Here is a 55,674-nt window from a genome sequence, read left to right on the forward strand (position 1 = left end):
TGCCGGACCTCACCCTCGGCCGGCGGGGCGCTGCCGCCCTGCTGCGCCAGAGCCGGGACGTGCTGGAGGAAGCGGCGCGCTGGGGCGAAGGCATCGCCGGCGAGACGACCTATGTTCCCGACGCCTGCTGGTCGCTGCGGCTCGGGCGCCCCTATTCCCACGTGCCCGGCTATGGCGGGCCCGGCTGCCGCCACGTGCACGAGACCGGCGATGGGCACGTTTGCCTGCCGGTGTTCGTGCAGGGCCAGACGCTCGGCGTCATCACCATCTCCACCGGCGGGATGGGTCCGGAGGCGGCCGGGCGCTTCCTCAACGACATGGAGACGGCGATCGCCTCGATCGGCCTCGCCCTCTTCAACGTGCGCCTGCGCCAGTCGCTGCGCGAGCTGTCGATCCGCGACCCGCTCACCGGCCTGCACAACCGCCGCTTCGCCGAGGAGGTGCTGGACAAGGAGTTCGCCCGCGCCCGCCGCTCCGGCGTGCCGTTCTCCGTGCTGATGATGGATGTCGACCATTTCAAGCGATTCAACGACAGTCACGGTCACGAGGCGGGTGACCGCGTGCTGAAGGAAGTGGGCCAGCTGATCGCCAGCGAGTTCCGCGAGGGCGACGTCGGCTGCCGCTTCGGAGGAGAGGAGTTCCTGGTGCTGCTGCACGAGACCGACGCCGCCGAGGCGTTCGAGCGCGCCGACCATTTCCGCAAGGCGCTGAAGGCGGCGCCGGTGGTGCACGCCGGCGAAATGCTGGGCCCCGTGACGATCTCGATCGGCGTCGCCGAGGCGCCGCGCGACGGCGCGAGCCCGCTCGCGGTGGTCGCCGCCGCCGACGCCGCCCTCTACCGGGCGAAGGCGGCCGGACGCGACCGCGTCGTCGTCACCGAGGACCCGCGGTCGAGGGCGGCCGATCTCGCCACCGGGGGCGCCCCCGCCGGCATGCTGGTGGCCTCGTGACGGGCCCCGCCGACGCCCGCACGGGCGCGCGCCTGCTCGTCGACCAGCTCGCCATCCAGGGCGTGCGCCGCGTCTTCGGCGTGCCGGGCGAGAGCTACCTCGCCGTGCTCGATGCCCTCTGCGACAGCGACATCGAGTTCGTCGTCTGCCGACAGGAGGGCGGCGCGGCGATGATGGCGGAGGCCGACGGCAAGCTCTCGGGCCGGCCGGGCATCGCCTTCTGCACGCGCGGACCGGGCGTCACCAACGCCAGCGCCGGCGTCCACATCGCCGAGCAGGACGGCACGCCGATGATCCTGTTCGTCGGCCAGATCGAAACCGGCATGCGCCACCGCGGCGCCTTCCAGGAGGTCGACTACAAGGCAGTCTTCGGCACGCTCGCCAAGTGGGCGGTGGAGATCGACGATCCGGCGCGCGTGCCGGAGCTCGTCGCCCGGGCGTTCCGCGTCGCCATGCAGGGCCGGCCGGGGCCGGTGGTGGTGGCGCTGCCGGAGGACATGCTGACGGGCGTCGCGGAGGCGGCCGACGCACCACGCGTCGAGGCGGTGGAGACGTGGCCGGGCCTCGCCGACATGGCGCGGCTGCAGAAGCGGCTGTGGGCGGCGGAGCGGCCGATGGTGGTGCTCGGCGGCGGCCGCTGGTCGGAGGCGGCGGTGGCGGCCACCGTGCGCTTCGCCGAACGCTTCGAGCTGCCGGTGGCCGTCACCTTCCGGCGGCAGATGCTGTTTCCGGCCGACCACCCGAACTACGCCGGCGACCTCGGCCTCGGCGTCAACCCGAAGCTGCTCGCCCGCATCCGCGACGCCGACCTGCTCCTTGTCGTCGGCGATCCGCTGTCGGAGGTGCCATCGCAGTCGTACACGCTGATGGCCCCCGGCGCGCCGCTGCCGGCGCTCGTGCACGTGCTGCCGGACGCCGATGGGCTCGGCAAGGTCTACCAGCCCTCGCTCGCCATCAATGCGAGCCCGCAGGCCTTCGCCGCCGCGCTCGAAGGCCTGCAGCCGCCGACGGCGATCGGCTGGGGCGAGGCGACCCGCACCGCCCGCGCCGACTATCTCGCCTGGAGCGAGACGGTGCCGGCGCACCCGGGCACCTTCCAGATGGCGGCCGTGGTGGCGGCGCTCCGGGCGCTGCCGGAGGACGCCATCCTCACCAACGGCGCCGGCAACTACGCGATCTGGCTGCACCGCTTCCACCGCTTCCGCCGCTACGGCACGCAGGTGGCGCCCACGTCCGGCTCGATGGGCTACGGCCTGCCGGCGGCGATCGCGGCGAAGCTCGCTCATCCCGACAAGGTGGTGGTGGCGCTGGCCGGCGACGGCTGTTTCCAGATGACCAGCCAGGAACTCGCCACCGCGATGCAGGCAGGGGCGGCCGTGGTGGTGGTCGTCATCGACAACGGCATCTACGGCACCATCCGCATGCACCAGGAGCGCGCCTATCCCGGCCGCGTCTCCGGCACGACGATGAAGAACCCGGACTTCGCCGCCCTCGCCCGCGCCCACGGCGCCCACGGCGCGACGGTGGAGACGGGCGAGGATTTTGCGCCGGCGCTCGCCGCCGCGATCGCCTCGCGCAGGCCGGCGCTGCTGCACGTCAAGCTCGACCCGCAGGCGATCACGCCGACGAAGTCGATCGACGACCTGCGCGCCGGGGGGTGAGCGGGCTCAGGGCCGGCCCTCGCTGCAGAGCCGCCCCGCGCCGGCGCGGCTGGCACGGCGATAGTGGCTCGTCTAGGGTCGCCACCTCCGGCCGCGCCTCCCCGCCGGCCGACGCCTCCTCGTTTCCCAAGTCCGGATGACGCCATGACCGCAGCCCTGCTGACGCCGTTCGACATCGGACCGGTGACGCTGAAGAACCGCATCGTCGTCGCGCCGATGTGCCAGTATTCCGCCGACGACGGCTCCGCGAACGACTGGCACCACCAGCACCTGATGACGCTCGCGATGTCCGGCGCCGGCCTCGTCGTCGTCGAGGCGACGGCGGTGGAGCGGCGCGGCCGCATCACCCATGGCTGCCTCGGGCTCTACAGCGACGACAACGAGGCGGCCTTGAAGCGCGTCATCGACGCGGCGAAGCGGGTGGCCCCGCCGGGCACGAAGTTCGGCATCCAGATCGGCCACGCCGGTCGCAAGGCCTCCACGGCGCGCCCCTGGGAGGGCGATCACGGCCTGAAGCCGGGCGAGGACCCATGGGCGACGGTCGCCGCCTCGGCGCTGCCGCTGACGCCCGACCGGCCGGCTCCGGAGGCGCTCGACGCGGCCGGTATCGCCCGCACCGTCGCCGCGTTCGTCCAGGCGGTGGAGCGCGCGGCGCGCATCGGCTTCGACGTCGTCGAGCTGCACTGCGCCCACGGCTACCTGATCAACTCGTTCCTCTCGCCGCTGTCGAACGTCCGCGAGGACGGCTATGGCGGCTTGTTCGAGAACCGCACCCGCTTCCTGCGCGAGGTCGTCTCGGCCGTGCGGAAGGCGCTGCCGGCGCGGATCCCGCTCGGCGCGCGCATCTCGGCGACCGACTGGACCCCCGGCGGCCTCGACGGCGACGACGCCGTGGCGATCGCCAAGGTCCTGAAGGCGGAGGGCGTCGTCTATGTCTGCGCCTCGACCGGCGGCATCAACCCGACGGCCAAGGTGCCGGCGGCGCCGCTGTTCCAGGTGCCGTTCGCCGAGCGCATCCGCAAGGAGGCCGGCGTCGCGAGCCGCGCCGTCGGCATGATCACCACGCCAGCCGAGGCCGAGGCGATCGTCGCCGACGGCCGGGCGGACCTGGTGGCGCTCGCCCGCGGCTTCCTCGCCGACCCGCGCTGGGGCCTGCGCGCCACGGCGGCGCTCGGCGGCAAGCCCGAGCTGCCGCCGCAGTATCTGCGCGCGGCGCGGCTGCTGTCGCCGCACGGCTGAGCGGGCGGGCGGAAGCCTCTGCCTTCCGGGGAGGTTCGAGCCGGCGAGCCTTGCCGGTCAGCCCGGCTTCTGGCTCTCTCGCGCCACAGCACCGAGGGTACGCCGATGAGTTCGCACGACCACCGCGACGATGACGGCAAGCCGCCGGCGGGCCACGACCACGCGGCCCACGCCGGCCACGCGCACCACGACCACGACGGGCCGGGTCACGCCGGGCATGACCATGCCGGCCACTCCCATGCCGGCCATTCGCACGGCTCCAGCGGGCACGCGGGGCATTCGCACGGCTCGTCGAGCGAGACGCGGACTGCGATCGCGGCGCTGATCACCGTGTCGTTCATGTTCGTCGAGGCGGTCGGCGGCGTGCTGTCGGGTTCGCTGGCGCTGCTCGCCGACGCCGCCCACATGCTGACCGACGCGGTGGCGCTGGCGCTCGCCTGGTGGGCCTTCCGCATGGTTCGGCGGCCGGCCTCGGCGACGATGAGCTACGGCCACCACCGCATGACGGTGCTGGTCGCCTTCGCCAACTCCGTGGCGCTGCTGCTGCTCACCGCCTGGATCGTCATCGAGGCCGTGCAGCGCTTCACCGAGCCGGTGGCGATCGACGCCGAGACGATGGGCATCGTCGCGCTCCTCGGCCTCGGCGCCAACATCGCCGCGTTCTTCGTGCTCGCCGGCGGCGAGCGCAACATGAACATCCGCGGCGCCATCCTGCACGTGCTCTCCGACCTGCTCGGCTCGGTCGGCGCGGTGATCGCGGCGCTGGTCATCTGGCTCACCGGCTGGGTGCCGATCGACCCGATCCTGTCGCTGGTGGTGGCGGGATTGCTGCTGCGCGCGACGTTCTCGCTGATGCGCGAATCCGCCCATGTGCTGCTCGAGGGCGCGCCCGCGGGGGCGGAGGGACCGGCGATCGCCGCCGATCTCGCCGCGACCGTGCCGGGGGTCGAGGAGGCCCATCACGTGCACGCCTGGACGCTCGCCGAGGGCCGCCTCAACGCGACGCTGCACGTCGTCGTCGCCGAGGGGATGGAAACGGCGCCGGTGGTGCGCAAGGTCAAGGCGCGGCTCGCAGAGCGGTTCGCTATCGCCCACGCCACCGTCGAGGCGGAGCGCCCGGGCGACTGCGCCGACGGCCACGCGGGAAAGCCGGCGACGCCCTAGCTGGACCGTTGCCTCGCGCGCCTCAGCGGCGGCGGGCGGTGTAGAGCACCGGCCAGTCGTCCGCCGGCACGCCCATGCAGGTGTCCATCGCGGCGTACGTGAGGGCGCGGAAGCGCTCGCCGTCGAACACAAACTCCGCCAACCCGCCGCAATCGCCGATGCCGCGGCCCTTCGAGAAGGCCGACAGCACCATGCCGTCGTCGGAGAGGCCGGGGTTGACGAGGGCGGCGTAATCGTCGTCCTCGCCCATCGACATGACGGCGCCGGCGCCGGGCACCTCGAAGCGCGCCGGCTGCGGCTTGCCCGCGCCGGCGACCCAGAACTCGTAGGTGAAGTTGTAGGCGCCGGCGCTGACGCAGACGCCCCACAAGGTGCGGTCGCCCGCGAGCGTCACGGCCATTTCCTTCGGGTCGATCGGGCAGTCGTCGGCGCTGGCGGCGGGGATGCCGGCCGGGCGGCGCTTCGGCGGCGGCGAGAGCTCGCTCATCGCGACCGCCGTGACGACCGGGGCGGCCGGGGCCGCCGGGACCTTGCTCGCGGCAGCGGAGCCAGTGGCGACCAGCGCCGTGACGCCGCCGGCGCGGCCCTGCTCCGCATCCATGTAGCGCAGGCTCGCCGACGAGCCGGACAGCGAGACGGGCGAGGACGACAGGCTCTTGCTGCCATCGAGCAGTTCAACGGTAAGCCCCTTCGCCGGCAGCAGGGCAGCGATCACGGCGGCCGCGTCACTGCCGGTGAGGCGGGCGCGGACGAAGTCGCCGTCGAGCTCGGCCGTGAACACGTCAGACGGCAGGCCGGGCCCCTTGCCGCCGTCGAGCCGGAGGCGCAGACGTGGCGCGGCCGGCGTCGTCTCGGCATAGACGACGACGCTCACCTCCGGCGCGGCGGCCGGTCCGGCGGCGCGGGCGATCTTGACGAAGGCGGAGCCGGCGCCGTCCGCCGGCGCCATCCCGAGGGCGGTGCAGGCGAGCGTGTTGTCGCAGCCGATCACCCAGTCGCGGAAGGTCTTCAATTCCCCGGCGCGGTCGGCGGCCAGCGCCGGACCGCCGGCCGCGAGAAGCGCCGCGATGGCGAAGGCTGCGAGGCCGTTCGACGCCCGGCCTGGCGCGTGCACGGGCTGGCCGGTGCCGGTGGTGGTGCCGATCGTGACCATGCTCGCCCTCGCGTGCTCGTCGCGCCGCCGCCCGGCGCGCCGCCGAAGGTAGCGAGCGCGGCCGGCGCGGCAAAGACCCCGCGTATCGCCGCTACTGCACCATCGCCGCTGTCGCCTCCACCGGGGCGGCGGCGCTCTTCACCGGGGTCGGGGCGGCCGTGCCGGCGCCCAGCGCCGAGATCGCCGGCCCGACCGGTGCCGTCGGGGCGGGCGTGGCCGCGGCGGCGGACGTGGCCGCCGTACCCGTGCCGGTGGCCGGCGCCGACGCCTCGCTCCAGCGGGCGGCGAGGCTGCCCGCGATCATGCCGGCGATGCACTCGTAGCCCTGGTCGTTCATGTGGAAGGCGTCGCGCCACAGCATCGACACCGGCTGCGGCCGGCCCGCCCAGTAGCGCATCGCATCATAGCGGCGCACCAGCGGCACGCCCCGGCGGGCGGCGAGGTCGGCGATCACGGTCACCGCCTGCCGGTAGCCGGCGTTGTCGGCGATGCGCGGATAGAACTGCGGGTCCATCAGCACCGCGTCGATGCCCTGGGCCTCGAGCCAGACCAGCCCGTCCTCGACGATCGCGGCCATGGTGTCGAGGCCGACGCCGCGCACGGCGTCGTTGGTGCCGACCTGCCAGATGACGAGGTCCGGCCTTACCGCGGCGACTTCGGTCCTGAGGCGCGCGGCGGTGGTGGCGACCACCTCGCCGCCGACGCCGCGGTTGACCACCCGAACGGCCGCGCCGGGAACGCGGGAGGCGAGGTGGACGGCGAGGCGGGCGGGATAGGTGTGGCCGGCATCGGACGCGCCGACGCCTTCGGTCGAGGAGGAGCCGATCGCGAGGATCGTCGCCGCGCCGCCGCTGGCGATGCGGGCGCGGGTGCGCTCGAGGCCGCCGGTGAAGCCGAGGAGCTCCTGCGGAACGGCACAGGCGTCGACGCCGTCGCCGGCGCGGGCCGGGTCGGCAAACGACAGGGCGATCACGGTCGCAAGGGAGAGGAGCGCGGCCGAGAGGCGGCCGACACGCGGACGGAACATGCAGTATCTCCGACGGCGGCGCCGAGCCAGCGCCACCGGGTACTCGAGACATCCCCGCGGGAAACCGGCTAACACGATGGCCGCCGCACCACCATGCATGGTTCCATCACGAAGGTTCACATTCCGTTTCGGCGCTGCAAGGCGGCGTGCGTGGCGCCCCCATTTCGCCGGACGCGTCCCACGCGGAACGCCATGCCCCCGGTGGCGCCCTCCGGGAAACCCCGCGGCTCGCCGCCGGGGCGCCGCTGCGATAGGCTTCCGGCCGCCTTCGAAACGAGTGAGTGCCGTAGCAGGCGGACGATGCCGGCCGCGGTTCCGACAAACGGGAGAGCCACCATGACGATCCGCCTGGGCGACATCGCGCCGGACTTCACCGCCGAGACGACCGAGGGCACCATCCACTTCCACGAGTGGCTGGGTTCCTCCTGGGGCGTGCTGTTCTCGCACCCGAAGGATTTCACGCCGGTCTGCACCACCGAGCTCGGCACCGTCGCGCGGCTGAAGCCGGAGTTCGACCGCCGCAACGTCAAGGTGATCGGGCTGTCGGTCGACCCGCTCGACGCCCATGGCCGCTGGGCCGCCGACATCGCCGAGACGCAGGGCCACGCGCCCAACTTCCCGATGATCGCCGACGCCGACCGCAAGGTCTCCGACCTCTATGGAATGATCCACCCGAACGCCAGCGACACCATGACGGTGCGCTCGGTGTTCATCATCGGGCCGGACAAGAAGCTGAAGCTGTCGCTGACCTATCCGGCCTCGACGGGGCGCAATTTCGAGGAGATCCTGCGCGTCATCGACTCGTTGCAGCTCACCGCCAAGTTCTCGGTGGCGACGCCGTCGGACTGGAAGAACGGCGAGGACGTCATCATCGTGCCGTCGGTCTCCGACGAGGCGGCGAAGGAGAAGTTCCCGGGCGGATGGAAGACGCTGAAGCCCTATCTCAGGATCGTGCCGCAGCCGCGCTCGAGCTGAGGCCGACCGAGCTCCATCCTGTGCGGGGGACCGCGGCCGACGGCGCGGTCGCTGGTGCGGCGGCGCCTGCCGTCGCCACCGGCGAGCACGTCGTGCTGCTGCACGGCATCCTGCGCTCGCCGCGGCAGATGCGACGGCTCGAGCGCCGGCTGGAGGCCGAGGGCTACACCGTCCACAACCTCGGCTACCCCTCGACCAAGCTCGGGCTTGCGGCACTCGTCGAGCACGTCCACGCGGCGCTGTCGGCACCGGCGGTGGCCGACGCCATCGCGGCCGCGCCGGCCATCCACTTCATCGGCTACTCCCTCGGCGGGCTGATCACGCGCGCCTACCTGAAGCGCCACCGGCCGGAGAAGCTCGGCCGCGTCGTCTTGCTCGCGACCCCCAACCACGGCTCCGAGGTCGCTGACGCCTTGCGCCGCCTCGCCCCCTATCGCTGGATCGCCGGACCCGTCGGCCAGGAGCTCTGCACCGACCAGGCGGCCGTGGCGGACCTGTTCGGGCCGATCGACTATCCCTGCGGCGTGCTCGCCGGCGACGTCTCCCTCGACCCGTTCGGCAACCTCGTGCTGCCTCGCCCGCACGACGGCAAGGTGTCCGTGGAGAGCACGCGGCTTGCCGGCATGGCCGACCACCGCGTCGTCCACGCCGGCCACACCTTCTTCCCCGTCGACGACCGCGTCATCGAGGAGACGGTGCGGTTTCTGCGCGAGGGGCGGTTCGGGCCGGGGTGAGGGCGGCGGGCGAAGCCTGGTGAAGGCACCGCCGGGACGTCGCGCAGACGCTGACTGGCGCCGTGCCCCCTCGAAGCACGGACTGCCCCCCTGACGCTCCCGAGACCTGTGCACCTTCGCCGCACCCACCTTTCAACCTTGGCGCGAATTTTCGACTTTTCCGGCACACGGGTGTGTGAAATGCTCCTCATACGGGTGATTTCCGAAACCTTTGGGTGCACGAGGGCCAATGGGCAGCGCAAACTTCCTCCGGCTTGTTTCCTATACCGCTGAAAACACCGTTGAACGACAAGGCGGTTCCTCCTTTACCGTTTCATGGGAAGGAGACCCCCTGGAAGTCGGCGATGCAGTGAGAACCGGGGTCACAAGCGGCAAGATCTATTTGGGATTGACCGATAATGGCGAGTTGGTCCTGCAGATCGTCGCGACCGGACAGATACAGCTCGCGACCAATTCTTCGTATTCAGTCGGTGACCCTCTGCCGAGCTACTCGGCGGTGAGCTATCCGCCCTGCTTTCTCCCGGGCACGACGATCGCGGTGCCCGGAGGGGAGTGCAGGGTCGAAGACCTGAGGGCCGGATCTCTGGTCACCACCGTGGAAGGGCGCCCACAGGTCATCCGCTGGATCGGACGGAAGTCGCAGTCATCGGCACTGTTGCCGGAGGCGGTGCGGCCTATCCGACTGTCGGCTGGGGCGCTTGGAGACGGGTTGCCGGTGCGTGACCTCCGCGTCACCGCCGATCACGCCCTTCTCATCGACGGGCTGCTCGTCCAGGCAGGCGCGCTCGTCAACGGGCGGACCATCGTCAGGATGACGGCCGAGGAACTCGGCGACACCTTCACAGTCCATCACATCGAGCTCGACGATCACGCCCTGGTGCTGGCCGAGGGCGTTCCGGCGGAGACCTTCGTCGACAACGTCACTCGCCGTCGCTTCGACAACTATGATGAGTACGAGGACCTCTACGGCAACGTCGCTCCCCTGATCCGGGAGATGGCTCTCCCCCGGGTCAAGTCAGCGCGCCAGTTGCCGGCCGCGCTGCGGCGGCGTCTCGAGGCGGCGGCGGGCGAGACCGCCCCGCCGGCGACGGACGCGGCCTAGCGTCCGTCGCTGTTCGACGGCCCGGACGACCGGCGGCGGCCGGAAACCCCGCGCTGCCGGCCTCACAGATGGCGCTTGAACCAGGCGCACTGGGCGGCAGACGAGATCTCGAAGGGCTTTCCCGTGTAGGCCTCGAAGTGGCCGCCGGGCAGCACGACGAGGTCTTTCGGCTCGAGCGCTTCCTCGAAGGCGCGGGCGGTGAGGTCGAAGGGGGTGAGGTGGTCGCCGGCCGCGACGACGACCATCAGCGGCGTCGGGGCGATGCGGGCGATGTAGGTGGCCGGCTCGTATTCGGTGAAGAGCTCGATCGAGTGCAGCGTCACCTCGTTCGTCCACGCGTCCGTGTGCTCGGCGGCGAAGCGGGTGAAGAACTCGTAGGTGTCGGCAGTCGGCAACGCGCACGGCTGGCCCTCGGGCGCCGTCACCGGCATGCGCATGCCCGGCTCGCCGCGGGCGCGTCCCGCGCGATCGGCGTCGAAGGCGGCGCGCAGGCCCGCCCAGTGGTCGCCGCGGACGAGGCGGCGGGCGGTCTCGAGCCCGTAGGTGAGCGGCACCTGCGCGACGACGCACTTCACCCGCCGGTCGATGGCGCCGACGACCAGCACATGACCGCCGGAATAGCTCGAGCCCCAGACGCCGATGCGGGCCGGATCCACCGACGGCATCGTCTGGGCGAAGGTGATCGCGTCGCGGTAGCCGTTGACCTGCGCCCACGGGTCGATGTGGCCGCGCGGCGCGCCGTCGCTGACGCCGAGATTGCGGTGGTCGTAGACGAGCACGCCGAGCCCGGCCCGCTGGAACACCTCGGCGAAGCCCGAAAGGTGGATCTCGCGCGTCGCCGAGAAGCCGTGGGCCATGATGACGATCGGAGCCGGCCCGTCGACGCCTTCGGCCGGATAGTGCCAGGCGCGCAAAGTGACGCCGTCCTCGGTGCTGAACTCGACGTCGTGGCGCATCGCCGTTTCCTCCCGCGAAGGTCTGTTGTGACCGCCGCTCTTCCATCGGCGGCGACGCCGACGAGCCTAGAGGCGCGGCGACCCCGCCGCTTGGACGGGAGGGAAGGCCGGCTTGGACATCGGGGAACACCGCCGCTGATCGGCGCCGTCGTCAGCCGGGCGGCACGGTGGTAGGCTCGCTGTTGCCGACCACCCGCAGAGGTGGCGGCGCGGGGAACGGCCGGGACGACGGCGATGCACGGTCACTGGGACACGCGGGGGCTCGCCCCGTCTGACGCCGGCGAGGGCGTGCGGGCGGAGCTGAGCCGCGTCCACCTGCCGTGGACGCTGACCGAGTGCCGGCCGGAGCCGTTCGGCGTCCGCCTCGCCTGGCAGGGCCTCGGCGACGGCACGCTCGTCGAGTATCGCGGCGCGCCCTGCGCCGGCCACCGCCGCGCGCGCGAGATCCGGCGCACGGAGCGGGCCTATGCCGGCCTGCTGCTGGTGCTGTCCGGTCGCGAGCACGTCCGCCAGGGCGAGGGCGCCGTGGAGCTCCGCGCCGGCGACCTGTTCCTCTGGGACGGCACGCGGCCGATCGACTTCTGCGTGCCGGCCCCCCTGCACAAGCTGACGCTGCTGGTGCCGCGCGAGCGGCTGGAGCGATCGCTCGGACGGGGCACGCCGCCCTGGGGGCGGATCGCGACGGACACCGGCAACGGTGCGCTGCTCGCCGGCCACCTCGCAGCGCTCGGTCGTCTCGCCGGCGGGCTCGGCGCATCGACCGCGGGGCTATCGGTCGACTTCGCCCTCGACCTCCTCGCCGGCCTGGTGGCACCCCCCGCGACCAGCGGGGCGTCCGGCCTGCGCGCGCGCGCCGGCGCCCTGATCGACCGCCACTTCGACGATCCCGGGCTGACGCCGACACGGCTCGCGAGCCTCCTCGACGTGACGCCGCGCTATCTGCACATGGCCTTTTCCGCGACCGGCGGCACGGTGGCGGAGCGCATCCGCGCCCGCCGGCTCGAGCGGCTCGCGCGCGACCTTGCCGACCCGCGGCTCGCCGGCCGCAGCGTCACGATGCTGGCGCTCGCCGCCGGTTTCGACGACCCGGCGCACGCCAGCCGCGCCTTCCGGCGGGCGACGGGAACGAGCCCGTCGGCCTTCCGGGCGACGGCACTGGGGCGGCCACACGGTCCCGGCGGCGCCGATGAGGAAGAGGCCTGAACGCGGAAGACGTCAGAGCTTGAGACTTCAGGGCCGATGACGGTGGGGTCCAACCCGGCGCCCGCCTGGTCCGGGCTCGGCGTTCCGGACGTCCCTCAGTCGAGCCGCTTGGCGGCGAAGCGCAGGCGGACGTAGTCGGCCGTCCAGCCACCCGAGCGATCCCGCAGGCTCCACGCGCAGAGCGCCTCGACGGCGGCGAGGATGTCGTTGCGCTCGTCCTCGGTGAAACCGCCGAGGAAGGGGTTGGCGAAGGTGTCGAGCCAGCCGGCGAGGCCGGTCGGCAGTGGCGTCGGCCGCGGGATGGCGGCGATCGACAGCACCTCGAAGCCGGCGTCCTCCAGCAGCTGCGAGAACTCGCCGACGGTTGGGTAGGTCCACGGCATGCGCGTGCGGGCGTCGACGCCGTGGCGCTCGAGGACGGCGATCAGCGCGGTGACGATCGCCGCGACGTTACCGTGGCCGCCGAACTCGCCGACGAAGCGGCCGCCGGGCACCAGCGCCCGGCGCACGCCGGTCGCCACCGCTGCGTGGTCGGGCATCCAGTGCAGGGCGGCGTTGGTGAACACCGCGTCGAAGGCCTGCGAGAACGGCAGCCGCTGGCCATCGCCGACGCGGGCATCGAGGCCGCGGGCGCGGGCGGCGGCGACGAGCTCGGGCGAGGCGTCGAAGCCGGTGACGATGGCGCCGCGGGCGGCGAGCTCTTCCGTCAGCACGCCGTCGCCGCAGCCGAGATCGAGGATGCGCTCGCCGGGGCGCGGATCGAGCAGGTCGACCACCGGGCCGCCGAGCGCCGGCACGAAGCCGGCGTTGCGGGCATAGTCGGCAGCGGACCAGATCTGGGCGGGCTGAGACATCCGGCGACCCTTCAGAGGCGATGGCGACCGTCATCACGGACGGCCGCCGCCTCCCCCTACAGGAAGCGGCCGGCGGGGGCCAGTGTGGCACGCGTTGCACGCCCTGCACCGGGCCTGAAAGCGCGGCCCGGCTACCCGCACGAGCACCCTGGCCGGCCCCCTCGCCGGCTCAGTGGCCGACGAAGCTCGCGCGGTCGGACTCGGCGGCGAGCAGGGCCGCCTTCAGCTTCTCGAGCGCCCGCGCCTCGATCTGGCGAACGCGCTCCTTGGAGATGCCGAGCGTCGCGCCGAGAGCCTCGAGCGTCGCGCCGTCGCCCTCTGTCAGGCGGCGCTCGCGGACGATCTGCAGCTCGCGCTCGTTCAGCACGGCGAGCGCCTTGCCGAGCCAGGCGGTGCGGCGGGCGCCATCCAGCGCCTCGCCGACCGTCTCGTCCTGCAGCGGCGCCGCATCGACGAGGAAGTCCTGGCGGTCGGAGCTGCCCTCGCCGTCCGTCACCGGGGCGTTGAGCGAGGTATCGGGCCCGGACATGCGGGCGTCCATCACCGCGACGTCGGCCTGCGAGACGCCGAGGGCGTCAGCGATGGTGCGGTGCATCTCGCTCTGGGTGATGGCGCCGGGCTCGCGCGTCAGCTTGGCGCGCAGGCGGCGCAGGTTGAAGAACAGCGCCTTCTGGGCCGAGGAGGTGCCGCCGCGGACGATCGACCAGTTGCGGAGAACGTAGTCCTGAATGGCGGCGCGGATCCACCAGGTGGCGTAGGTGGAGAAGCGCACCTGCCGCTCCGGCTCGAAGCGGGCGGCGGCCTCCAGCAGACCGACGTGGCCTTCCTGGATGAGGTCGCTCATCGACAGGCCGAAGTGGCGGAAGCGGGCGGCGATGGCGATGACGAGGCGCATGTGTGCCTGCGTCAGGCGGTGCAGGGCGACCTGGTCCTGCGCCTCGCGCCATTGCACGGCGAGCGCGTGTTCTTCCTCGCGCTCGAGATAAGGCGCGCGCGATGCGGCGCGCTCCAACCTGCTGCGGCTGCCTCCGGCGTTGACCATGGCGTCCTCGCTCGCGCCTCGCGCCCCCTTGGCAACGATACGCGCAGGCTCGCCTTACGGATCAGCGGCAACTTTCTTTCTGGACAGGCATGCGAGCCGGACCGGAGGGTCCGCTGCGGGACCGGGCCCGAATGCGAAAAGGGCGGCCCGCGGGCCGCCCTGTCTCACTGCCCACTGCCTGGCGTGCTGCCGGAAGCGACCGTCAGGCCGCCTCTTCCTGCTCGCTCGGCTCTTCGTCGAGGTCGGTCTCGGACTCGGCGTCGCCCTCGGCCTCCGCGCCGGCTTCCGCCGTGCGGGCGCCGCGGCGCGGGCTCTTGGCGAGCTGGCCCTCGATGCGGCGGACCGCCTCGGTCTCGGAGATCTGCTCGACGACGGCGATCTCGCGCGCCATGCGGTCGAGCGCCGCCTCGTAGAGCTGACGCTCGGAATAGGACTGCTCGGGCTGGCTGTCGGCACGGAACAGGTCGCGCACCACCTCGGCGATGGCGATGAGGTCGCCGGAGTTGATCTTCGCCTCGTATTCCTGGGCGCGGCGGGACCACATCGTGCGCTTGACGCGGGCGCGACCGCGCACGGTGTCGAGCGCCTTCGCCACGGTGGTCTCGTCGGCGAGCTTTCGCATGCCGACCGAGGCGACCTTGGCCACGGGCACGCGCAGCGTCATCTTGTCCTTCTGGAACGTGACGACGATCAGCTCGAGCTTGTGTCCGGCGACCTCGCGCTCCTCGATCGCGACGATCTGACCGACGCCGTGCGACGGATAGACGACGTACTCGTTCGTCCGGAAGCCCTGACGGTGGCCGGTCTTCTTCGCGGTGGTGGTAGCCATTCGCGCGCTCACTCCTGACTTCGATCGGTCCGCTCCGGGTGCACCCGCACGCCCTCGGCAAGCCGCTGTCGATGAGACGCCGCGGCCCTCGCCGGACGCTTCACGTCCGCGGCCGCCGGCCGTCCCGAATTGTCGACGATCTCGCAGGTGGTGTCCGGCACCGCACGAGCCATTCCCGGCCGCAGGACCGGGAGCGATCGCATTTACGATCGGGGGGAGCTCGTGGGGAGATCCAGATGCCGAACAGCGTCGACGTCCTGGACAATATATCCCAAGCCGCCGAAAAAACAAAGGCTTCCGCGACGATTCGGCGCGCCGCGGGGTCAGGTCGGGGGCGGCGGCATCATTCGCATGCAGCCGCGCATGGTCTTCGAGCGTGTCGTCGCCCGAGGCGTGCGCCTCAGTCGCCCTGGCCGGGCTCGGGCGACAGGAGGCCGAGCTTGTCCGGCTTGCCGTCCCAGTCGGCGGCGTCCGGCGGCGAGTCCCGCTTCACCGTGATGTTCGGCCACTTGACGGCATAGTCGGCATTGATGCCGAGCCATTTCTCGAGGCCCGCCTCGGTGTCCGGCTTGATCGCCTCGGCCGGGCACTCCGGCTCGCAGACACCGCAGTCGATGCATTCGTCTGGGTGGATGACGAGCATGTTCTCGCCCTCGTAGAAGCAATCCACGGGGCACACCTCGACGCAGTCCATGTACTTGCACTTGATGCAGTTCTCGGTGACGACATAAGTCATCCGCGGGATCCTCTCGACGGGAGCGTGCGCTCCCTCGCGCCATGCCGTTCTCCGGCCCGCACCTAGCGCGGAAGCGCTCCAAGGTGCAAGCGAGCCGCTGTCGCGGCAGGGCCGCTGCGGGAAACGGCTTTCTCCGGAACGCCCCCACCACGGCAAGGGCGGCCGATGTTCGCAGAATGTTCTTGCGCGGCCCCGCGACCTCGCCTAGCATCGCAACCATCGGATGCGGGCGGCAGGAGGGACGTCCATGGTCAGCCGCGTCACCACGGTGGCGTTCCACGGCATCGAGGCGGTGCCCGTGGACGTGCAGGTGCAGATCGGTCCCGGAACCGTCGTCTTCAACATCGTCGGCCTCGCCGACAAGGCCGTGGCCGAGAGCCGCGAGCGGGTGCGGGCGGCACTCGTCGCCTCCGGCCTGTCGCTGCCGGCCCGCCGCATCACCGTCAACCTCGCCCCGGCCGACCTTCCCAAGGAGGGCAGCCACTACGACCTGCCGATCGCGCTCGCCGTGATGGCGGCGATGGGCGCCGTTCCGGCGGCCGAGCTCGCCGAATGGGTGGTGGTGGGCGAGTTGGGGCTCGACGGCACCATCGCCCCCGTCGCCGGCGCCCTGCCGGCGGCGATCGGCGCCGGTGCCCTCGGCCGTGGCCTGATCTGCCCGGCCGCCAACGGCCCGGAGGCGGCGTGGGCCGGCCGCGACCTGCCGGTGATCGCCCCGGTCAGCCTGATCGGCCTCGTCAATCATTTCCGCGTCACGCAGGTGCTGTCGCGGCCGGAGCCGCGCGTGCGCGCCGCCGAAGGCCGCCTGCCCGATCTCGGCGACGTCCGCGGCCAGGAGAGCGCCAAGCGGGCGCTCGAGATCGCCGCCGCCGGCGGTCACCATCTGCTCTTCGTCGGTCCGCCCGGCTCGGGGAAATCGATGCTGGCGAGCCGGCTGCCGTCGCTCCTGCCGCCGCTCGAGCCGCAGGCGCTGCTCGAGGTCTCGATGATCCACTCGATCGCCGGCGCGCTCGCCGACGGCCGACTGTCCGACCGCCGGCCGTTCCGGGCGCCGCACCACTCGGCCTCGATGGCGGCCCTGATCGGCGGCGGCCTGCGCGCCCGGCCGGGCGAGGTCTCGCTCGCCCATCAGGGGGTGCTGTTCCTCGACGAGCTGCCGGAATTCCACCCACAGGCGCTCGACGCGCTGCGCCAGCCGCTCGAGAGCGGCGAGGCGGTGATCGCCCGCGCCAACCACCGCGTCGCCTACCCCGCCCGCTTCCAGCTCGTCGCCGCCATGAACCCGTGCCGCTGCGGAATGGCGGGGGAGCCCGGCCACTCCTGCCGGCGCGGCCCGCGCTGCGCAGCGGACTACCAGGCGCGCGTCTCCGGCCCGATGCTCGACCGCATCGACCTGCGCGTCGAGGTGCCGGCGGTACCGGCGAGCGACCTCGCGCTGCCGCCGCCGGCGGAGGGATCGGCCGCGGTCGCCGCCCGCGTCGCTGCCGCACGCCGACGCCAGGCGGAACGCTTCGAAGGGCTCGGCGTACCCGGCCTGCTCAACGCCGCCTGCGGCCCGCGCATGGTCGAGGAGATGGCGGTTCCGGACGCGAGCGGCCGGTCGCTCCTGGCGGACGCGGCGGCCGCCATGCGGCTCAGCGCGCGCGGCTATCACCGCGTGCTGAAGGTGGCGCGGACCATCGCCGACCTCGACGGGGCGGAGCGGATCAGCCGCTCTCACCTCGCCGAGGCCCTCGCCTTCCGCGCGAGCGCCCCGAGCCTCGCCGCCGCGGCCGCCTGATTCGGACAGTACTTCGTCGCGACCGACCGGCTGGATGCGCAGCATCACAGACTATCCGGCTGACGACCGTCGGTGAGCCGGCAAAATTCCGAGGCGATCAGCGTTCGAGGCGCGTCCGGCGCAGCGCCGCCGGGCAGACGCGGCTCGCCGGCGGGCGGGCTGATGAGGGCGGATGCTTCGCCGGGGCGGCGGCCCGGATTGTCACAGAACGGTTCGGAAAGTATGGTTTGAACGATATCCGGCGCTTCCGGCGGGTTCCGCTGGCGGCGAGCACCTGGGTCGCGGGGCGATGACGCCGATGCGGCCCGACCCCATCTGCGAAGGCGCGGCTCCCGCATCGTCGCCGCATGGGCGACCCGAGCGGCGATCCGGAGGATCCATGAAGCGAACCGGCCTGATGACTCCGTCGAGCCTGGTCCGGCGTTTTGCGCCGTTCGCAGCCACGGCGCCGTCCATCGACAGCGGCGCCGCGCCGGCGCCGCGGCGGATGTTCCCGGGCCTGTCGCTGCGCGGCCTGCCGTTCGGTGCCGGGTCCTTCGGCTCGCTTCCCTTGGCCGGCCGCGCCCTCCCCGGCCTGCCCGGGATCGGAATCCCGGCGGGCGCGCCGGCGCCGCAGACACTCGGCCGCATCGGCGACCTCGAGGTGCGTCTCGCCCGCTCGGTGGCCGAGGTGCGGCGCGCCCAGGCGATCCGCTACAACGTCTTCTACGAGGAGATGTCGGCGATCGCCGACGCGCTGACGCTGGTCAGCCGCCGCGACGCCGACGCCTTCGATGCGATCTGCGACCACGTGCTGGTTCTCGACCACGCCGCGCCGGCGCGCGCCTTCCGCCGCCGCAAGCCGGAGGTGGTCGGCACCTACCGCCTGCTGCGGCAGGCCGTCGCCGACCGTCACGCCGGCTTCTATTCCGCCGGCGAGTTCGACCTGCAGCCCCTGCTCGACCGCCACCGCGATCTCGACTTCCTCGAGCTCGGCCGCTCCTGCGTGCTGCCGCCCTACCGCACCAAGCGCACCGTCGAGCTGCTCTGGCACGGCATCTGGGCCTATGTGCTGGCCCACGGCGTCGATGTGATGATCGGCTGCGCCAGCCTCGAGGGCACCGACCCCGACCGTCTGGCCTTGCCGCTGTCCTTCCTGCACCACTACGCGCGGGCGCCGGAAGACTGGCGCGTCTCTGCCCTGCCGGAGCGGGCGGTGGCGATGAACCGGCTGGCGAAGGAAGCGGTCGATCCGCGCGCGGCGCTGCACGCCCTGCCGCCGCTGATCAAGGGCTATCTGCGGCTCGGCGCCTATATCGGCGAGCACGCCGTCGTCGACCACCAGTTCGGCACCACCGACGTGCTGATCGTCATGCCGGTGTCGGCGCTGAACCCGCGCTATGTCAGCTACTACGGCGCCGACGCCAGCCGCCACGCCAGCTGAGGACGGCGCGGCCCTGCGCCCAGCACCGGCCCCTGCGGCGGACGCGGAGGAGCGGGACTCCCGGCCAAGGGACGGCACCACCATCCTTTCGGTGGTGCCGGAAGCAGCCCTCACCGACGCCGGCCGCACAGAGCTCCGCGCCTTCCTCGTCGCCGCCTACGCCCCGCATCATGCCGACGTGTTCTCGCGCCACGATTTCTGGGGCGGCCCGCCGACCGCGCGCGTGATCGCCCGCAGCCCGGACGGTACCCTTCTCGCCCACCTCGGCTTCTCCGCCCGCACCATCGCTGTCGGCAAGGCCGAGGTTCGCGTCGCCGGCGTCGGCGCGGTCGCGACCCACCCCACCCATCGCGGCGGCGGCCTCGGCAGGTCGCTCTTCGATCGCCTGGCGGAGTATCTGGCGTCGAGCGGCGCCGCCGACTTCGCGCTGCTCGAGTGCCGCGACGCGGTGGTCGGCTTCTATGAAGCCTGCGGCTTCCGCCACAGCGTCCGCACCGTCACGGCCCTCGACCCGGCGACGGGCGAGGTCGACGTCTCGACGTCCAACCTGATGGTCCGTCCGCTCGGCCGGGAGACGTTCCCGGCCGGCGACGTCGATCTCCGCGGCGTGCGCTGGTAGCGCCGCCTCAGAACGGCAGGTCGGGTCCCACCGGCACGATGCCGGTCGGGTTGATGTGGCGGTGGCTCTCGTAATAGTGGCGCTTGATGTGGTCGAAATCGACCGTGCCGGCCACGCCCGGGTGCTCGTAGAGGCGCTTCGTGTAGGCCGACAGGTGCGGATATTCGGCGATGCGGCGGCGGTTGCACTTGAAGTGGCCGACATAGACCGGGTCGAAGCGGATGAGCGTGGTGAACAGCCGCCAGTCCGCCTCCGTCAGCGTCTCGCCGAGGAGATAGGGGCGGCCGTCGGAGAGCGTCTCCTCGAGCCAGTCGAGGGTGTCGAACAGCGGGTTCACCGCCTCCTCGTAGGCCTCCTGGGTGGTGGCGAAGCCCGACCGGTAGACGCCGTTGTTGAGCGTCGCGTAGACGCGGGCGTTGATCTCGTCGATCTCCGGCCGCAGCGCCTCCGGGTAGTAGTCGCCGGGCTTCGCACCGAGGCCGTCGAAGGCGGTATTGAACATCCGGATGATCTCGGACGACTCGTTGTTGACGATCGTTCCGCGCTCGCGGTCCCACAGCACCGGTACGGTGACGCGGCCGGTATAGCCGGGCTGCGCCTTCACATAGACCTCGTAGAGGCGCTCGGCGCCATTGACGGTGTCGGGAACGACGCCGGGGCCGTCCTCGAAGGTCCAGCCCTCGCCGCGCATCAGCCAGTGCACGACGGAGACGCCGATCATGTCGTCAAGCCCCTTGAGGCTGCGGACGATCAGCGCGCGGTGGGCCCACGGGCAGGCGAGCGAGACGTAGAGGTGGTAGCGGCCGGGCTCGGCCTTGAAGCCGCCGTCGCCGCTCGGGCCGGGCGCGCCATCGGCCGTGACCCAGTGGCGGAACTGCGATTCCTTGCGCACGAAGCGGCCGCCGCTCTCGGCGGTGTCGTACCATTTGTCGTGCCAGACGCCGTCGACGAGCAGTCCCATTCGCTTCCTCCACCTGCACAGGCCGCAAAGGTCGGCCACCGACCGCCCCGCGACAAGGCCCCGCCCCGTGCCGCACCGTTCACAGAAGTGGCGCCCATGCCACCGAAATGCAGAGCGGCCGGGAATTGCTTCCCGGCCGCTCCAACCATCGGCCAGCCGGTGAGGACCGGCCGACCCGTCGCCGCGGCCGAAGCCGCCCCGGTTCTCTCAAGCCCGGCGGCGAGCCGCCGGGCACTTCTCGTCGCGCCGCCGGCTCAGGCCGCCGGCTGCTCGGAGGCGATCTCCTGGCCGGTCGCCTGGTCGACGACCTTCATCGACAGGCGCACCTTGCCGCGCTCGTCGAAGCCCAAGAGCTTCACCCACACCTTGTCGCCTTCCTTGACGACGTCCTTGACGTTCTGGACGCGCTGGGCGGCGAGCTGGCTGACGTGCACGAGGCCATCGCGCGAGCCGAAGAAGTTCACGAAGGCGCCGAACTCGACGACCTTCACGACCGTGCCCTCGTAGATCTGACCGACTTCCGGATCGGCGGCGATGCCGCGGATCCACGCCAGCGCCGCCTTGATCGCCTTGCCGTCGGAGGAGGCGACCTTGACCGTGCCGTCGTCCTCGACGTTGATCTTGGCACCGGTCTTCTCGACGATCTCGCGGATCACCTTGCCGCCGGTGCCGATCACTTCGCGGATCTTGTCGGTCGGGATCTTGATCACCTCGATGCGCGGGGCGTGCTCGCCGAGCTCCGGACGCGCCTGGGTGATCGCCTTCGCCATCTCGCCGAGGATGTGCAGACGGCCATCCTTGGCCTGGCCGAGGGCGACCTTCATGATCTCCTCGGTGATGCCGTCGATCTTGATGTCCATCTGCAGCGCGGTGATGCCGTTCTCGGTGCCGGCCACCTTGAAGTCCATGTCGCCGAGATGGTCCTCGTCGCCGAGGATGTCGGACAGCACCGCGAAGCGCTCACCTTCCTTGATGAGGCCCATGGCGATGCCGGCCACCGGCTGCTTCAGCGGCACGCCGGCGTCCATCAGGGCGAGCGAGGAGCCGCACACCGTCGCCATCGAGGACGAGCCGTTCGACTCGGTGATCTCGGAGACGAGGCGCAGCGTGTAGGGGAACTCGTGCGGCTGCGGCAGGATCGGGTGGATGGCGCGCCAGGCGAGCTTGCCGTGGCCGATCTCGCGACGGCCGGGCGAGCCCATGCGGCCCGTCTCGCCCACCGAATAGGGCGGGAAGTTGTAGTGCAGCATGAAGTTGGACTTGTAGCTGCCCTCGAGGGCGTCGATCCACTGCTCGTCCTCGCCGGTGCCGAGCGTGGCGACGACCAGCGCCTGGGTCTCGCCGCGGGTGAACAGCGCCGAGCCGTGGGTGCGCGGAAGCACGCCGACCTCCGACAGGATCGGGCGGACCGTCTTCAGGTCGCGGCCGTCGATGCGGGTGCCCTTGTCGAGGATGGCGCCGCGGACGATGTCGGCCTCGACCTTCTTGAAGGCCTCGGAGACGGCCTGCGGCTTCGGCGCGGACGTGTCGCCCTCGACCAGGATGGCCGCCTTCACCTTCGTCTTCGCGGCCTCGATCGCGGCGCGGCGCTCGGCCTTGGCGCGGATGTCGTAGGCGCTCGCGAGCTCGCCGGCGGCGAGCGACTTCACCTTGTCGTAGAGCGCCTTGTCGGCGGCGGCCGGCAGGTCGCGCGGCTCCTTGGCGGCCTTCTCGGCGAGCTGGATGATCGCGTCGATGACCGGCTGGAAGCCCTTGTGGCCGAACATCACGGCGCCGAGCATGACCTCTTCGGAGAGCTCGCGCGCCTCGGACTCGACCATCAGCACGGCGTCGGCGGTGCCGGCGACGATCAGGTCGAGCTCGGAATCGGCGCGGCTGTCGTGCGCCGGATTGAGCACGTACTGGCCGTTCATGTAGGCGACGCGGGCGCCTCCGATCGGGCCCATGAAGGGCACGCCGGAAATCGTCAGGGCGGCGGAGGCCGCGACCATGGCGAGGATGTCGGGATCGTTCTCGAGGTCATGGGCGAGCACGGTGACCAGCACCTGCGTCTCGCACTTGAAGCCCTCGGCGAACAGCGGCCGGATCGGGCGGTCGATCAGGCGGGAGGTGAGTACCTCGTGCTCGCCCGGGCGACCCTCGCGCTTGAAGAAGCCACCGGGGATCTTGCCGGCCGCGAAGGCCTTCTCCTGATAGTGGACGGTGAGCGGGAAGAAGTCGAGGCCGGGCTTTGGCTCGCGCTCGGCGACGACGGTGGCGAGAACGGTCGTCTCGCCGTAGGTCGCGAGCACGGCGCCGTCGGCCTGGCGGGCCATGCGGCCGGTCTCGAGGACGAGCGGGCGCCCGGCCCACTCGATCTCAACGCGCTGGATGTCGAACATGTCGGTCCTTTCGTGCGGCCCGGGGCGGCACGAAAAGCCATGGGCAAGACGGCGAGACCATCGACGCGCGCCGCACCGGCGCTGCGCTTCCGATGGTCCGGCAATCCTGCCCCATGACCTCCCTGCCGAGCGGGCCTCGGTCTGCGGACGACGTCGGCCCCATGCCGTCGCCGTCCCGGGGTGTTGCCCGTCGCGCGCCGGCGGATTCCGGCCGCGCGCAGGGTGGAGGGGCGCGGCGCCGGCCGGTTGGCCCGCCGCCGCGCCGAGGCGTCAGCGGCGCAGGCCGAGGCGCTGGATGAGGCTGGTGTAGCGGGCTTCCTCGGTCTTCTTCAGGTGGTCGAGCAGGCTGCGCCGCTGGCTCACCATCTTCAGGAGGCCGCGGCGGGAGTGGTTGTCCTTGCCGTGCGACTTGAAGTGCTCGGTGAGGTTGGCGATGCGCTCGGAGAGGATCGCGACCTGCACCTCGGGCGAACCCGTATCGTTCTCGCCGCGGGCATAGTCCTTGATGAGCGCCTGCTTGCGCTCTGCCGTGATCGACATCGTGTCACCTTTCGTTGCGCGACCAAGGTCGCTCTGAAGATGCGGCATCGGCCGCCTCGGCTCCGCTTCGGCGGCCAGGCCGGGATGTCGTCCAGCAGGGTCGTTCAAAGGGAACCGCCGCTGCGCCCTGAGGGCGCGCGGCGGCGCGGACTATGGCGAAGTTTGCGGCGAAATTCCAGTGGGAATGGCGGGCGCGGTTGCCGCGGCCGGCCTCACGGCTTCGAAACTGAATCATCCAGCAGCGAAAAGTGTGGGGACCGCGATGCGGCTTGATCGAACGTCCATGTCGTTCGGCACCCCTCGGCGGCATTGACCGTACCGATCAGGTGGTCGGCGAAGTCGCCGGGGCTGGAGCGAAAGACCTGAACCGCGGCCGCGACCGACGTCGCATCCTGGACAATGACATCGGACATCTGCAGCAGCCGTTCGACCAGGCCGGCGATGATCGCATTCTCGTGCTTCACCTTGCGCCGTAGGACCCAGATCGTTTCTGCGAGGACGATCTGATTGATGAAGAAGCGCTCACCGCTGTTCTCGATCAGTTCGATTGCGAGCGCTCTCTGGCGGTCGTTCTGGGTTGCGATGAGAGGGTCGTCAACGACCAAGCGCAGCAGGACGTTGGTGTCGAGCCCGATCACATCGAGTCCGTCGCCATGGCGGCGCGCGCCTCGGCGACCCACGCGTCGATTTCCTCCGGCGTAAACGTCCCGGCGCCACGCAGCACACCCCGGAGGTCGGCGAGCCTGCCGCTTCGCACAGCCAGTTCGTATCGTCCGGCGGCGTTACGGACGAAATCGATCCTGTCACCGGAGCGGACGCCAAGGTCGCGTCTGACGTCCGCCGGGATCGTCACCTGTCCCTTCGACGTGATCTTCGCCGTCGCCGTCATGGCCTTGCTCCTTACCTCCAGAGACAAAGGTAAGGAGACCGATGGCCCCGTCAAGGCGATCTCAGCCCTCGTCGACCTCGACCCGCCGGTGCGTGTCCTGGGCGGCGAGGTGGAAGACGCGGCGGGGGACGAGGGCGCCCTGCTCGACCTCGCCGAGCGCCACCAGCCGGCCGGCGCAGGTGGCGTAGATCGTCTCGCCAAGCGGCGGCAGGTCGCGGCCGCGGACGATGATCGACTGGCCGCGCAGAAGCCGGCTCGCCTCGACGCGGTTGACGTCGAGCTCGAACATCTCGGCGAGCGCCGTGTCGACCGGGAGCATCAGCTCGGGCAGCGGCGGCGCGTCCTCGCGGCCCTCCGCGGAGGCGCGGACCTCGTCGAGGGTGACGAAGTCCTCCTCGTCGAACGGGCCGACGGCGAGGCGGCGCAGCGCCGAAACGTGGCCATAGCAGCCGAGCATGCGGCCGAGGTCGCGGGCGATCGCGCGCACATAAGTGCCCTTGCCGCACTCGGTCTCGAGCTCGAGATGGTCGGCGTCGGGGACGCCGACGACCTCCAGGCTGTCGATCTCGACGATGCGCGACTTCATCTCGATCACCTCGCCCTCGCGGGCGAGGTCGTAGGCGCGCGCGCCGTCGATCTTGATGGCCGAATAGCGCGGCGGCACCTGTTCGACGCGACCGATGAAGGCGGGCAGCGCGGCCTCGACGGCGGCGACGTCCGGCCGCGCGTCGGAGGTGGCGACCACCTTGCCCTCGGCGTCGTCGGTGTCGGTCTCCGCACCCCAGCGGACGGTGAAGCGATAGACCTTGCGGCCCTCGAAGACGTAGGGGACGGTCTTCGTCGCCTCGCCGAAGGCGAGCGGCAGGCAGCCGGAGGCGAGCGGGTCGAGGGTGCCGGCGTGGCCGGCCTTGGCGGCGCCGTAGCAGCGCTTGACGATGCCGAGCGCCTCGGTGGAGGTCAGCCCGATCGGCTTGTCGAGGATCAGCCAGCCGTCGACGATGCGCTTCGGCCGCCTGCGCTGCTCGCGCTTCGGCCGGCGACGGTTCTGTCCGTCCTGGGCGCGGCCCTCGTCAGCCTGTTCGGTCCCGCTCCCAGCGTGCGCCTGCTCGCCTTCGCCGTGGGCAACGGCGTGATCGTCGCCGCCGTCACGCCCGGTCGTGTCGACGTGAGGCTGAGCCCCGGCCGCGGGTTCCTCAACGCTCATCGTCGTCTCCGTCGGCCGGTGCGGCGTCGATGTCGCGGCGGACCGTCGGGTCGCGCAGCAGGCCATCGATGCGGTTGTCGTCGTCGTAGCGGGTGTCGAGGCGGAAGCGCAGCTCCGGCACGAAGCGCAGGCCGGCCTGGCGTCCGACCATGCCCTTCAGCCGGCCGCGCGCGCCCTCGAGCGCCGCGAGCGTCGCCTCGACGTCGCGTCCGCCGAGCGGCATCACCAGCACGGTGGCATTCTTCAGGTCCGGGCTCATGCGCACCTCCGGGATGGTCAGCATCAGCCCGTCGAGGGCCGGCTCGTGGGACGTGCCGCGGGCGAGGATGTCGGCGATCGCATGGCGCACCGCCTCGGCGACGCGCAGCTGGCGCTGGGACGGCATGCCCGCCCCCCGGTCGGAAGATGTCTTTCGCATGGATCCTGATCTCCCGGATCGGCCCCGGACTGGAACCGGGCGGATCCGAAACCTTCGCCCCCGGCGCCGAAGCGGCGGACCGGAAGGCGGCTCGGTGGACGGCGCGCGGACGGCGGACGGCGATCCGGAAGGACCGCCGTCCGAAGCCGATTACAGCGTGCGCGCGATCTGCTCGACGCGGAAGCACTCGATGACGTCGCCGGGACGCATGTCCTGGTAGCCCTCAAACGCCATGCCGCACTCCTGGCCGGCGAGAACCTCGCGGGCATCGTCCTTGAAGCGCTTCAGCTGCGAGAGCTTGCCTTCGTGGATGACGACGCCCTCGCGGATGAGGCGGACCTGGGCGCCGCGCTCGACGGTGCCCTCGGTGACGCGGCAGCCGGCGACCTTGCCCACCTTCGTGACGTCGAAGACCTGCAGGATCTCGGCGTTGCCGAGGAAGGTCTCGCGCCGCTCCGGCGACAAGAGGCCGGACATCGCCGCCTTCACGTCGTCCACGAGGTCGTAGATGACGTTGTAGTAGCGGATCTCGATGCCGTCGCGCTCGGCGAGGTCGCGCGCCTGCTTGTTGGCGCGGACGTTGAAGCCGATGATCGCCGCGTTCGAGGCGTTGGCGAGCGTCACGTCGGACTCGGTGATCGCACCGACGCCCGAGAGCAGCACGCGGGCCGCCACCTCGGAGGTGCCGAGCTTGTCGAGCGCGCCGACGATCGCCTCGACCGAGCCCTGCACGTCGCCCTTGACGAGGAGGGTGAACTCCTTGCGGCCGGTCGACTTCAGCTGGCTCATCATGTCGGCGAGCGACGAGCGCAGGCCCGGCCGCGACGAAGCCTTGTCGCGACGGACGCGCTGGCGGTAGTCGGCGACCTCGCGGGCACGCGCCTCGTTCTCGACGACGGCGAAGCGGTCGCCCGCCTCCGGCGTCGCCTGGAAGCCGAGGACCTCGACCGGCATCGACGGGCCGGCTTCCTTCACCTGCTCGCCACGATCGTTGATGAGGGCGCGCACGCGGCCCCACTCGGCGCCGGCGATCAGCACGTCGCCGGGACGCACGGTGCCACGCTGGACCAGGACGGTGGCAACGGGGCCACGGCCCTTGTCGAGCTTCGCCTCGATGACGATGCCCTCGGCCAGCACCGTCGGGTCGGCGCGCAGCTCGAGAACCTCGGTCTGCAGCAGGATCGCCTCGAGCAGCTTGTCGAGACCGGTCCCCTTCAGCGCCGAGACCTCGATTTCGAGGGTGTCGCCACCCATCGATTCGACGACGATCTCGTGCTGCAGCAGGTCGGTGCGCACCCGCTCCGGGTTGGCGCCCGGCTTGTCCATCTTGTTGATCGCCACGATGATCGGCACGTGGGCCGCCCGCGCGTGGTTGATCGCCTCGATGGTCTGAGGCTTGACGCCGTCGTCCGCCGCCACCACCAGGATGACGATGTCCGTCGCCTTGGCGCCGCGGGCGCGCATCGCCGTGAAGGCGGCGTGGCCGGGGGTGTCGATGAAGGTGATCTTGCCGCCGTTCTTCTCGACCTGGTAGGCGCCGATGTGCTGGGTGATGCCACCCGCCTCGCCGCTCACCACGCTCGTGTTGCGGATGGCGTCGAGCAGCGACGTCTTGCCGTGGTCGACGTGGCCCATGATGGTCACGACCGGCGGACGCGGCGGGCCGTCGCTGTTGTCGGCGATCTCCGAGAACAGGCCGTCCTCGACGTCGGACTCCGACACGCGCTTCACCGTGTGGCCGAGTTCCTCGGCCAGCAGCTGGGCGGTGTCGGCGTCGATGACGTCGGTGATCTTCAGCATCTGCCCCTGCTTCATCAGGAGCTTGATGACGTCGACGCCGCGCTCGGCCATGCGGTTGGCGAGCTCCTGGATGGAGATCGTCTCCGGCAGGATCACCTCGCGGCTGATCTTCTCGCGCGGGCCGGTGTTCATCGCCCGCTTCTGCTTCTCGACGCGCCGGCGCATGGCGGCGAGCGAGCGCGAGCGGCCGTCGTCACCTTCCAGCGCCTTCACGATGGTGAGGCGTGTGCGGCGGCGATCGTCGGTCTTCGGCGCGGGCTTGGCGACGACGGCGCCCTTCGGACGCTTCACCGCCGTCAGTGCCTTCGCCTTGCTCTCGGCCTCGGTCTCGTCGGGCGTCAGCGGCGCACGGCGGGCAGCGGCCACCACCTCGGGAGAGGCGGGCGTCGGCACGGCGACGGGGGCCGGCTCAGGCTCGGGCTCCGGATCCGGGTTGCGGCCGGCGGCGATGTCGGCCGCACGGCGCGCCTCGTTCTCCTGCTGGCGCAGCGCCTCTTCCTCGGCGCGGCGGCGCTCGGCCTCCTCGCGCTCGCGGCGCAGCCGCTCGAGCTCCTCGCGCTCGCGCTTCGCCTCTTCCTCGGCGCGCTTGCGGTCCTCGACCTCGCGCAGGCGGGCCTCGGCGAGCGCCTGGGTGCGGGCGCCGATCTCTTCCTGGGTGAGGGTGCGGTGGACGACGCGGCCGCGCTGGTCGGTCGGCCGCGGCCGCTCGGCCGGCGTCGTCGACATCGGCGCGCGGGTGGAGGCGGTCGGCGCGGACGGAGCCGGCCGGGCCGGGGCCGCAGTCGCCGTCACGGTGGGAGCCGGACGCGGCGCGGCTACTGGTGCAGCGGCCGGGGCAGGCTTCGCGGCGACGGTGGCGGCAGCGGGTGCCGGCGGCGCGGCGACCACCGGCTTGGCGACCGTGACCGGCTTCGGAGCGGCCACCGGGGCGGCAGCGACGGGCGCGGCCGGGCGCGGGGCCTCGACGCGCGGCTCCGGTGCCGGCGCGGCGTCCTCGGTCTGACCGGGCACGTGGCCGGGCTCGCCCGGCAGGGCGATGCGCCGCTTCTTCTTCTCGACCACCACGGCCTTGGTGCGACCGTGGCTGAAGCTCTGGCGGACTGTGCCCTGCTCGACCGACGGCCGGCGCAAGGAGAAGGTCTTCTTGCGCTCGACGCTGAGGGTCTTCTCGCCGTGGTCGTTGGTATCGTTCATGCCGTCTTCAGTCCCGTCGGCGCCCGAGGCACCATCTCGAATTCGTCTCGCGACCCGCCGGCCGCCCGGTGGACGGCCGCGGCGCGGTCGTCCGAAACTTCAGTGCGCGGGTTACTGCCGCGCCGGTACGCCCGGCCTCGCGATCGGCGACGCCCATGCACCGTCCCGGCGCGATCCGCGCCGGTGCCAAGTGGTGGGCGCGAACTGCGCCCCGCCAACGTTCTGGCGCGGGGTCTGCCGCGCCGATGCGCCCGACCGGGCGCCGGCCCCGTTTCGGGGCGCGCCACGAGCAACGCTTACGCGATGTCCGTGATGCTCGGTCCGCGGTAGCGCACAAGCGCAGACGCGCACGCCAGGAAGCCGTTGCCGGCCGGTCCCGCGAGCACCGCAGCATGTATCACATTTGTCAGACCCAATGCCAAACCCATTTGGTCAGACGAGAACAGACGTACAACCGGCAGCCCGTCGGGCGTGCCGAAGCGTCGCACGATGGCCGAGGTGAGCTTGCGGGTGCCGTCCTCGGCCGCGTCGCTCGCCTCCACCAGCATCGCCGCCTCGCCGGACCCGATCGCCGCCTCCACCTTGGTGAAGCCGGTGACGAGCGACCCGGCCTTGCGGGCGAGCGACAGCGCCGACAGTGCCGCCACCTCCATCATTGTCTCGACGCGTCCGGCGAGATCCGGCGCGACCGTGACGCTCTGCTTGAAGCCGCGCGCAAACAGGCGTTTGCGCTCGGCTTCCGCCACCGCCTCCCGCGTCGCCGTCACCCAGACGCCGCGGCCCGGCAGCACCCGCTTCAGATCGGCGACGACCGTGTCGTCGGGCCCGAGCACGAAGCGCACGAGTTCGGCTGTCGGCCGCACCTCGCGGCTGACCAGACACTGTCGCTCCGTCGGCTCGCTGCGGCGCGGCATCCGTCGTGAGGTCCCGTCCGGCTCACGCCTCCGGCTCTTCCCCGGCGGTCTCCTCGGTCTCGGCCTCCACCTCGTCGGCCTCGATCCAGCCGGCCGCCAGACGGGCCTGCATGATGATCTCCTCCGCCTCGGCGCGCGACAGCTCCTGCTCGGTCAGCACGCCGGGGTGGCGGACGACTTCGCCGAGCTTGCGCTCGGTCCAGCCAACGAGGTCGTCGGTGGCGCAGCCGGCGAGGTCCTCGACGGTTTTGATGTCGCCCTTGCCGAACGCCACCAGCATCAGGGTGGTGACGCCAGGGATCGTCTTCAGCTCGTCCTCGACGCCGAGCGCGCGGCGCTCCTCGTCGAGACCGCGCTCGATCTCCTCGAGATAGTCGCGGGCGCGGGCCTGGATCTCTTCCGCCGTGCCCTCGTCGAAGCCCTCGATGGTGGCGATTTCGTTGAGCTCGACGTAGGCGACCTCCTCCACCGAGGTGAAGCCCTCGGCGGCGAGCAGCTGGCCGACCACCTCGTCGACGTTGAGCGCCTCGACGAACAGCTGCGTGCGCTCCAGGAACTCCTTCTGGCGACGCTCGCTCTCCTCCTGCTCGGTGAGGATGTCGATGTCCCAGCCGGTCAGCTGCGAGGCGAGGCGGACGTTCTGGCCGCGACGGCCGATGGCGAGCGACAGCTGGTCGTCCGGCACCACCACCTCGATGCGCTCGGCGTCCTCGTCGAGCACCACCTTGGCGACCTCGGCCGGCTGCAGGGCGTTGACGATGAAGGTGGCGGCGTCGGGGTTCCAGGGGATGATGTCGATCTTCTCGCCCTGCAGCTCCTGCACCACCGCCTGGACGCGGCTGCCGCGCATGCCGACGCAGGCGCCGACCGGGTCGATCGAGGATTCCCGCGAGTAGACGGCGATCTTGGCGCGCGAGCCCGGATCGCGGGCGACCGACTTCACCTCGATGATGCCGTCGTAGATCTCCGGCACTTCCTGGGCGAACAGCTTCGCCATGAACTGCGGATGGGTGCGCGACAGGAAGATCTGCGGCCCGCGCTGCTCGCGGCGGACGTCGTAGACATAGGCGCGGATGCGGTCGCCGGGGCGGAAGGTCTCGCGCGGGATGAGTTCGTCGCGGCGCACGATCGCCTCGCCACGGCCGAGGTCGACGATGACGTTGCCGTACTCGGCGCGCTTGACGGTACCGGAGACGATGTCGCCGATGCGGTCCTTGAACTCGTCGAACTGGCGGTCGCGCTCGGCCTCGCGCACCTTCTGGACGATCACCTGCTTGGCCGACTGGGCGGCGATGCGGCCGAAGTCCATCGGCGGCAGCGGCTCGGCGATGTAGTCGCCGATCTGGGCGGCCGGGTTGCGGGCGCGCGCCTCGGCGAGGTCGATGTCGGTGGCCGGATTCTCGATCTGCTCCAGCACCTGCAGCAGGCGCTGCAGCCGGATCTCGCCGGTGCGCGGGTTGATCTCGGCGCGCACCTCGGTCTCGGAGCCGTAACGCGAGCGCGCCGCCTTCTGGATGGCGTCCTCCATCGCCGCGATGACGATGCCGCGGTCGATCGATTTCTCGCGGGCGACCGCGTCGGCGATCTGCAGGAGCTCGAGGCGGTTGGCGCTGACAGCCATGGCATTTCTCTCCGTGGGGACGTGTCCCTCAGGTGTCTTCTCGGGTGGTCTCAGTCGTCGTCCCGGGTCTTATCCCCGGCTTCGTCCGCCTGGTCCGCCGCCGCCTGCGCCTTGAGGGCGTCGGCGATCAGCGCGTCGGTGAGGACGAGACGTGCCTCGCCGACGTCTTCGAGGTTGAGCCAGACCGGCTCGCCGGGCTCCGCCGGCCTCTGCTTTGCCTTCGCGACGCGGGCACCGGGCTTCGGCGGCGTCTTCACTTCGGGCTCCGGCAACAGCGCGAAACGGCCGCCGTCGAGGCCGCCGAGCACGCCGCGGAAGCGCTTGCGCCCCTCCGGCGTCGCCACCGCGAGCTCGATCTTGGCGACGTGGCCGGCCCAGCGCTCGAAGTCGGAGCGGCGAACCAGCGGCCGGTCGATGCCGGGCGAGGAGACCTCGAGGTGGTAGGCGCGGTCGATCGGGTCGTCGACGTCGAGCGCCGGCGAGACCATGCGGCTCACCTCCTCGCACTCGTCGACACCCATGGTGCCGTCGGCGCGCTCGGCCATGATCTGCAGGGTGCAGCCGTTCTGGCTCGAGACGCGGACGCGAACGAGGCGGAAGCCGAGGTCGACGACGACCGGCTCGACGATCGCGGCGACGCGCGCATCGAGGCCGCGCTCCGTCACCACGCGCGGTTCGCGCAGCAGGTCCGTCAGGGAATCCTGTGTCGCGGCGGCAGTGTCGGTGATGGTGTCCGTCTCAGCCAAGTCGGGCTCCGGTACGGTCCCGTCCGGCTAAGCAAAAAAGAGCGGGTTCCGGGGGCGGAACCCACTCTCCTCCGATCCGATCCGGATCCGAACGAGATGATGGATAACGTCTGCATAGTCGCAAAGTCGTGAAAACACAAGCCGTCCGGCAAATCGGCTCAACGGCGGCTCATGCGCCGGGCATGGACTGCGCGACCGTCGCCTGCGCCTCGGCGATCAGCCAGTCGCGCAGGAAGCGGACGGCCGGCAGGTCGTCGCCGCGGTCGGGGCAGACGACGTAATAGGCGTGGCCGCTCGGCACGATGTCGTCGCACGGCGCCACCAGCCGCCCGGCCGCGAGGTCTTCGCCGATCAGGTTGATGTCGGCGGCGAGCACGCCGCGGCCCGCCTCGGCCGCCCGCAGCGCCATGTCGAGCACGTCGAAGCTCGAGCCGCGCTCGACGTCGAAGCTGCCGCCGGACCAGCCGTCGACGAACATCCGCCAGTCGGCATAGTCCGCCGCACCGTGCAGCAGCGGCAGTCGCGCGAGCGTCGCCGCGGTCCACGGACGGGGATTGGCGAGGAGCAGCGACGGCGCGCAAACCGGCGTCAGTTGCTCGACCATCAGCAGGGATGCCTCCTCCTCGGGAAACGCCCCGCGCCCGACGCGGATGCCGACGTCGTGCTCGACGTCGTCCGGCTGCATGTTGTGCCAGAGGATGTCGACGTGCAGCCGCACCTCCGGATGCGCCGCCTCGAAGCGGTGCAGCCGCGGCCACAGCCAGCGCACGCCGATCGAGGGCAGTGCGCGGAGCCTGAGCGAGTTCTTCTCGCGCGTCAGCCGCTCGATCGTCTCGCCGATGCGTTCGAACGAGGCCGACAGCGCCGCTGCGAGGGTCCGCCCGGCCGGGGTGATGGCGACGCCGCGATGGACGCGGCGCACCAGCGGCAGGCCGAGTTCGTCCTCCAGGGTGCGCAAATGGCGGCTGACGGCGCTCTGGGTGACGTGCAGCTCATCGGCCGCCCGCGTCACGCTGGCGAGCCGGGCCGTCGCTTCGAAGGCCCTGAGCGCCGTCAGCGAAGGCAGCCGTTTCGCCATCGAAACTTCTCCGCTTTCATCATGAGTTTTCCGCACGTTTGCGGTGCGAACTACTCGTTTGTGGGAGCTCGGGCCGCCGCCTACATACAATCCGAAATCCAATCGGAACACCAATCATGATGTCAGCTCATCTTTCCAACCCCCCCGCCCGCGCCCTCGCGGACGCCGTCTCGGCCCTGCTCGACGATGTCGGCCGCCATGGCGGCGGTGTGATCTCGACGTGGTCGGAGCGCACCCGTCTGCGCCGCGAACTCGGTCGCCTGCTCGACACTGACCCCCGTCTCGTCGCGGACGCCGGCCTGGACGTCGCCTGGGCCGCCCGCGAGATCCAGAAGCCGTTCTGGCGCGCCTGAGCGGGCCGGACTGCGCTGACCCGAACGTCGCCGCCGGGCCGTCAGGCGGCGACGGGGAGCTTCTTCTCGGGGCTCTTGCAGAGATCGGCGATGCGGCAGTTGCCGCACTTCGGGCCACGCGCCACGCAGGTGTAGCGGCCGTGCAGGATCAGCCAGTGGTGGGCGTGCTGCAGGGAGGCCGGCGGCACGATCTCCATCAGCCGCGCCTCCACCTCGTCGGGCGTCCGGCCGGGCGCGAGGCCGAGGCGGTTGCCGATGCGGAAGATGTGCGTGTCGACGGCGATCGTCGGCTCGCCGAAGGCGACGTTCAGCACCACGTTGGCGGTCTTGCGGCCGACCCCCGGCAGCGCCTCGAGCGCGGCGCGGTCGTGCGGAACCTCGCCGCCGTGCTCCTCGACCAGCCGGCGTGACAGCGCGACGACGTTCTTCGCCTTGTTGCGGAAGAGCCCGATCGTCCGGATCAGCTCCGTGACCCGCTCCTCGCCCAGCGCCACCATCGCTTCCGGCGTGTCGGCGAGGGCGAACAGCCCGCGCGTCGCCTTGTTGACGCCGGCATCCGTCGCCTGCGCCGACAGCACCACCGCCACCAGCAGCGTGAACGGGTTCGAGTATTCGAGCTCCGTCTGCGGCTCCGGGTCGGCGGCGGCGAGGCGGGCGAAGATCGCCTCCACCTCGGCGGGCGAATAGAGTTTCGCAGCGCGGCGCTTGCGCGGTCCCGCCGCGCCCGGTGCGCGCTTTGTCGCTGCCTGCTTTGCAATCCCCATGGCCCCTCTATACTCGCGGCTCATGCGCAACGACAACGAGGCGATGGACATGCCGGACGGCGCTCAGCCGCAGCCGGCCGCGCGCCCGGAGTTCCATGCGGTGCTGACGCCGCACCGCTCGCTCGGGCCGAACGGCTTCCTGTTCGTCATGGCGCTCGTCGGCGCCGTCTGCTTCGTCGGCGGCGCAGCCTTCATGGCGATGGGCGCCTGGCCGGTGGTCGGCTTCTTCGGGCTCGACGTCCTGATCGTCTGGGCCGCCTTCCGCGCCAACTACCGCGCCGCCCGCGCCTATGAGGAGATCCGCCTCGGCGACGGCGCGCTGTTGATCCGCCGCGTCACCGCCAGCGGCAAGGCGAGCGAGATCCGCCTCGATCCCTACTGGGCCCGCCTCGTCGTCGACCGCGTCGAGGACGAGGGCGTCGTCGGCCTCGCGCTCACCTCCCACGGCCAGCGCCACGACATCGGCGCCTTCCTAGATCCCGAGGCGCGCGAGAGCTTCGCCAGGGCGCTCGGGGCGGCGCTCGGGGCCGTGCGCAGCGGACGCGCGCTCGCCTGAACGCGCCCCCGCCGGGTGTGCCGGGCGGGGTGTCGGGAATCGGGTGGTGGCGGGAGGGGCGCGCGAATAGCGTGCAGGCGTCGTCCGGAGGATTCGCGTCATGACCCTGTCGATCGCAGCGCCCGAGCCCGTCGCGGCAGCCGAGTTGATCCTGCCCGGCTGCGACCTCGCCGTGCCGTGCGCGCCGCCTCCGGACGACTACGCCGTGGTGCGCGCGGCGATCGCCTATCTCTCCGCGCAATGGCGCGACCAGCCGGACCTGAAGGCGATCGCCCAGGCGGTCGGCGTCACGCCGGTGAAGATCGAGCGCACCTTCCGCCGCTGGGCCGGCCTCAGCCCGAAACAGTTCCTGCAGGCGCTGACGCTCGACAACGCCCGCCGGATGCTGAAGGCCGACGCCAGCGTGCTCGACACCACCTACGAGCTCGGCCTCTCCGGCCCGGCGCGGCTGCACGACCTGTTCGTCACCCACGAGGCGATGACGCCGGGGGCCTTCCGGGTCGGCGGCGAGGGCCTCGTCATCCGCTGGGGCTGGCACGCCTCGCCGTTCGGCCGCTCGCTGGTGATGATCACCGACCGCGGCCTCTGCGGCATCGCCTTCTCCGACAACGCCGAGGGCGACCGCCGCGCCTTCGCCGACATGGCCTCGCGCTGGCCGCGGGCGGCCTATGTCGAGGACTTCGGGGCGACACTGCCCTATGCGACGCGCATCTTCGACCGCGAGCGCTGGCGGCCGGACACGCCGCTCAGGATCGTGCTGATCGGCTCGGACTTCGAGGTCTGCGTCTGGGAGACGCTCCTGAAGGTGCCGTTCGCCGCCGCCACCACCTATTCCGACGTCGCCGCCCACATCGGCCGGCCGACGGCGGCGCGCGCGGTCGGCGGCGCCGTCGGGCGAAACCCGCTCTCCTTCGTGGTCCCCTGTCACCGCGTGCTCGGCAAGAGCGGCGACCTCACCGGCTACCACTGGGGCCTCACCCGCAAGCGGGCGATCCTCGGCTGGGAGGCGGGCATCGCCGGCATCGCCGAGGAGGAGCCGGCAGCCGCCCGCCGCTGAGGCGGACGGCCTTCCAGCCAATCATCCGGCGCGCGGCAAGCGCTGCCGCCGGAACGTGCGCGCCGCACACCGACCCTTAACGGATCGCCGGCGATAGACGGCGGCGCAACCGCCGGCTGCAGCCGGCGTTTTCGTCATCGGCGCGCCGCGCCACCGCCCGGCGCCCGCCGGGCGCATCCGACGAGGGTTCTCCATGCACCGGTTCCGAACGTTCACCGCCACCGCGGCGCTCGCCGCCGTCCTCGCCACCGGACTGGCCGCCGGCGTGTCGGCTCCCGCCCTCGCCGCCGAGCCCGGCTACAAGGCGCTGGAGTTCACCCAGTATTCCAACCAGTCCGGCTTCGAGTTCGCGATCCCCAAGGACGACGTGCCGGTGCGCATCGACATCGCCGCCCGCATCGACGGCAAGCCGGTCGGCGGCAGCATGGTGTTCTCGGCGCTGGTCACCCGCGACCGCTATTCCGGCGCGATCTCCTGGGTCGGCACCGACAGCGACGGCAACGTCAAGGCCGGCAACACAACCGCCGGCGACCGCGTGCTCGCCCGCCTCAGCGGCCCGGACGGCGAGAACTACGCCATCCTGCGCATCGCCGGCGGCAGGAAGCTGAAGGTCGTGCAGCAGGGCGGCGCCAGCGGCTCGAAGGGAACGTACTTCGTCCGCATCTGGTACTGAGGCGGGACGGCTGAAGCGTCGGCGGCACCCTTGCCGCCGCACGCTCCGCCCGCTGAGCTACGGCCGCTCTTCCAGCGCGAAGCGCAGGAGGTCGATGCGCTCACCCTTCCTGCCTTTCAGCGAGATCAGCCGGCTCTTCGGATCGAGCTTGCCCGAGACGTCGAATTTCTGCTTGCCGACGAGTTGGCTGTCGAAGGTGAGCTTGCCGGAGATGCGGCAGTCCCGGCTGATGTGCAGCCGGCCGCTGACGATCTTGACGGGCAGAATGACGACGCCCGTGCAGATGCTGTTGTCGAGGCGGCCGTCGTTCTGGGCGATGTAGATCGTGCAGTGGTCGGCCAGCTTGGTGCCGAGGGTGGACGAGCCGGTCCACACGCCCCTCAGCATGCGCAGGTCGCAGCGCGCCGCCTCCGCCACGCTCACAGACGCCGTCAGCGCGATCGCAGCGATCGCGGCCGTCCTCACCAGCCATGTCATTGGGCAGACCTTTCGCGCACGCGCGTCCCGACGGGGGTCCGGCGGCGGCGGCACAGGCGTGACGGCATCAGTAGCCGATTTTCACGGGCCGCACGGAAAGATTGAGGGCGGCGGAATTGCCCGAGCGGCACCCTCGGCCCGTCCGCCCCTATCGCCGCACGAACCTGAGATACGCTGGCGGCCGGCCCTCGCGCAGCGCCTTCGCCTCGTAGCGGGTGCCGGGCCAGCCGGCCCAGGGGCGGCGCCAGTCGTCGGCCGTCTCCGCCATCCAGCGGAAGGCGCCGTGGTCGCGCACGTGCTGGAGCGTCCAGTCGACATAGGTGTCGATGTCGCTCGCGAAGCGGAACTCGGCGCCCGGCTTCGTCACCCGCGCCAGCCGGTCGAGGGTGTCGGCGGAGACGAAGCGGCGCTTCCAGTGGCGCTTCTTCGGCCACGGGTCGGGATAGAGCAGGTAGACGCGATCGAGGGAGGCGTCCGGCAGCCAGTCGAGCACGGCGACGGCGTCGTCCGGGTGGAGGCGGATCGTATCGATGCCGCGATGGCCGATCTCCGACAGCGCCTTCGCCATGCCGGTGACGAAGGGCTCGCAGCCGATGAAGCCGGTGTCGGGCTCGGTGGCGGCGAGGTTGAGCAGGTGCTCGCCGCCGCCGAAGCCGATCTCCAGGAAGACGCGGGAGACGGGGCGGGGGAACAGCGTCGCGAGGTCCGAGGGCGCGGGCGCGGCGAGGTCGAGCCTGAGCGCCGGCAGCAGCGTCTGCGTGACGTCGGCCTGGCGGGGCTTCAGGGGACGGCCCTTGCGGCGGCCATAAAAGGCGCCGGCGCGGGGGGCCGCGCCGGCGTGATCGTCGTTCATCGTCGTCTCTTTCGGCGCTCGGCGGACGGTGGGGCCGCCGGTCGCGACTGGGTCAGGCGGCGAGGGTCAGGCGATCAAGATCAGGCACCCGCGTCGCGGAGCGCGCAATCAAACAACCGCGTCGCGGAGTGCGCAATCAGGCAACTGCGTCGCGGAGCGCGCAATCAGGCGACTGCGTCGCGCAGGGCGTGGACGAGGTCCATCTTCTCCCACGAGAAGCCGCCGTCGGCTTCGGGCTGCCGGCCGAAGTGGCCATAGGCGGAGGTGCGGGCGTAGATCGGCTTGTTGAGGCCGAGGTGCTCGCGGATGCCGCGCGGCGTCAGGTTCATCACCTCGCGGGCCGCCTTCTCGATCTTCGCCTCTTCCACCTTGCCGGTGCCGTGCAGGTCGACATAGACGGCCAGCGGCTCGGCGACGCCGATGGCGTAGGCGAGCTGGATCGTGCAGCGGTCGGCGAGGTCGGCGGCGACGACGTTCTTGGCGAGGTAGCGCGCGGCGTAGGCGGCCGAGCGGTCGACCTTCGTCGGGTCCTTGCCGGAGAAGGCGCCGCCGCCATGCGGGGCGGCCCCGCCGTAGGTGTCGACGATGATCTTGCGGCCGGTCAGGCCGCAGTCGCCGTCAGGACCGCCGATGACGAACTTGCCGGTCGGGTTGACGTGCCACTTCGTCTCCTTGCCGGTCCAGCCTTCCGGCAGGGCCGCGACGATGTAGGGCTCGACGATGGCGCGCACGTCGGCCGACGAGAGGTTCTCGTCGAGGTGCTGGGTGGACAGCACGATCTGGGTGGCGCGCACCGGCCGGCCATTCTCGTAGGCGACCGTCACCTGGCTCTTGGCGTCCGGGCCGAGCGCCGGCTCGCGGCCGGACTTGCGGACCTCGGCCAGCACTTTCAGGATCTTGTGGGCGTAGTAGATCGGCGCCGGCATCAGGTCCGGCGTCTCGCGGCAGGCATAGCCGAACATGATGCCCTGGTCGCCGGCACCCTCGTCCTTGTTGCCGGCGGCATCGACGCCCTGGGCGATGTCGGCCGACTGCGCGTGCAGGTGCACGGCGATGTCGGCGGTCTTCCAGTGGAAGCCGTCCTGCTCGTAGCCGATGTCGCGGATGGCGAGCCGGGCGAGGTGGGCGAGATAGTCGCCGGTGATCGTCTCCGGCCCGCGCACTTCGCCGGCGATGACGACACGATTGGTGGTGGCGAGCGTCTCGCAGGCGACACGCGCTTCCGGCATCTCGGCGAGGAACGCGTCGACGACGGTATCCGAGATGCGGTCGCAGACCTTGTCCGGATGACCCTCGGAAACGGATTCGCTCGTAAACAGATAGTTCGGACGGGACACGGCGAGCAGCTCCCCCGCGATTGCTGACGGCGTTCGAGCCGCGCCGGTGGCGCGCCGAAACACGGGCACCACACAGACGCGGCGCCACCCGTCCAATAGATCAACCGCGGGAGGCGTTCAAGTCGGATATAAAGCTATCTTTATATCTTGAACTCCCGCCGACGTGCCGGCGGCAGGCCGGACGCGCAGGCGAGCGCCTGTCCCCGTCGCCCGCCTGGCGGCCGACGGAAGCGGAAAGACCCTATGGACGGGAGACGGGCGCCCTAGCTGGCGTCGGCGACCGACTCGACGAGGTCGACGATGCGGCGGCGCACCTGCGGGCTCTTGATGCGCACGAAGGCGCGGTTGAGCGCGAGACCCTCGGTAGAGGTGAGGAAGCTCGTGACATAGGCACCGGGCCGATCCTCGGCGAAGCCCGCGGGCGTGTCGCTCGGCGTCGTCGGGGCATCCTCGAAGAAGTAGGCGACCGGGACCTGCATCACCGTGGCGATGTGCTGGAGGCGGCTCGCCCCGATGCGGTTGGTGCCCTTCTCGTACTTCTGGATCTGCTGGAAAGTGATTCCCAGGCTTTCCCCGAGCTTTTCCTGGCTCATCCCGAGCATCATGCGGCGCATGCGGACGCGACTGCCGACGTGCGTATCGATCGGGTTGGGGGACTTCTTGCTGGCCATGTGGAACAGATCCTCAGAATACGTGCAGAGACCGCGCACGACACGTGCGCAGTCGACCCTGCCGTCCCGACGCCTATCCTAGGCCCGCAGACCCGCTCCCCCCTCGCCGAGCAGGCGCCCTTCGGTGACCCCTATCCTGTTGCGGAGCCACCGTCGTGCGGAGGGATAATGTTCCCGCTTCGCCTTGCAAGTCAATCAGAGCTTGCGGAGACGGCGGCTCGCCAGCGCCGCTGCGACGACCGCGCTCGCGAGCAGAAACGGCCAGTCACCGGTGCGCGCGTAGAGCGGCGGCGCGACGGCGACGGGCAGCCCCGCCTCCAGCACGCCCCGCGTGCCGAGCGGCAGCGACGAAACCACGCGCCCGTATGGGTCGACCACCGCCGAAATGCCGGTGTTGGCGGCGCGCACAAGCGGCAGCCCCTCCTCGACGGCGCGCAGCCGGGCCTGGCGGAAGTGCTGGTAGGGGCCGGGGGTGTCGCCGAACCAGGCGTCGTTGGTGACGTTGAGGATCCACGCCGGCCGCGCCCCCTCCCCCAGCACCTGACCGGGGAAGATCGCCTCGTAGCAGACGAGCGGCACGAAGGGCGGCACGGCGCCGCCGAGCGCCATCGAGGCCCGGCTGGTGCCGGCGGCAAAGCCCCCGGGCAGGTAGGCGACCGGCACGATGCCGAGGCGGCCGAGGGTGTCCTGGAAGGGCAGGAACTCGCCGAACGGGACGAGCTTGACCTTGTCGTAAAAGGCCCGCGTCGCGCCGGTCTCGTCGATCGCCAGAACGGAATTATAGATCGGCGGGGTCGCGTCGGGAGCGGCCCGATCGACCCCCGCCCGCCCTGCGCCGGCGATCAGCCAGCCGCCGGGCGGCAGTTCGGCCATCACCGACTGCAGGGCGAGCGGCGAGCGCTCGAGCAGAAAGGGCACGGAGGATTCCGGCCAGATCGCGAGCCGCGTCACCCCCGGGGGCGGCGGCGGCGCGCCGGTCAGCCCGAGCAGGGTGTCGAAGATCATCCAGCGGTTCTCCGGCACCCACTTCTCGCTCTGGTCGATCGCCGGCTGGACGATGCGCAGGGCGAGACCGGGGACCTCGCCGACGGCAGCGGCGGCGAGGCGCTGGTGGCCCCACAGCGCCAGACCGCCGAAGCCGGCCGCCGCGACGACCGCGAGCACCACGGCGCCGCGGCGGGTGCCGGCAGGGCCGAGGAAGGCGGCGGGGGCTGCGAAGATCGCGACCGTCAGCGGCGCGAGGCCGTAGGCACCGACGAGGGCGGCCGACTGCATCAGCGCATCGCCGGCGGCGAACGCCGTGCCGAGGCCGTTCCACGGAAAGCCGGTGAGGACGTGGCCGCGCAGCCATTCGGCGAGCCCGATCGCCACCGCGAGCGACAGCACCCGCGGCGCGCCCGGCCACCAGGCGAGCGCGGCGAGCATCGTCGCCAGCGCATAGAACAGCGCGAGCCCCGCGGGCAGCGCCGTCACGGCGAACGGCAGCGCCCAGGCGAAGGTCTCGGCCTCCACCAGGAAGGCGGCGCCGACCCACCACAGCCCGGAAAACAGCGCGCCGAAGCCGAACCACCAGCCGACCGCGGCGGCCGCTCTGAGCCGCCGGACGCCGTCGGGCGCCGCGATCAGGGCGGCGTCGAGCGCCACCACCAGAGCCGGCAGCGCCACGAAGAGGATCGCCAGCAGATCGAAGGGGGCCTGGGCCAGCGCCGTCGCGGCGCCGGCCACCGCCGCCACCGCGAAGCGGACGAAGGCTGGGCGGGCGGCGAGACGCGTCGCCAGCCGCCCGGCGCCGAACCGATCCGATGCCGCGGCCGGGTCCGGTGACGTCGGGGTCACGCCTCGGCCGGAGCCGCCACGTCGCTGCCCCGGCGGCCGCCGCGGCGGCGCGCGTCGGAGCGGCCGTCCGGCCGGCGCCGGGCGATCTTCAGGCGGCGGATGCGGCGGGTATCGGCATCGAGCACCTCGAACTCGAAGCCCGGCAGTGCCTGCGGCGAGATCAGTTCGCCGCGCACCGGGATGCGGCCGAGTATGGCGAACACCAGTCCGCCGACGGTGTCGACTTCCTCCGACATCTCGCCGGGGTCGAAGTCGGGGCCGATCGCCGCCTGCACCGCCTCGAGGTCGACGCGGGCGTCGGCGATCCAGGCGCCTTCGCCGGCCGGCGTGATCGTCGCCTCGTCGTCGTCAACGTCGTGCTCGTCCTCAATGTCGCCGACGACGGTCTCCACGAGGTCCTCCAGCGAGACGAGGCCGTCGGTACCACCGTACTCGTCGATGACGAGGGCCATCTGCACGCGCGCCGACTGCATCTTCGCCATCAGGTCGGTGGCCGGCATCGACGGCGGCACGAACAGCACCGGTCGCACCAGCTTCGTCGCCGACAGCGGGCGGGACAGGTCGACCCGCGCGAGGTCGAAGCGCGTGCCGCCGCTGGCGGCCTCCGAGGCGTCCTCGGGCGGCAGGGTCGCCAGCGCGACCATCTTCGCCGTCACGTCCTTGATCAGCACCATGCCGATCGGGTCGTCGAGCGTCTCCCGGTAGACCGGCAGGCGCGAATGGCCGGAAGCGCTGAAGGTCGTGAGTAGCTCGGCGATCGACGTGTCGGCCTCGACCGCCTGGATGTCGGCGCGCGGCACCATGACGTCGTCGACGCGAACCTCGCGCAGCCGCAGGATGTTCTGCAGCAGCACACGCTCGCGCGGCGTGAAGGTGGTGGGATCGCCGAGATCGTCGGCCAGCGCGCTGGCGAGATCCTCGCGCAGCGAACCGCCACCGCGGCGCGCCAGGGCGGACCGAAGACGCGCCAGCCAGCCGTCGCGGCGGGCCGGCTGGTCGGGGGCCGCGCCCGCCGGAGGGGCGGGCGGCGGGGGTGCGCTCGTCGCGACCGGGAGACCGGCCGCGGCGCTACTCGATGGGTCTTCCGTCATGCCTCTGTTCGATCCGCCGGGCCGTCGCAGGGTCTCGGCTCGATACCTCGCCCCCGTGCCGCCGCCGGCATCTCAATCCGCCTCCGTGCTTCCATAGGGATCGGGGACGCCGAGAGACGCCAGCACCTCGGTCTCGAGGCGCTCCATCCGCTCGGCTTCCGCGTCCGTCTCGTGATCATAACCCAAGAGATGCAGGAATCCGTGCACGACGAGATGACGGACGTGATTTTCGAGCGTCTTGCCCTCCGCGGCCGCCTCCGCGGCGACAGTCTCGCGGGCGAGAATGACGTCGCCGAGGGCGCGCGGCCCGGGACCCGGCAGGCCGTCCGGCGCCGGGAACGACAGCACGTTGGTGGCGCTGTCCTTGCCGCGGAAGTCGCGATTGAGTTCGCGCACGCGGCCATCGTCGGCGAAGGCGACGACCACCTCGGCCGATCCCTCCTCGAGCTCGGCGCGCGCTGCGGCCGCGGCGACCGCGGTCTCGACGAGGGCGACGAGATCCTCCTCCGGCGGCCAGCCGTCGGCGTCCACCACCACGTCGACGGCGATCTCTGCGGGAGCGGCCGCGCGGGCCGCCCCGATCTTGGTCGCGGCGCTCACGACGGCGACGGCGCGCCGTGGCCGCGCTCGATCGTGCGGGCGGCTCCGGCGCGGTCGTAGGCGGAGACGATGCGGGCGACGAGCGGGTGGCGGACGACGTCGGCGGCGGTGAAGCGCACCATCGCGACGCCCTCGACGCCGGTGAGCAGGTCCGCCGCCTCGGCAAGGCCCGACACCTGCCCCGGCGGCAGATCGATCTGGCTGGAGTCGCCGTTGACGATCATCTTCGAGTTCTCGCCGAGGCGCGTCAGGAACATCTTCATCTGCATCGAGGTGCAGTTCTGCGCCTCGTCGAGCAGCACGATGGCGTTCTGCAGGGTGCGGCCGCGCATGAAGGCGAGCGGCGCCACCTCGATCATGCCGGAGGCGAGGCCGCGCTCGACCTTTTCGGGCGGCATCATCTCGTAGAGGGCGTCGTAGAGGGGCCGGAGATAGGGGTCGACCTTCTCGCGCATGTCGCCGGGCAGGAAGCCGAGGCGCTCGCCCGCCTCCACCGCCGGGCGAGACAGCACCAGCCGGGCGGCGTCGCCGCGCTCGATCAGGGCGGCCGCGTAGGCGACGGCGAGGAAGGTCTTGCCGGTGCCGGCCGGGCCGAGCCCGAAGACGAGGTCGGCGCGGTCCATGGCGCGCAGGTAGGCGTCCTGGGCGGGGGTGCGGGCGACGACGGTGCGCCGGCGCGTCGACACCTGCGAGTAGGACATCCGCGTCTTCGGCTCGAGCGTCGGCAGGTTCAATTGCGCAACGTCGGCCACCGCAAGGCGGATCGCCCCCTCCACGTCTGCCGGGTGCAGCTCGGCGCCCTGCTGCAGGCGCTGGTAGAGCGTCTCCAGCACGTGGCGCGCCTGCTCGCAGGCGTCGTGCGGGCCCTTGATCGTCACCTGGTTGCCGCGCGCCACCGCCTCGACCCCGAGCCGCGCCTCGATCAGCGCGAGGTTCTGGTCGAACTGGCCGAAGAGCTCGCCGACGATGCGGTTGTCGTCGAAGGCGAGCACGGCATGGGTGATGTCGGAGGCCGGCACCAGCCGCGGCGCGGCCGGGGGAAGCGTGCGGTCTGCACTCACGCGGCATCCTCGGTCTGGCGGTCCGCCCCCACGGCCAGGCGACCCGCCAGGCTGTTGGTGCTCGTCGCGGTGATCGTCACCGGCGCGATCGCGCCGATGCGGGCGGAGGTCTCGGTGGCGTCGACGTGCACGGCCTGCAGCCACGGCGAGCGGCCGACGAGCTGGCCGGGCCGGCGGCCGGGCTTCTCGAACAGCACCGGCACGGTCAGGCCGACGGTGGCGGCGTTGAAGGCCGTGTACTGGTCGGCGATGAGCGCCTGCAGGCGGGCGAGACGGTCGGCCTTCTCGGCCTCCGGCACCTGTGCCGACAGCTCCGCCGCCGGCGTGCCGGGGCGCGGGCTGTACTTGAAGGAGAACGCCGAGGCGTAGCCGACCGCGTCGACGAGGGCGAGGGTCGCCTTGAAGTCGTCCTCGGTCTCGCCGGGGAAGCCGACGATGAAGTCGCCGGAGAGCGCAATGTCGGGCCGGGCGCGGCGGATGCGCTCGACGAGCGCGAGATACTCGGCCGCGGTGTGGCGCCGGTTCATCGCCGCCAGCACGCGGTCGGAGCCCGCCTGCACCGGCAGGTGCAGGTAGGGCATCAGCTGCGGCAGGTCGCGGTGGGCGGCGATCAGCGCGTCGTCCATGTCGCGAGGATGGCTGGTGGTGTAGCGCAGCCGGTCGAGGCCGGGGATGGCGGCGAGGCGGAACAACAGGTCGCCGAGACCCCAGTCGCGGCCGTCCGCTCCCGCGCCGTGATAGGCGTTGACGTTCTGGCCGAGCAGCGTCACCTCGCGCACGCCGGCCTCGGCGAGCCGTTCGGCCTCCGCGACGATCGCCGAAACCGGCCGCGAGGTCTCGCTGCCGCGGGTGTAGGGGACGACGCAGAACGAGCAGAACTTGTCGCAGCCCTCCTGCACGGTGAGAAAGGCGGTAACGCCGCGGGCAATCGTCTGGCGCCGCTCCGCCGCCGGCAGGTGGGCGAACTTGTCCTCGGCCGGGAACTCGGCGTCGACCGCCTTCTCGCCGCGGCGAGCGCGCGCCACGAGCTCGGGCAGGCGGTGATAGGTCTGCGGCCCGACGACGAGGTCGACGGTGGGCGCGCGCGCGATGATCTCGGCGCCCTCGGCCTGGGCGACGCAGCCGGCGACGCCGATCGTCATCGTGCGACCCTCGCGGGCGGCGCGCTCCTTGAGGACGCGCAGCCGGCCGAGCTCGGAATAGACCTTCTCGGCCGCCTTCTCGCGGATGTGGCAGGTGTTGAGGATGACGAGGTCGGCCCCGTCGGGGCTGTCCACCGACCGGTAGCCCTCGGGCGCCAGCGCATCCGCCATACGATCGGAATCGTAGACGTTCATCTGGCAACCGTAGGTCTTGACGTAGACGCTGCGCACGCCGCTCATCAACCGGGGGTCTCGGCAACGGTTCCGAGGCGGCGCCGCGGAGGCAGGCGCACCCTTGAAATCATCGCCCCGTGGCGACGTCGAGCCGTCGCCGAACTGTTCCGTGCTGTAACCGGTTTCGGCCCTTTTGAGAATAGCGGCACGGCAACACCCGGCGCCTATCGGCCGGGCACCGCAACCGCCGGCTGCGGGCGGCCGGCGAGGACGGCCGCCGTCATCGCCCGCACCGCCTCCTCCGCCGCGGCCGTGACACGCTTGCGGTCGCTGTCCGGCCCGAAGGCGATCGGTTCGCCGAAGCTGACGACGGCGTCGATCGCCCCGTCGGTGAGGACGCCCCAGAGGTGGCCGGCAATCTCCATGTCGCCGTACCAGGCGATCGCCGTTCGCCCGCGCCGCCCGAGCGGCAGCCCGTTGCGGCGCGTGTAGACGATCGAGACCGGCTGCACCATCGCCGGCAGGCCGTCGCCGGTGAGGGCGTGACGGGCCGCCCCGAGCAGCGCCGAGCGGAACGGCAGCACCTCGCCGCCGTTCGACGACGTGCCCTCGGCGAACAGCACCATCGGGTCGCCGCGCCGGAGCCGCGCCGCGATGTCGCCGGCGGCGCCGCGGGTGGCGGTGCGGCGGGTGCGATCGACGAACACCGTCCTCTGCATCCGCGCGAGGAAGCCGAACACCGGCCAGGAGGCCACCTCCGCCTTGGCGACGAAGGAGAGCGGCATCAGCGAGCCCAGCACGACGATGTCGAGCCAGGAGACGTGGTTGGCGACGATCAGCAACGGCCGCGCCGGCACCGGCGCGCCACGCGTCTCGACCCGCAGGTCGAGCAGGCGCACGGCGGCGCGGTGCCACCACCACGGCGGCGCGCCGGCCCGCAACGAGTCGCGTTTCAGCAGCACCCACTGCACGGGAAACAGCACGGCCGTCGTCAGCGCCAGGCCGGCGATCGTGCCGACGGCCCTGACGACGCCGAGCGCGCGGCTCACCGGTGTCTCTTGTCCTCGCCGAGCGGCACCGCATAGAGCTCGAGGCGGTGGCCGACGAGCTGGAAGCCGAGCTCGCGGGCGACGAGCTCCTGCAGCCGCTCGATGTCCTCGCTGCGGAACTCGATGACCTCGCCCGAGCGCACGTCGATCAGATGATCGTGATGCTCGTCATTGACCGTCTCGTAGCGGGAGCGGCCGTCGCGGAAGTCGTGGCGCTCGATGATGCCGGCATCCTCGAACAGCTTCACCGTGCGGTAGACGGTGGAGATCGAGATGCGGTTGTCGATCGCGTTGGCGCGGCGGTGCAGTTCCTCGACGTCGGGGTGGTCGATCGCCGCCTGCAGCACGCGAGCGATGACACGACGCTGGTCGGTCATCCGCATGCCCTTGGCGACGCACACCTCTTCGAGAGGCTGCTCAGCGGGGGGCTTTGAATACTGCGTATCGCTCACGTGGCGGGGTCCGTTGCGATCGTCGGGCGGCTCGAACGGGGTGGTCTGCGCCGCGATCGCTTCGCGGGCGTTTCTCCCCGCCTCGGTTCGGCCTAACGGAGATCGCAGCGCATGACAAGCGCGTGGCCGCCGCCCGATCCGGCATAGTAGCCACGCCGCTCGCCGACCTGGCGGAAGCGCAGTCGCCGGTAGAGGGCGAGCGCCGGGACGTTGCCGGCGTCGACTTCCAGGAACACCGCCGCGACGCGCTCGGCGTAGAGCCGCCGCAGCAGCGTCTCGGTGAGTTCGGTGGCGACGCCGCGGCCGCGCCAGTGTGGCGACACGGCGACCGTCAGCACCTCCGCCTCGTCACCAGCGCGGCGGCAGAGGGCGAAACCGACGGGCCGGCGGGTGCCGAACGGGCTCGCCCGTCGCGCCACCTGCGTATCGACGGCCGGATCGGCGACGAGCGCCTCGAGCTCGGCCTCGCTCCAGCCGCGGGCGAAGCAGGCGGCGTGGATCTCGGCGAGCGCCGGGGCGTCGGCGGGCGCGGCGGCATCGATCAGCGGCGGCGGCCCGGCCGGCCACCACGACATCGGCCACCACGACATCGGCCAGCCGGACGGGTCCCACCACAGGCTCGACATGCCGTCATTGCTCCCCGATCGTCGATGTGGCCGGTGCCGGCCGGATGGGCATGTCCGCGCGCGCCGGCACCGGCACCGCGAGCAGACGGCTCGGCGCCGGCGCGATGGCATCGGGCGGCGCGGCGTAGATCGGCTCCGGCGGATGCCCGGCCGGGTCCAGACTGGCGGCGTGGCGGGCGAGGGCCACGACGGACATGGCGGTGATGGCCGGCCGGCCGGGTGCCAGGCGGTTCGCCTCGGGTCCGGCGAGGATGGCATCGGGCGCGAGGGTGGCGAGCGCGGTTGCGGCGATGTCCTCGACAGGGCCGAGGGGCGCGCCGGTGCGGTCGAAGCGGCGCGCCAGAAAGTGCCCTCTCCGGCCCTGCACGAAGGCGATTACGCCCGCGTCTGGCGCTTCGGCGGACAGCGCGAGCGCCGTCAGCGTATCGACACCGACGACGGGCGTGCCGTGGACGAGGGCGAAGCCGCGCGCGAAGGCGATGCCGACGCGGACGCCGGTGAAGCCGCCGGGCCCGACGGTGACGGCAATACGATCAATTTCGGCAGGGGTGGCACGCGCCTCCGTCAGGAGGTCGGCGACGAGCTTCGGCAGCCGTTCGGCGCGGCCGTCGGCGGCGTCATCGCGGTGCGCGACGGAGTGCCCGCTCGCCGTATCGTGGACGGCGGCGGAGACCGGGCCGAGCGAGGCGTCGATCGCGAGCACGAGCATGACGACCGCGATAGCGGCTCGCGGTCGTCCTGTCGAGGGAGGCGGGCGGCGGGCGGCGAGCGCCCGCCGTCACAAGCCTCAGTTGGCGGCGCGCAGCTCCAGGCCGGCGATGCCGAGGGCGATGTCGGCGCCCTCCTGGCCGGAGACGCTGAGCGGCTGCAGCGAGAAGCTCTTGTTGAAGCCGCCGACGAGGAGGTTGGCGCCGACGCCGACGCCGGCCGTCGCCTCGGTGGAGGCGCCGACATAGGTGCCGGCGAGGCCCTTCGGGCCGGGAGGGGCCGCGGCGATGACGCCCCAGATCACTTCCGACTTGGTGGTGACGCCGATATCGATGCCGAAGCGGGAGATCGAGCCGACATAGTGGTCGTTCGGGCCGCCGTCCGAGCGCTCGAACACGCAGGTGAGGTCCTTCGAGGACCCGAAGACGAAGCCGATGCCACCGGCGACGGAGCACTTCAGAACGCCGACCTGGGCGGCGGCGGCGGGGGAGGCGGCGAAGGCGAGGCCGAGCGCGAGGCTCGCGGCAGCGGCGGCAGTGCGGAACGTCATGACATTCTCCCTGGGAATTCGGCTCTGGTCACGAACCGGCACCGCGGCCGTCCCCCGGCGACGGTGATCGGGTACCCGGCGACAACCCGCGGCCCCCGCTTCGGTTCCCCGAATCGGCGGCGCGCATCGCCGGCTGCCTCTCGATTATCCGTCTCCTGCGGCGGGAGGAAGACCGTCCGTCTCAGGTGAGATTGCCGCAGAAGCGCTGGATGCGCTTGCAGGCCTCCTCGAGGGCCTCGGTCGAGGTGGCGTAGGAGATGCGGAAGGCCGGGCCGAGACCGAAGGCCGAGCCCTGCACCACCGCGACGCCCTCGGTCTCGAGCAGCTCGCCGACGAAGTCGGTGTCGGTCTCGATCACCTTGCCCGACGGCGCCTTGCGGCCGATCGTGCCCGCACAGGACGGGAAGACGTAGAAGGCGCCTTCCGGGCGCGGGCACTCGATGCCCTTCGCCTGGTTCAGCATCGACACCACGAGGTCGCGCCGGCCCTTGAACAGCTCGGCGTTCTTCGGGATGAAGTCCTGCGGGCCGTTGAGCGCCTCGACCGCCGCCCACTGCGAGATCGACGACGGGTTCGTCGTCGACTGGCCCTGCACCTTCGCCATCGCCTTGATGAGGATTTCCGGCCCGCCGGCGTAGCCGATGCGCCAGCCCGTCATCGCGTAGGCCTTGGAGACGCCGTTGACGGTCAGCGTGCGCTCCTTCAGCGCCGGCTCGACCTCGGCCGGCGTGGTGAACTCGAAGCCGTCATAGACGAGGTGCTCGTACATGTCGTCGGTCAGCACCCAGACGTGCGGGTGGCGCATCAGCACGTCGCAGAAGGCCCGCACCTCGGCGCGCGTGTAGGCGGCGCCGGTCGGGTTCGAGGGCGAGTTGAACACCACCCACTTGGTCTTCGGGGTGATGGCAGCCTCGAGCGCCGCCGGATCAACCTTGAAGCCGCTCTCGGCCCCGGCGGTGACGATCACCGGGGTGCCGCCGCAGAGCAGCACCATTTCCGGGTAGCTCACCCAGTAGGGGGCGATGACGACAACCTCGTCACCGGGGTTCACCGTCGCCATGAAGGCGTTGAACAGCACGTGCTTGCCACCGACGCCGACGGTGATCTCGCTCGGCTTGTAGTCGAGGTGGTTCTCGCGCTTGAACTTGGCGGCGATCGCCTCCTTCAGCTCGGGGATGCCGTCGACTGCCGTGTACTTCGTCTTGCCCTCGCGGATGGCGCGGATCGCCGCCTCCTTGATGTTCTCGGGCGTGTCGAAGTCAGGCTCGCCGGCGCCAAGGCCGATGACGTCGCGGCCGGCGCGCTTCAGCTCCGCCGCCTTGGTGGTGACGACGAGCGTGGCGGACGGCTTAACGCGCGCGAGCGCGTCGGCGATGAAGCCCATGACGGTCCCCTGAGGATGTGCAGCCGGTGTCGGCGCGTGGTCGCGGTCTGGCCCCGCGGGCGGGACGGCCGACCGCGAGCGGCGCGGACCCTAGTCCGCGCGCCGCCGGCGTTCAAGCGTTCAAGGCGCGCGGCCGGAGGGCCGCCAGGCCAGAAGCGCTCCAGAGCGTCAGCCTGGAAAGGCGGGGCTCAGAACGGGATGCCGTTGCCGACGCCGCCGTGCCAGCCATCGACCCACCCGACCGGATTCTGGTCGTAGGTGAGTTCGGGCATCGGATCGACCCAGGAATAGGCCGGGGTCGGCGATCCGGGCTCGGGGCCGGTGGAGATGCCGGAACCGGTGGTCATGTAGACGCCGGGCAGGTTCTGGCCGTAGGCGCCGTAGCCGCCGGGCGGCTTGACGATGGTGATCTCGGGGACGTTGCTCGACTGTGCCGCGGCACCGTCGGCGCCCATCGCCACCAGCGCGGCGGCCGACACCGACACGGCCAGCGTCGCCACGATCCTCGCCGACCGCCCCTGCCCCTGCGACCGCAACGCGTACGCCTTCATCGGCCCGACTCCGCACCATTTGCCCGAACGATACACACGTCCGGAACGTCCACCCAGTTGCCCCGGTTCCCGGAGCAGGCGGCGGACGGCCCCTCGCGGACCTCGCCAACCCCGGCGGGATCATAGCGAATTTGTTCCGGCGCACCATGCCTTTCGGTGCGCCGGCCGTCGGCGTGGCAAGCTAGGGGCGAGCCACGACCGTGTAGCTCATGCTGTTGCCGTAGTATTGCGGCTGGTACCAGGTGTTCCCGCACTGCTGGTAGATGACGCCGTTGACCTGCACCGACGAGCAACCCGCCGGCAGGGCGTAGGCGACAGAGCCGATCGCCACCGCCGTCGCACCGACCGCCACGCCCGCCGCCACCGCCCCGGCTGTCCCCCAGCCGTAATCATAACGGTAGTTGTTGTTGTGGTGGTGATAGACGTCGTGACGGTAGTTGTAGTGATTGTTGTTGCCGTGGTGTCCGTGATTGCCGCGGTTGTCATGGCCCTTGTTGTTGTTGCCATGATTGCCCTTCGGCGGCGAGCCCTTGTTGACGGTCTTCTTGTTGGTGACCTTGACGTTCGTGGTCTTTTTGACATTGACCTTGTTATGGCCGCCGCCGTGGCCCTTGTTGACGTTGACGCGGGCGCCCTTGCCGCCACCACCGTGACCGCCGCCACCCCGTGCCTCGGCCGTGCCGTGCAGGGCGGTGGCAGCGACGAACAGCGTGGCCACCAGCACCGTCAGCGCCGCCCGCGCGCCGCGGGCGCCGGTGAGGGATCGCGATTCGATCCGATGCCTGTTTCGGAGTTCCATGTCTCGCCCTCCCTCAACCGTCCTGATCGCCGCCGGCGGCATCGCCGTCCGGCGGCACCTCCTTGAGCGGGATCTGCTGGGCACCCTCGGGCGGCGTGAACACGAAGGCCGCCTCGTCGATGGGCGGATCGAGCGTCCACGTCAGCCGGGAAACGTACTGTGGCAGCGTCTCGTCGTCGGTTGCGGTGATAACGATCTTGCAGGGCAGCGGCGTGTCGTCCGGCTCCATCCACAGCTGCCAGTCGGCGCCTTCCTGGCGGAAGGCGTAATGGTCGCAGGCAACGTCACCGATCTGCGAGACGCCGACGAAGAAGGCGGAGGTGAGGTCGGCGGTGCCGTCCTCATCGGTGCCCCAGAGGAACAGGTCGGCGAGGGGCACCTCGATGCCGTAGCGCTCGTAGGCCATCTCCAGCGTCTCGGCGATCGTCGCCGGGGCCGGCACGCTGCCGTAGTAGCCGATCTTCGGCCCGTACATCGTCAGCGTCTTGCCGTCATAGAAGAACTGCCGCTCGGACGTGTCGGTGTAGAGGGCGACGGCGAGCCGGTCCGGCAGGCGCGCGAGATAGGCCGCCGAGCCGGCGTTCATGATCTTCTGGCCGTCGTCGAGGGTTTCCTCGAGCGTGAAGTCGGAGGTGACCTCGAACGCCTTCAGCGTGCGCAGGTAGGTCCCCATCGCCTTCAGCGCGTCGATTGCCGCCTGCTCGACCACCGGCTCGGCCGGCGTGTCGGCCGCCTCGGCCGGGGTTTCCGGCACCGTCGGGACAGTCGGCGTATCGGCGGCGAGCGCCGCCTGACCGATGCCCACCGCCACGGCGACGGCCAGCACTACCGAGGTGCGCCGCATTCCATCCCTCCCGTCGGGCGCCTTCGCGCGCCTCGGGAGAGAGCGTCCCGCCGATCGCCGCGGCACGCAAGTCGATTCCGCGTGTGGGGCCTTCCGTAAGAACCCCGTCCGGTGGAGCCCCGAGGCGGGAGGTCGCGTCGACGCCTCAGCGGCGGCGGCTGGCGAGCAGGCCGACGACGTCCTTGACGTCGGCGAGGATCGGATCGGCGATCGCCGCCGCCCGCTCGGCACCGTCGCCGAGCACGCCGTCGATGTAGGCGGGATCGGCGAGGAGGCGCCGCATCTCGCCGGCGATCGGCGCGAGCTTTTCCACCGCGAGCTCGGCGAGGAGCGGCTTGAAGGCGGAGAACTGCGCGCCGCCGTGTTCGGCCAGCACCTGGTCGCGGCTCGTTCCGGCGAGCGCCGCATAGATGCCGACGAGGTTGTCGGCCTCCGGCCGGCCCTCGAGGCCCTTCGGCTCGGAGGGCAGCGGCTCCGGATCGGTCTTAGCCTTGCGCACCTTCTGGGCGATGCCGTCGGCGTCGTCGGTGAGGTTGATGCGCGAATAGTCCGAGGGGTCGGACTTCGACATCTTCTTGGTGCCGTCGCGCAGGCTCATCACCCGCGTCGCCGGGCCCTGGATCAGCGGCTCGGGCAGCGGGAAGAAGGCGTCGCCGTGGCCGAGCGCCGCGATCGTCTCGGCATAGTCGTGGTTGAACTTCGCCGCGGTGTCGCGGGCGAGCTCGAGGTGCTGCTTCTGGTCCTCGCCGACGGGCACGTGCGTCGCCTTGTAGGCGAGGATGTCGGCCGACATCAGGTTCGGATAGGCGAACAGCCCGACGGAGGCGTTCTCGCGGTCCTTGCCGGCCTTCTCCTTGAACTGCGTCATGCGGTTGAGCCAGCCCATGCGGGCGACGCAGTTGAAAATCCAGGCGAGCTCGGCGTGGGCCGAGACCTGGCTCTGGTTGAAGACGATGTGGGCCTTCGGGTCGATGCCGGCGGCAATGAAGGCGGCGGTGACCTCGCGGATCTGCCGCTTCAGCTCGGCCGGGTCCTGCCACACCGTGATCGCATGCAGGTCGACGACGCAATAGAGGCACTCGTGCGTGTCCTGCAGCGCCACGAACCGCACGATGGCGCCGAGATAGTTGCCGAGATGGAGGTTGCCGGTCGGCTGCACGCCGGAGAACACGCGGGGGGCGAAGATCGTCATGGGGCGGGCGGTCCGGAGCGGTTTGCGAGGCCGGCGGGTTATGGCGGAGGCGGCCCGGGGACGCAAGGCGGCCGGCCGCGGCTGCCAGGCGCGGCAGAGACCGGCGGGGGCTGCGACAGCGCCAGCGGGAACCAACTCGCGAGCCCGGAAGTTTTCCGACCACAACAACGGAGAATTCCCATGAAGATGCTCGCCACGTCCGCAATCGCCGTCGCTCTCGCCATCACCGGCGCCAGCTTCTCGGCCGGTTCCGCCCTGGCGGACAAGGTCGTCGTCAAGAAAGAGACCACCTACAAGACGCAGAACAACCGCAACAACGGTGTCGGCATCGTGGTGGCTCCTGGCCTCGCGATTGCTCCCGGCATCGCCGTGGTGCCGAACTATCGGAACAACAACAACGTGAACTGCAAGAAGACCGTCACGAAGGTCGACCGGCCGGGCAACCGTCCGGACACCAAGACGGTCAAGACCACCTGCTGACCTGACTGTTCCGGTGCACCGCGGCTTGAAACGCCGCGGGCTGGCGACGGTTCCGAGGCCCGGCCTGCCCCACGGCAGCCGGGCCTTTTCGTGTGCGCATGGCCGCGACGCGATCCGGGGCCGCCGGGCTCAGGCGGCTCGCAGCGACGACTGTCGGAGAGCCGCGATTTGCACCGCGGCGAAGGCAGCAACCAGCGCCGCCTGCACGAGGACGAACGCCACGCCGAGCGGCGTCGCCGTCACGAAGCCGCCGGCGACCGTCACCACGCTCTCGATCACCCACGCGACGTTGAGCGCGACGACGGTCCAGACCGCGGCGAGCGGCGGCACGGGACGGCTCGCCACCCAGCCGACGAAGGCCGCAAACGGCAGCAGCGCCAGCCCCGCCCCGTGGGTCAGCCAGGCTGGAAGGCCGAGCAGGTCGAGCAGCACCGCGGGGGCGAAGAGCAGCAACACGCCCATGGCGCCGGCGGAGACGGCATCGGCCGCCAGGACGGCGCGCAGGAAGCGGACGGGATCGCGGGAGATCGAGGCGAACATCGGTGTGGCTCCTGTCGAGGCGGCCGGCGGGGGTGCCGGCCGCGAACGACACGAGCCTCGCCCCGCCCGCGCCCCGGATCGATGACCTCGGAGGTCATGGGCGCACCGGCGCCAGGCGGCTAGGGTGCCGTCATGACGACGCTCCACACCGATCGCGACGGCGGCACCACCGCCAACCCCCGGGCCTCCGCCGAGCCCGGCTTCGGCTCGCTCCTGCGGCAATGGCGGCAGCGGCGGCGGCTGAGCCAGCTCGACCTCGCCCTCGACGCCGGCATCTCGTCGCGGCACCTGAGCTTCGTCGAGACTGGCAAGTCGCTGCCGAGCCGGGCGATGGTGCTGCGGCTCGCCGAGCGCCTCGAGGTGCCGCTGCGCGAGCAGAACCTCCTGCTGCTCGCGGCCGGCTATGCCCCCGCCTTTCCAGAGCGCCCATTCGACGCGCCGTCGCTCGCCAGCGCCCGCCGGGCGGTGGAGACGGTGCTCACCGCCCACGAACCCTTTCCGGCGCTTGCCGTCGACCGCCACTGGACGATGGTCGCGGCGAACCGCGCCGTGGCGCCGCTGATCGTGGGCGTCGATCCGGCGCTCGTCGCTGCGCCGTGCAACGTGCTGCGTCTCAGCCTGCATCCCGACGGCCTGCAGCGCCGCATCCGCAACCTTGCCG

The 55,674-nt window shown here is 71.5% G+C and carries 57 protein-coding genes (2 of these 57 only partly in view); 17 read left to right on the top strand and 40 right to left on the bottom strand.

Annotated elements, in window-relative coordinates:
* The 4 genes from RUR49_RS15305 to RUR49_RS15320 form a co-directional block, all read left to right on the top strand.
* Positions 1-950: the final stretch of a diguanylate cyclase gene (locus RUR49_RS15305; protein ID WP_409147254.1), read on the top strand. Its footprint begins 1,252 nt before the window's first position; 950 of the gene's 2,202 nt are visible here — the last part of the coding sequence; its start codon lies beyond the left edge, outside the window; the stop codon is at positions 948-950.
* The gene (locus RUR49_RS15310) at positions 947-2,611 is read left to right on the top strand and encodes a thiamine pyrophosphate-binding protein (protein ID WP_409147255.1); all 1,665 of its coding nucleotides are present in this window, start codon (positions 947-949) and stop codon (positions 2,609-2,611) included. Before RUR49_RS15305 ends, RUR49_RS15310 begins: the two co-directional genes overlap by 4 nt.
* Positions 2,612-2,755: 144 nt before the next feature.
* Positions 2,756-3,850, top strand: a complete 1,095-nt coding sequence (locus tag RUR49_RS15315) for an NADH:flavin oxidoreductase/NADH oxidase (RefSeq protein ID WP_409147256.1) — start codon at positions 2,756-2,758, stop codon at positions 3,848-3,850.
* Between the two features lie 105 nt (positions 3,851-3,955).
* Positions 3,956-5,014 carry a cation diffusion facilitator family transporter gene (locus RUR49_RS15320; protein ID WP_409147257.1) on the top strand — a complete coding sequence of 353 codons (1,059 nt, stop codon included), beginning with the start codon at positions 3,956-3,958 and terminating at the stop codon, positions 5,012-5,014.
* A 22-nt stretch (positions 5,015-5,036) separates the two neighbouring features.
* Here RUR49_RS15320 and RUR49_RS15325 read toward each other — a convergent pair whose 3' ends face one another.
* On the bottom strand, positions 5,037-6,167 hold the full coding sequence (locus RUR49_RS15325; protein ID WP_409147258.1) for a DUF1176 domain-containing protein: 1,131 nt from the start codon (positions 6,165-6,167) through the stop codon (positions 5,037-5,039).
* Between the two features lie 91 nt (positions 6,168-6,258).
* Positions 6,259-7,194, bottom strand: coding sequence for an SGNH/GDSL hydrolase family protein (locus tag RUR49_RS15330; protein WP_409147259.1), 936 nt, complete (start codon positions 7,192-7,194; stop codon positions 6,259-6,261).
* Positions 7,195-7,530: 336 nt separating this feature from the next.
* On the opposite strand from RUR49_RS15330, the gene RUR49_RS15335 reads away from it, so the two are divergent.
* The 3 genes from RUR49_RS15335 to RUR49_RS15345 all read left to right on the top strand — a co-directional run bounded on the left by RUR49_RS15335 (position 7,531) and on the right by RUR49_RS15345 (position 10,005).
* Positions 7,531-8,169, top strand: a complete 639-nt coding sequence (locus RUR49_RS15335; RefSeq protein WP_409147260.1) for a peroxiredoxin — start codon at positions 7,531-7,533, stop codon at positions 8,167-8,169.
* A gap of 20 nt (positions 8,170-8,189) precedes the next feature.
* Positions 8,190-8,903, top strand: coding sequence for an esterase/lipase family protein (locus RUR49_RS15340; RefSeq protein ID WP_409147261.1), 714 nt, complete (start codon positions 8,190-8,192; stop codon positions 8,901-8,903).
* 229 nt (positions 8,904-9,132) lie between these two features.
* The gene (locus tag RUR49_RS15345; protein ID WP_409147262.1) at positions 9,133-10,005 is read left to right on the top strand and encodes a Hint domain-containing protein; all 873 of its coding nucleotides are present in this window, start codon (positions 9,133-9,135) and stop codon (positions 10,003-10,005) included.
* Between the two features lie 62 nt (positions 10,006-10,067).
* Here RUR49_RS15345 and RUR49_RS15350 read toward each other — a convergent pair whose 3' ends face one another.
* On the bottom strand, positions 10,068-10,961 hold the full coding sequence (locus tag RUR49_RS15350; protein WP_409147263.1) for an alpha/beta hydrolase: 894 nt from the start codon (positions 10,959-10,961) through the stop codon (positions 10,068-10,070).
* A 234-nt stretch (positions 10,962-11,195) separates the two neighbouring features.
* Between RUR49_RS15350 and RUR49_RS15355 the strand changes: the two genes are divergently transcribed.
* On the top strand, positions 11,196-12,164 hold the full coding sequence (locus RUR49_RS15355; RefSeq protein ID WP_409147264.1) for a helix-turn-helix domain-containing protein: 969 nt from the start codon (positions 11,196-11,198) through the stop codon (positions 12,162-12,164).
* 95 nt (positions 12,165-12,259) lie between these two features.
* Here the strand turns inward: RUR49_RS15355 and RUR49_RS15360 are convergent, their stop codons facing one another.
* The 4 genes from RUR49_RS15360 to fdxA form a co-directional block, all read right to left on the bottom strand.
* The gene (locus RUR49_RS15360; RefSeq protein ID WP_409147265.1) at positions 12,260-13,018 is read right to left on the bottom strand and encodes a class I SAM-dependent methyltransferase; all 759 of its coding nucleotides are present in this window, start codon (positions 13,016-13,018) and stop codon (positions 12,260-12,262) included.
* A gap of 169 nt (positions 13,019-13,187) precedes the next feature.
* Positions 13,188-14,060, bottom strand: a complete 873-nt coding sequence (locus RUR49_RS15365) for an RNA polymerase factor sigma-32 (RefSeq protein ID WP_409147266.1) — start codon at positions 14,058-14,060, stop codon at positions 13,188-13,190.
* 202 nt (positions 14,061-14,262) lie between these two features.
* Positions 14,263-14,889, bottom strand: a complete 627-nt coding sequence (locus RUR49_RS15370) for a CarD family transcriptional regulator (protein WP_409147267.1) — start codon at positions 14,887-14,889, stop codon at positions 14,263-14,265.
* A gap of 400 nt (positions 14,890-15,289) precedes the next feature.
* Positions 15,290-15,625, bottom strand: coding sequence for a ferredoxin FdxA (gene fdxA / locus RUR49_RS15375; RefSeq protein ID WP_409147268.1), 336 nt, complete (start codon positions 15,623-15,625; stop codon positions 15,290-15,292).
* A 247-nt stretch (positions 15,626-15,872) separates the two neighbouring features.
* Between fdxA and RUR49_RS15380 the strand changes: the two genes are divergently transcribed.
* The 3 genes from RUR49_RS15380 to RUR49_RS15390 all read left to right on the top strand — a co-directional run bounded on the left by RUR49_RS15380 (position 15,873) and on the right by RUR49_RS15390 (position 19,447).
* Positions 15,873-17,405, top strand: coding sequence for a YifB family Mg chelatase-like AAA ATPase (locus RUR49_RS15380; RefSeq protein ID WP_409147269.1), 1,533 nt, complete (start codon positions 15,873-15,875; stop codon positions 17,403-17,405).
* Positions 17,406-17,784: 379 nt separating this feature from the next.
* Positions 17,785-18,828, top strand: a complete 1,044-nt coding sequence (locus RUR49_RS15385) for a GNAT family N-acetyltransferase (protein WP_409147270.1) — start codon at positions 17,785-17,787, stop codon at positions 18,826-18,828.
* A gap of 94 nt (positions 18,829-18,922) precedes the next feature.
* The gene (locus tag RUR49_RS15390) at positions 18,923-19,447 is read left to right on the top strand and encodes a GNAT family N-acetyltransferase (protein WP_409147271.1); all 525 of its coding nucleotides are present in this window, start codon (positions 18,923-18,925) and stop codon (positions 19,445-19,447) included.
* A 7-nt stretch (positions 19,448-19,454) separates the two neighbouring features.
* Here RUR49_RS15390 and RUR49_RS15395 read toward each other — a convergent pair whose 3' ends face one another.
* The 12 genes from RUR49_RS15395 to RUR49_RS15450 form a co-directional block, all read right to left on the bottom strand.
* Positions 19,455-20,408 carry a glutathione S-transferase family protein gene (locus RUR49_RS15395; protein ID WP_409147272.1) on the bottom strand — a complete coding sequence of 318 codons (954 nt, stop codon included), beginning with the start codon at positions 20,406-20,408 and terminating at the stop codon, positions 19,455-19,457.
* A 254-nt stretch (positions 20,409-20,662) separates the two neighbouring features.
* Positions 20,663-22,789, bottom strand: coding sequence for a polyribonucleotide nucleotidyltransferase (pnp, locus tag RUR49_RS15400; protein WP_409147273.1), 2,127 nt, complete (start codon positions 22,787-22,789; stop codon positions 20,663-20,665).
* 270 nt (positions 22,790-23,059) lie between these two features.
* Positions 23,060-23,329: a 30S ribosomal protein S15 gene (gene rpsO, locus RUR49_RS15405; protein ID WP_409147274.1), complete on the bottom strand. Its 270-nt coding sequence runs from the start codon at positions 23,327-23,329 to the stop codon at positions 23,060-23,062.
* A gap of 212 nt (positions 23,330-23,541) precedes the next feature.
* Positions 23,542-23,967, bottom strand: a complete 426-nt coding sequence (locus tag RUR49_RS15410; RefSeq protein WP_409147275.1) for a PIN domain-containing protein — start codon at positions 23,965-23,967, stop codon at positions 23,542-23,544.
* Positions 23,964-24,218, bottom strand: coding sequence for an AbrB/MazE/SpoVT family DNA-binding domain-containing protein (locus tag RUR49_RS15415; protein WP_409147276.1), 255 nt, complete (start codon positions 24,216-24,218; stop codon positions 23,964-23,966). The genes RUR49_RS15410 and RUR49_RS15415 overlap by 4 nt, the downstream gene beginning before the upstream one ends.
* 61 nt (positions 24,219-24,279) lie before the next feature.
* Positions 24,280-25,422 carry a tRNA pseudouridine(55) synthase TruB gene (truB, locus tag RUR49_RS15420; RefSeq protein WP_409147277.1) on the bottom strand — a complete coding sequence of 381 codons (1,143 nt, stop codon included), beginning with the start codon at positions 25,420-25,422 and terminating at the stop codon, positions 24,280-24,282.
* Entirely contained in the window at positions 25,412-25,840 is a 429-nt protein-coding gene (gene rbfA / locus RUR49_RS15425; protein WP_409147278.1) for a 30S ribosome-binding factor RbfA, read from the bottom strand. Before rbfA ends, truB begins: the two co-directional genes overlap by 11 nt.
* A 150-nt stretch (positions 25,841-25,990) precedes the next feature.
* Complete coding sequence (infB, locus tag RUR49_RS15430) at positions 25,991-28,834, bottom strand: translation initiation factor IF-2 (protein ID WP_409147279.1); 2,844 nt, start codon at positions 28,832-28,834, stop codon at positions 25,991-25,993.
* 296 nt (positions 28,835-29,130) lie between these two features.
* Entirely contained in the window at positions 29,131-29,748 is a 618-nt protein-coding gene (locus RUR49_RS15435) for an RNA-binding protein (RefSeq protein ID WP_409147280.1), read from the bottom strand.
* A 22-nt stretch (positions 29,749-29,770) separates the two neighbouring features.
* Positions 29,771-31,369, bottom strand: a complete 1,599-nt coding sequence (gene nusA / locus RUR49_RS15440; RefSeq protein ID WP_409147281.1) for a transcription termination factor NusA — start codon at positions 31,367-31,369, stop codon at positions 29,771-29,773.
* A gap of 50 nt (positions 31,370-31,419) precedes the next feature.
* Complete coding sequence (rimP, locus tag RUR49_RS15445; RefSeq protein WP_409147677.1) at positions 31,420-32,055, bottom strand: ribosome maturation factor RimP; 636 nt, start codon at positions 32,053-32,055, stop codon at positions 31,420-31,422.
* Between the two features lie 229 nt (positions 32,056-32,284).
* The gene (locus RUR49_RS15450; protein ID WP_409147282.1) at positions 32,285-33,193 is read right to left on the bottom strand and encodes a LysR substrate-binding domain-containing protein; all 909 of its coding nucleotides are present in this window, start codon (positions 33,191-33,193) and stop codon (positions 32,285-32,287) included.
* A gap of 116 nt (positions 33,194-33,309) precedes the next feature.
* Here RUR49_RS15450 and RUR49_RS15455 point away from each other — a divergent pair, with 116 nt between their 5' ends.
* Positions 33,310-33,546, top strand: a complete 237-nt coding sequence (locus RUR49_RS15455; RefSeq protein ID WP_409147283.1) for a hypothetical protein — start codon at positions 33,310-33,312, stop codon at positions 33,544-33,546.
* Positions 33,547-33,587: 41 nt separating this feature from the next.
* On the opposite strand, the gene nth is transcribed toward RUR49_RS15455, so the two are convergent.
* A complete protein-coding gene (nth, locus tag RUR49_RS15460) occupies positions 33,588-34,310 on the bottom strand; it encodes an endonuclease III (RefSeq protein WP_409147284.1) in 723 nt (240 codons plus the stop codon).
* 49 nt (positions 34,311-34,359) lie between these two features.
* Here nth and RUR49_RS15465 point away from each other — a divergent pair, with 49 nt between their 5' ends.
* From RUR49_RS15465 to RUR49_RS15475, 3 genes are all read left to right on the top strand, one after another.
* Entirely contained in the window at positions 34,360-34,866 is a 507-nt protein-coding gene (locus RUR49_RS15465) for a DUF2244 domain-containing protein (protein ID WP_409147285.1), read from the top strand.
* Positions 34,867-34,966: 100 nt separating this feature from the next.
* Positions 34,967-35,923 carry a methylated-DNA--[protein]-cysteine S-methyltransferase gene (locus tag RUR49_RS15470; RefSeq protein WP_409147286.1) on the top strand — a complete coding sequence of 319 codons (957 nt, stop codon included), beginning with the start codon at positions 34,967-34,969 and terminating at the stop codon, positions 35,921-35,923.
* Between the two features lie 193 nt (positions 35,924-36,116).
* Entirely contained in the window at positions 36,117-36,596 is a 480-nt protein-coding gene (locus RUR49_RS15475; protein ID WP_409147287.1) for a hypothetical protein, read from the top strand.
* Positions 36,597-36,653: 57 nt separating this feature from the next.
* Here the strand turns inward: RUR49_RS15475 and RUR49_RS15480 are convergent, their stop codons facing one another.
* From RUR49_RS15480 to trpS, 19 genes are all read right to left on the bottom strand, one after another.
* Entirely contained in the window at positions 36,654-37,061 is a 408-nt protein-coding gene (locus tag RUR49_RS15480; RefSeq protein WP_409147288.1) for a hypothetical protein, read from the bottom strand.
* A gap of 160 nt (positions 37,062-37,221) precedes the next feature.
* Complete coding sequence (locus tag RUR49_RS15485) at positions 37,222-37,926, bottom strand: tRNA (guanine(46)-N(7))-methyltransferase TrmB (protein WP_409147289.1); 705 nt, start codon at positions 37,924-37,926, stop codon at positions 37,222-37,224.
* A gap of 164 nt (positions 37,927-38,090) precedes the next feature.
* Positions 38,091-39,263, bottom strand: a complete 1,173-nt coding sequence (metK, locus tag RUR49_RS15490; RefSeq protein WP_409147290.1) for a methionine adenosyltransferase — start codon at positions 39,261-39,263, stop codon at positions 38,091-38,093.
* A gap of 263 nt (positions 39,264-39,526) precedes the next feature.
* A complete protein-coding gene (locus RUR49_RS15495; protein ID WP_409147291.1) occupies positions 39,527-39,934 on the bottom strand; it encodes a helix-turn-helix domain-containing protein in 408 nt (135 codons plus the stop codon).
* Between the two features lie 195 nt (positions 39,935-40,129).
* A complete protein-coding gene (lnt, locus tag RUR49_RS15500) occupies positions 40,130-41,770 on the bottom strand; it encodes an apolipoprotein N-acyltransferase (RefSeq protein WP_409147292.1) in 1,641 nt (546 codons plus the stop codon).
* Positions 41,767-42,861: a hemolysin family protein gene (locus tag RUR49_RS15505; protein ID WP_409147293.1), complete on the bottom strand. Its 1,095-nt coding sequence runs from the start codon at positions 42,859-42,861 to the stop codon at positions 41,767-41,769. The genes lnt and RUR49_RS15505 overlap by 4 nt, the downstream gene beginning before the upstream one ends.
* Before the next feature lie 72 nt (positions 42,862-42,933).
* Positions 42,934-43,461: an rRNA maturation RNase YbeY gene (gene ybeY / locus RUR49_RS15510; protein WP_409147294.1), complete on the bottom strand. Its 528-nt coding sequence runs from the start codon at positions 43,459-43,461 to the stop codon at positions 42,934-42,936.
* Positions 43,458-44,465: a PhoH family protein gene (locus RUR49_RS15515; protein WP_409147678.1), complete on the bottom strand. Its 1,008-nt coding sequence runs from the start codon at positions 44,463-44,465 to the stop codon at positions 43,458-43,460. The genes ybeY and RUR49_RS15515 overlap by 4 nt, the downstream gene beginning before the upstream one ends.
* A 53-nt stretch (positions 44,466-44,518) precedes the next feature.
* Entirely contained in the window at positions 44,519-45,904 is a 1,386-nt protein-coding gene (miaB, locus tag RUR49_RS15520; protein WP_409147295.1) for a tRNA (N6-isopentenyl adenosine(37)-C2)-methylthiotransferase MiaB, read from the bottom strand.
* A 158-nt stretch (positions 45,905-46,062) separates the two neighbouring features.
* Entirely contained in the window at positions 46,063-46,887 is an 825-nt protein-coding gene (locus RUR49_RS15525; RefSeq protein ID WP_409147296.1) for a lysophospholipid acyltransferase family protein, read from the bottom strand.
* The gene (locus tag RUR49_RS15530; protein WP_409147679.1) at positions 46,884-47,270 is read right to left on the bottom strand and encodes a Fur family transcriptional regulator; all 387 of its coding nucleotides are present in this window, start codon (positions 47,268-47,270) and stop codon (positions 46,884-46,886) included. The genes RUR49_RS15525 and RUR49_RS15530 overlap by 4 nt, the downstream gene beginning before the upstream one ends.
* 161 nt (positions 47,271-47,431) lie before the next feature.
* Positions 47,432-47,965 (bottom strand): GNAT family N-acetyltransferase, encoded by a 534-nt coding sequence (locus RUR49_RS15535; RefSeq protein ID WP_409147297.1) that lies wholly within the window; start codon positions 47,963-47,965, stop codon positions 47,432-47,434.
* A 4-nt stretch (positions 47,966-47,969) separates the two neighbouring features.
* The gene (tsaB, locus tag RUR49_RS15540; RefSeq protein WP_409147298.1) at positions 47,970-48,674 is read right to left on the bottom strand and encodes a tRNA (adenosine(37)-N6)-threonylcarbamoyltransferase complex dimerization subunit type 1 TsaB; all 705 of its coding nucleotides are present in this window, start codon (positions 48,672-48,674) and stop codon (positions 47,970-47,972) included.
* A 78-nt stretch (positions 48,675-48,752) separates the two neighbouring features.
* Positions 48,753-49,223, bottom strand: a complete 471-nt coding sequence (locus RUR49_RS15545; protein ID WP_409147299.1) for a DUF992 domain-containing protein — start codon at positions 49,221-49,223, stop codon at positions 48,753-48,755.
* A 181-nt stretch (positions 49,224-49,404) separates the two neighbouring features.
* On the bottom strand, positions 49,405-50,607 hold the full coding sequence (locus RUR49_RS15550; RefSeq protein WP_409147300.1) for a pyridoxal phosphate-dependent aminotransferase: 1,203 nt from the start codon (positions 50,605-50,607) through the stop codon (positions 49,405-49,407).
* Positions 50,608-50,795: 188 nt separating this feature from the next.
* A complete protein-coding gene (locus RUR49_RS15555) occupies positions 50,796-51,158 on the bottom strand; it encodes a hypothetical protein (protein ID WP_409147301.1) in 363 nt (120 codons plus the stop codon).
* Positions 51,159-51,339: 181 nt separating this feature from the next.
* On the bottom strand, positions 51,340-51,957 hold the full coding sequence (locus tag RUR49_RS15560; RefSeq protein WP_409147302.1) for a hypothetical protein: 618 nt from the start codon (positions 51,955-51,957) through the stop codon (positions 51,340-51,342).
* 13 nt (positions 51,958-51,970) lie between these two features.
* Positions 51,971-52,801 carry a DUF2092 domain-containing protein gene (locus RUR49_RS15565; RefSeq protein WP_409147303.1) on the bottom strand — a complete coding sequence of 277 codons (831 nt, stop codon included), beginning with the start codon at positions 52,799-52,801 and terminating at the stop codon, positions 51,971-51,973.
* Positions 52,802-52,946: 145 nt separating this feature from the next.
* Positions 52,947-53,993, bottom strand: coding sequence for a tryptophan--tRNA ligase (gene trpS, locus RUR49_RS15570; RefSeq protein WP_409147304.1), 1,047 nt, complete (start codon positions 53,991-53,993; stop codon positions 52,947-52,949).
* Between the two features lie 180 nt (positions 53,994-54,173).
* Between trpS and RUR49_RS15575 the strand changes: the two genes are divergently transcribed.
* On the top strand, positions 54,174-54,473 hold the full coding sequence (locus RUR49_RS15575; protein ID WP_409147305.1) for a hypothetical protein: 300 nt from the start codon (positions 54,174-54,176) through the stop codon (positions 54,471-54,473).
* Positions 54,474-54,602: 129 nt separating this feature from the next.
* On the opposite strand, the gene RUR49_RS15580 is transcribed toward RUR49_RS15575, so the two are convergent.
* Positions 54,603-55,013 (bottom strand): hypothetical protein, encoded by a 411-nt coding sequence (locus RUR49_RS15580; protein ID WP_409147306.1) that lies wholly within the window; start codon positions 55,011-55,013, stop codon positions 54,603-54,605.
* A gap of 132 nt (positions 55,014-55,145) precedes the next feature.
* On the opposite strand from RUR49_RS15580, the gene RUR49_RS15585 reads away from it, so the two are divergent.
* Positions 55,146-55,674: the 5' portion of a helix-turn-helix domain-containing protein gene (locus RUR49_RS15585; protein WP_409147307.1), read on the top strand. The gene runs 320 nt beyond the window's last position; only the first 529 of its 849 coding nucleotides appear in the window; the start codon lies at positions 55,146-55,148; its stop codon lies beyond the right edge, outside the window.

The sequence above is a fragment of the Pseudoxanthobacter sp. M-2 genome (assembly GCF_046156265.1).
GTDB lineage: Bacteria > Pseudomonadota > Alphaproteobacteria > Rhizobiales > Segnochrobactraceae > CAMDHY01.

Bases quoted from the DNA above. Each gene is read 5' to 3' on its own strand.
- RUR49_RS15315 (WP_409147256.1), top strand. From the start codon at position 2,756: ATGACCGCAGCCCTGCTGACGCCGTTCGACATCGGACCGGTGACGCTG.
- RUR49_RS15320 (WP_409147257.1), top strand. From the start codon at position 3,956: ATGAGTTCGCACGACCACCGCGACGATGACGGCAAGCCGCCGGCGGGC.
- RUR49_RS15325 (WP_409147258.1), bottom strand. From the start codon at position 6,167: ATGGTCACGATCGGCACCACCACCGGCACCGGCCAGCCCGTGCACGCG.
- RUR49_RS15330 (WP_409147259.1), bottom strand. From the start codon at position 7,194: ATGTTCCGTCCGCGTGTCGGCCGCCTCTCGGCCGCGCTCCTCTCCCTT.
- RUR49_RS15335 (WP_409147260.1), top strand. From the start codon at position 7,531: ATGACGATCCGCCTGGGCGACATCGCGCCGGACTTCACCGCCGAGACG.
- RUR49_RS15345 (WP_409147262.1), top strand. From the start codon at position 9,133: ATGGGCAGCGCAAACTTCCTCCGGCTTGTTTCCTATACCGCTGAAAAC.
- RUR49_RS15350 (WP_409147263.1), bottom strand. From the start codon at position 10,961: ATGCGCCACGACGTCGAGTTCAGCACCGAGGACGGCGTCACTTTGCGC.
- RUR49_RS15355 (WP_409147264.1), top strand. From the start codon at position 11,196: ATGCACGGTCACTGGGACACGCGGGGGCTCGCCCCGTCTGACGCCGGC.
- RUR49_RS15360 (WP_409147265.1), bottom strand. From the start codon at position 13,018: ATGTCTCAGCCCGCCCAGATCTGGTCCGCTGCCGACTATGCCCGCAAC.
- RUR49_RS15365 (WP_409147266.1), bottom strand. From the start codon at position 14,060: ATGGTCAACGCCGGAGGCAGCCGCAGCAGGTTGGAGCGCGCCGCATCG.
- RUR49_RS15370 (WP_409147267.1), bottom strand. From the start codon at position 14,889: ATGGCTACCACCACCGCGAAGAAGACCGGCCACCGTCAGGGCTTCCGG.
- fdxA (WP_409147268.1), bottom strand. From the start codon at position 15,625: ATGACTTATGTCGTCACCGAGAACTGCATCAAGTGCAAGTACATGGAC.
- RUR49_RS15380 (WP_409147269.1), top strand. From the start codon at position 15,873: ATGGTCAGCCGCGTCACCACGGTGGCGTTCCACGGCATCGAGGCGGTG.
- RUR49_RS15385 (WP_409147270.1), top strand. From the start codon at position 17,785: ATGAAGCGAACCGGCCTGATGACTCCGTCGAGCCTGGTCCGGCGTTTT.
- RUR49_RS15395 (WP_409147272.1), bottom strand. From the start codon at position 20,408: ATGGGACTGCTCGTCGACGGCGTCTGGCACGACAAATGGTACGACACC.
- pnp (WP_409147273.1), bottom strand. From the start codon at position 22,789: ATGTTCGACATCCAGCGCGTTGAGATCGAGTGGGCCGGGCGCCCGCTC.
- rpsO (WP_409147274.1), bottom strand. From the start codon at position 23,329: ATGTCGATCACGGCAGAGCGCAAGCAGGCGCTCATCAAGGACTATGCC.
- RUR49_RS15415 (WP_409147276.1), bottom strand. From the start codon at position 24,218: ATGACGGCGACGGCGAAGATCACGTCGAAGGGACAGGTGACGATCCCG.
- truB (WP_409147277.1), bottom strand. From the start codon at position 25,422: ATGAGCGTTGAGGAACCCGCGGCCGGGGCTCAGCCTCACGTCGACACG.
- rbfA (WP_409147278.1), bottom strand. From the start codon at position 25,840: ATGCGAAAGACATCTTCCGACCGGGGGGCGGGCATGCCGTCCCAGCGC.
- infB (WP_409147279.1), bottom strand. From the start codon at position 28,834: ATGAACGATACCAACGACCACGGCGAGAAGACCCTCAGCGTCGAGCGC.
- RUR49_RS15435 (WP_409147280.1), bottom strand. From the start codon at position 29,748: ATGCCGCGCCGCAGCGAGCCGACGGAGCGACAGTGTCTGGTCAGCCGC.
- nusA (WP_409147281.1), bottom strand. From the start codon at position 31,369: ATGGCTGTCAGCGCCAACCGCCTCGAGCTCCTGCAGATCGCCGACGCG.
- RUR49_RS15450 (WP_409147282.1), bottom strand. From the start codon at position 33,193: ATGGCGAAACGGCTGCCTTCGCTGACGGCGCTCAGGGCCTTCGAAGCG.
- RUR49_RS15455 (WP_409147283.1), top strand. From the start codon at position 33,310: ATGATGTCAGCTCATCTTTCCAACCCCCCCGCCCGCGCCCTCGCGGAC.
- nth (WP_409147284.1), bottom strand. From the start codon at position 34,310: ATGGGGATTGCAAAGCAGGCAGCGACAAAGCGCGCACCGGGCGCGGCG.
- RUR49_RS15465 (WP_409147285.1), top strand. From the start codon at position 34,360: ATGCCGGACGGCGCTCAGCCGCAGCCGGCCGCGCGCCCGGAGTTCCAT.
- RUR49_RS15470 (WP_409147286.1), top strand. From the start codon at position 34,967: ATGACCCTGTCGATCGCAGCGCCCGAGCCCGTCGCGGCAGCCGAGTTG.
- RUR49_RS15475 (WP_409147287.1), top strand. From the start codon at position 36,117: ATGCACCGGTTCCGAACGTTCACCGCCACCGCGGCGCTCGCCGCCGTC.
- RUR49_RS15485 (WP_409147289.1), bottom strand. From the start codon at position 37,926: ATGAACGACGATCACGCCGGCGCGGCCCCCCGCGCCGGCGCCTTTTAT.
- RUR49_RS15495 (WP_409147291.1), bottom strand. From the start codon at position 39,934: ATGGCCAGCAAGAAGTCCCCCAACCCGATCGATACGCACGTCGGCAGT.
- RUR49_RS15505 (WP_409147293.1), bottom strand. From the start codon at position 42,861: ATGACGGAAGACCCATCGAGTAGCGCCGCGGCCGGTCTCCCGGTCGCG.
- miaB (WP_409147295.1), bottom strand. From the start codon at position 45,904: ATGAGCGGCGTGCGCAGCGTCTACGTCAAGACCTACGGTTGCCAGATG.
- RUR49_RS15530 (WP_409147679.1), bottom strand. From the start codon at position 47,270: ATGCGGATGACCGACCAGCGTCGTGTCATCGCTCGCGTGCTGCAGGCG.
- RUR49_RS15535 (WP_409147297.1), bottom strand. From the start codon at position 47,965: ATGTCGAGCCTGTGGTGGGACCCGTCCGGCTGGCCGATGTCGTGGTGG.
- tsaB (WP_409147298.1), bottom strand. From the start codon at position 48,674: ATGCTCGTGCTCGCGATCGACGCCTCGCTCGGCCCGGTCTCCGCCGCC.
- RUR49_RS15545 (WP_409147299.1), bottom strand. From the start codon at position 49,223: ATGACGTTCCGCACTGCCGCCGCTGCCGCGAGCCTCGCGCTCGGCCTC.
- RUR49_RS15550 (WP_409147300.1), bottom strand. From the start codon at position 50,607: ATGGGCTTCATCGCCGACGCGCTCGCGCGCGTTAAGCCGTCCGCCACG.
- RUR49_RS15555 (WP_409147301.1), bottom strand. From the start codon at position 51,158: ATGAAGGCGTACGCGTTGCGGTCGCAGGGGCAGGGGCGGTCGGCGAGG.
- RUR49_RS15560 (WP_409147302.1), bottom strand. From the start codon at position 51,957: ATGGAACTCCGAAACAGGCATCGGATCGAATCGCGATCCCTCACCGGC.
- RUR49_RS15565 (WP_409147303.1), bottom strand. From the start codon at position 52,801: ATGCGGCGCACCTCGGTAGTGCTGGCCGTCGCCGTGGCGGTGGGCATC.
- trpS (WP_409147304.1), bottom strand. From the start codon at position 53,993: ATGACGATCTTCGCCCCCCGCGTGTTCTCCGGCGTGCAGCCGACCGGC.
- RUR49_RS15575 (WP_409147305.1), top strand. From the start codon at position 54,174: ATGAAGATGCTCGCCACGTCCGCAATCGCCGTCGCTCTCGCCATCACC.
- RUR49_RS15580 (WP_409147306.1), bottom strand. From the start codon at position 55,013: ATGTTCGCCTCGATCTCCCGCGATCCCGTCCGCTTCCTGCGCGCCGTC.